This is a genomic window from Amycolatopsis acididurans (assembly GCF_012328925.1).
Classification (GTDB): domain Bacteria; phylum Actinomycetota; class Actinomycetes; order Mycobacteriales; family Pseudonocardiaceae; genus Amycolatopsis_E; species Amycolatopsis_E acididurans.
In genome coordinates, this window is the sequence record NZ_JAAXLS010000004.1 from 112323 (window position 1) to 166524 (window position 54202).

Genomic DNA, 54202 nt, shown 5'->3' on the forward strand with positions numbered 1-54202 from the left:
GGTGCTGACGCCGGAGCGGATGGTCGTCGCGGAGGCCCGCCGCACGCTGAGTTCGCTCGCGCTGCGCGGAATCCGGGTCGACGGCGTGATCGTGAACCGGCTGATGCCCGCGCCCGGGGTGTGGCGTGGCGCGGCCGCGTCGTGGCTGCGGACGCGGCGCCGCGAGCAGGACGTGGTGCTCGGCGAGCTGGCGGGCTCGGGGCTGGCGGATTTCACCAAGGTCGAGCACCGGGCCAGCGAGCCGGTCGGGCTGCCCGCGTTGCTGGAGATCGCGCACGAGTTGTATGGGGAGTCCGATCCCTTGTCCGGCAATGGGAAAGAGCTGGCCCCGTTGCTCGAAGTGTCCGAAGTGGACGATGGCTACCAGCTGCGTGTGGCGATGCCGCTCACCGGTACCGCCGAGGTGGAACTGGCCAGGGTCGACGACGATCTGGCGATCACGGTGGACGGGTTCCGCAGGCTCGTCTCACTGCCGGAAGTGCTGCGACCCTGCCGCGTCGTCGGCGCCGAATCGGACGCGCGGGGGCTCGTGGTGTCGCTGACCCACGCCGGGAGGCAGTAATGACCGAGGCCGACGGGGCGCGGCTGGCCGAAGAGATCCGGTTGCTCGTGGACATGGTCGTGGAGCGCGCGGCGCCCTGGCTGGAGGGCGTCGTCACCGCGGGGCACGGCCAGGCCGAGCGCGAGGCGCCGAACTGCGGCTGGTGCCCGTTATGCGCGATCGTCGCCGTGGTGCGTGGCGAACGGCCCGAGCTGGTGGCACGGGTCGCCGAGCAGCTCGCGCAGCTCATCGCGTTGTTGCGGGCCGTGCTCGCCGACCGGTGGGAGCCCGAGGCGGGGTTCCACATGCCCGGTTTCCAGCCGAACCCCAAACCCGAACCCCCGTCCGGCCGGGTGCAGCGCATCCCGGTGCAGTGGCGGGGCGAGGAGTCCTGAGTGCACGCGATCGGCCTTGACGTCGGCGGTACCAGCGTGCGCGCTGCCGTCGTCGACCCCCACGGGTCTATTTTGGACACCGCGAGGGTCGGTACCCCGAGCGACGAGAACGCTTTGGAGGACGCCATTTCCGGCGTCATCGACGAGCTGCGCAACCGGCACGACGACGTCGGCGCGGTCGGGCTCGCGGTGGCCGGGTTCGTGGCGAACGACCGCAACACGGTGATGTTCGCGCCGCATCTGGCATGGCGCAACGCACCCGTCGCCGATCGGATCACCAAACGCGTCGGACTGCCGGTGACGCTCGAACACGACGCGAACGCGGCCGCGCTCGGCGAGCACCGGTTCGGCGCGGCGCGCGGCGCGAAGGTCGCGGCGCTGGTCGCGATCGGCACCGGGATCGGCGCCGGGCTGCTGCTCGACGGCGAGATCTACCGCGGCGCGCACGGCGTCGCGCCGGAACTCGGGCACCTGACGGTGGTGCCGGGCGGGCGGGCCTGCCCGTGCGGCAAGTACGGCTGCTGGGAGCGCTACTGCAGCGGCACCGCGCTCGCGGCCACGGCGGTCGAGCTGATGGCGCGGTATCCCGGCGGGTCGACCGTGCTGGCGCGCGAGATGTCGGAGGATCCCGGTTCGGTCACCGGCCGCAGGGTCGCGGGCGCGGCGCGGGACGGCGACCCGCTCGCGCAGCGCGCGGTCGCCGAGCTGGCGAAGTGGCTCGGCGAGGGATTGGCGCTGGTCGCGGACGTGTTCGACCCGGAGATCGTGGTGATCGCGGGTGGGGTCTCCGGCTCGGCGCCACTGTTTCTGGACGAGGCGCGCGAGCACTACGCGGCGGCCGTCACCGGGGCCCGGCACCGTCCGCTGGCCCGCATCCGCACCGCACACCTCGGCGACGACGCCGCGATGGTGGGCGCGGCCGCGCTGGCGGTCGAGGCGTCGAAGAGGCGTTGAACACTCAAGTTCCCGCTGTTTCTGTGCGAAGCTGGACACCGTGGCCAGCCCCTCTCCCACCGCCGCCCTCAACGGAGGCACGTCGTGCCACTGAATTCTTTCCAGCGCGAGGACGGTGACGGGTTCGTCGTATGCCTCGGCGGGCACCGGCACTGGGGCCGGTTCGGCGCGGCGGGATTGCTGCTCACCGATCCGGAACGCGGGGTGCTGTTGCAGCGCCGGGCGTGGTGGACGCATCACGGCAGCACCTGGGCGCTGCCCGGCGGTGCGCTGCGGTCGGGGGAGACCCCGTGGCAGGCCGCGACCCGCGAGGCGGAGGAGGAGACCGCGATTCCGGCGCACGCGGTGCGGCCGATCGCGTCCTCGGTGGTCGATCACGGAAACTGGAGCTACACCACGGTGCTGGCCACCGTGCGGCACACCGTGAGCGAGCGGGTGACCAACGCCGAAAGCGAAGAGCTCCGGTGGGTCGCGCCGGAGCAGGTGGTGGATTTCCCGCTGCACAAGGATTTCGCGAAGGCGTGGCCGGAGCTGCACGATCAGCTGGGCCGCGAACTGGTCCTCGTGGTCGACGGGGCGAACGTGGTCGGGACGCGGCCCGATGGCTGGTGGCGTGACCGCGCGGGTGCCGCGGCGGGGTTGCGGGACCGGCTGGCGGGTCTCGTGCGCGCCGGGGTGCCGGGCGAGGAGTTCGACATGGACGGCGCCTGGTCCTGGTGGCCGAGGGTGGTGCTGGTGGTGGAGGGCCAGGCCCGGCACGTGGAGCCGACCGAGCAGGTCGAGGTGGTCTCGGCCCCGCGCGACGGCGATTCGGCGATCGTGGAGGCGGTACGCGCGCTGCGGGCGGACCGGCCGGACGATCACGTCGCGGTCGTCACGGCCGATCGTGCGCTGCGGGGCAGGGTGACCACCGAGGGCGCGTCGATCCTGGGCCCGGCGACGCTGCTCAACCGGCTCGACGCGGTGTGATTTCGTGGCAGAATTCGTTCATGGGCTTGCCGAAGGTCTGGGTGCGCAGTTTCAGTGACGGGTTGATCCGTGCGGACCACATCATCGCGATATCGACGCATCCGACGCCGGAGCTGTCGGGCAAATCGGCACACTGGCTGCTGGACGCCACGCTCGCGGTGTCGGTGGGCAGCGGTAACGGCAGCGACGGCTGGGCGGTCGCGGCGCTGCACCGGACGCTGATCCAGACCCGCGAAGAACCGGTCGGCGCCGCGGACGCGTTCGCGCAGATGCTCGCGGCACTGCACGACACCGACGCGGCGGGCATCATCAGGGCGGTCGCGGACCCAGCAGGCAAGCCCGGCTTGGTGCGCTTCGAGTTCACCCCCTTCGCCACCACGGAAGTCCCCAAGACGACGACAACCACCAGCGAAGACCACGCATAGCAAGCAGAACACACGAAGCCGCCAGGTGTGGTCATCCCGTCGCCTGAAGCCCCGGTGCCGGTTAGCCCGGTGCCGGTCCGATGGGAGCCTGCCGGTTCCTCCCCCAACCCCGATCCGGTGAGTGTGTCCGCCGGGAGGGGATCGGGGTTGGGGGAGGTGTGGGTTGTGGCTTTGCTTCGCTCGCCTGGCCCCGCCTAAGTCCAGGCGTCCACGATGTGGACCATCTTCGCCGACGGGGGCTTCGCGTCCGCTTGGGTGACGTCGGCCGCTGGGAAGCCTGCCTCCCGCAGCGCCGCTTCCGCCTCCGCGGCGTTGCCGAAATGCAGGTGGACGCGACCGCGTACGACCGTCGACAGCAGGCCCGTGCCCAGGCGCGCCGCCAGTGAATCCCCTTGCGGGCGCAGGATCAGGTCCGCGAAGTACGCGCCGGTGGGGAAGCTCCGCAGCACCGAGGCGAAGCGCTGCCACATCGACTCCACGGCCGCCTTGTCGAAGTAGTTGAGCAGCCCCTCGGTCACGATCGCCGTCCCGGTGTCCGGGTCCAGTGTCCCGGCCAGTTCGGCGAGGCTGCCGGGGCCCTCGTCGCGCAGCGCGTCCACGGCGACCACTCGTGGCGACGGCCCGTCCAGCCGCCGCAACAGACGCTGCTTCCTGGCGACCATGCCGGGCAGGTCGGCCTCGACGTAGGTCAGGTCGTCGCCGTACCGCCGCAGGAACCGCCAGCCGCGTGCCGACAGCCCCGCCGCGATCTCGATCACCTGACCGATCTCGCCGCGTTCGATCGCCGCCGCCAGCAAGCCGTCGAGCACCTGGTGCCGGGCCACCAGCAGGCCTTCGAACGTGGGCTGCCCGAGCAGTCTGCTGAGGGCCATCGCGGGCTCCAGACCGTGGTAGAACAGCCGCCCCTCCGGCGTGGCAAGCGCTTGCGGGGCCAGGCCGTTGCGCACCCAGACGTACCCGGTGTAGTGGCCGGTGGGGCTGATCGCCTCGGAGCCGCGCGGGAGCAACACACGGGGATCGTAGAACAGCGCGATACTGGGGGCCGGGCTCGGAGGAGGTGAACGCGCCGCCGATGGTGCTGACCGTGCTGCTCGCCGTGCTGGCCGCGGCCGCCAACGCGGCGGGGTCGGTGCTGCAGCGGGCCGGGGCCCGGCACCAGCCGGAAGGCAGCAGGCTGTCGGTGAGCATGCTGTGGCACCTGGTCGCGCAACCGGTCTGGATCTGCGGCGTGCTCGCGATGCTCGGCGGTCTCGTGCTGCAGGCGGCGGCGCTCGCGATGGGGCCGATCGTGGTCATCCAGACCATCCTGATGAGCGAACTCGCGTTCGTGCTGGTGCTGTCCAGCCTCGTGTTCCGCACCCGGATGCCCGCCCGCGAATGGGTCGCGCTGGCCGGGCTGGGCGCCGGGGTCGCGCTCCTGCTGTACTCGCTGGCACCGGCCGACGGCAGCGCGCTCGGCGTGCGCGCTGCGACGTGGCTGCTCGGGTGCGCGGCCACGCTCGCGGCCGTCGCGACGATGGTGGTGCTGGGCTGGCGGCGCGAACACGCGTCCCGCGCGGCGTTCCTCGGCATCGCGGCCGGAATGTGGTTCGGCTTCACGGCCGTGCTCGTCGCGGGCATCACCGCGTCGTTCAAGCACGGGTTCTCCGGTGTGTTCATGGCGTGGCAGACCTACGCCATGATGGTCGCCGGGCCGACCGGATTCTTCTTGCTGCAGAACGCGTTGCGGGCGGGCCCGCTGGTGGCCTCCCAGCCCGGGCTGACGCTGGCCAACCCGCTGCTGGCGCTCGGCTGGGGCGTGGCCGTCTTCGATGAGCAGGTGCGCGGCGGTGTGTGGATCATCGGCGAGATCGCCGGCGCCGCGATCGTGGCCGGGTGCACCCTGCAACTGGCCCGATCGCACCTGCTGATCGACGAGTCACCCCACCGCGGCGGAGAGCTCTCGCACCCCGGCCGCGAGCAGTTCGGTTAGGTCCGAGTCGGGCACCAGCAGCCACTGTTCGTACGAGGCCAGCGCGACGCCGAGCACCGCGTAGGAAACCGCCTGCGGCGCCAGCGAACTCGTCGGCACCCCGAGCCTGCCGGCGATGAACCCGGCCAGCACCTGGCGCCAGTTGGCGTAGCGCAGCGTCGAATGCGCCTGCAGCGCGGGCGTGGTCAGGATCAGCTCCATCCGCCGCCGGTGCCATGGCGCCTCCTCGGGGTCGACGCGGTTGAAGTCCACCAGCGCGTCGCTGATCACCTCCACCAGCGGCTTGTCGCGCGGCGACTCGGCGAGGCGTTCGCGCATCTGGTTGAGCTGGCCGTCGAAATCCCCCCATGCGATGTCGTTCTTGGACGGGAAGTAGCGAAAGAAAGTGCGCCTGCCGATGCCCGCGGCCTGGGCGATGTCGTCCACCGTGGTGTGTTCGAAACCCTGTTCCGCGAACAGTTCGAACGCGGCGTGTTCAACCTCGGCCCGCGACGTGATCGGCCGGCGTCCCGCACGTGGCGTCACTGGATCGCTCATTGCCCCTTCCATTCGGCACTGGGTGCCATTATTGTCTTGTGACACGGGCCGCAGCGGAGCGGCCAGACGAAGGGAGCATCCCATGTCCGAGGTCAACCAGGTCACCGAGACGCACGAAGAGCCTCTGGTCGAGGAGGACCTTCTCGTCGAGGAGGTCTCGATCGACGGCATGTGCGGCGTTTACTGACCGTCGTGTTCGAGCCTGACCAGGCCTACCGGTGCTCACCGCGAGTCGCGCTGCGGCCCGAGCCGTTCGGCGCGCTCGCGTATGACTTCGGCACCCGCAGGCTTTCGTTTCTGAAGACGAAGAAGCTGGTCGAGGTGGTCCGCACGCTCGGGGACAAACCCGACGTGCACGCCACCCTGGACGCGGCCGGCGTTGCCGAGGAGGAGCGGTCCAGCTACCTCAAGGCACTCGCCGGCCTCGCCGACGCCGGCACGATCGAGCGCCGCTGAGGCCCCAATCACGAGAAGGACGCGCGATGAAGCTCGTCGAGCATTTCAAGGAAGGGCTTAACTCGCCCATCTGCCTGACCTGGGAACTCACCTACGCCTGCAACCTCTCCTGCGTGCACTGCCTTTCCTCGTCGGGGCGTCGTGACCCGCGTGAGCTGAGCACCGAGGAGTGCAAGGCGGTCATCGACGAGCTGCAGCGCATGCAGGTGTTCTACGTCAACATCGGCGGCGGTGAACCCACCGTGCGTTCCGATTTCTGGGAACTGGTCGAATACGCCGTCGCGCACCAGGTCGGCGTCAAGTTCTCCACCAACGGCGTGAAACTGACCCCGGAGCGGGCCCGGTGGCTGGCCTCGACCGACTACGTGGACGTGCAGATCTCGCTCGACGGCGCCACCGCCGAGGTCAACGACTACGTCCGCGGGCCCGGTTCCTACGACACCGCGATCCGAGCCATGCAGAACCTGTCCGACGCCGGGTTCCGCGATTTCAAGCTCAGCGTCGTGATGACCCGGCACAACGTCGGGCAGCTCGACGAGTTCAAGGCCATCGCGGACCGCTACGGCGCCCAGCTGCGGATCACGCGGCTGCGCCCGTCCGGCCGCGGCGCCGACACCTGGGACGAGTTGCACCCGACCGGCGAGCAGCAACTGGATCTCTACAACTGGCTGGTCTCGCACGGCGAGAAGGTGCTCACCGGCGACTCGTTCTTCCACCTCAACGCGCTGGGCTCGGACCCGTTGCCGGGGCTGAACCTGTGCGGCGCGGGCCGGGTGGTGTGCCTGATCGACCCGGTCGGCGATGTCTACGCCTGCCCGTTCGCGATCCACGAGGAGTTCCTCGCGGGCAACGTCCGCGACGAAGGCGGATTCCAGAAGGTGTGGACGGATTCGGAGCTGTTCACCGAGCTGCGGGGCCCGCAGACCGGCGGCGCCTGCACGTCGTGTTCGGCCTACGACGCCTGCCAGGGCGGCTGCATGGCGGCGAAGTTCTTCACCGGCCTGCCGCTGGACGGTCCGGACCCGGAGTGCGTGAAGGGGCATGGTGAGCTGGCGCTGCAGGGCGCCGGAGCGGCGCCGCGGTCCCATGTCGACCACTCGCACCGCAAGACCCGCGCCACCCGCAAGGTTCCGGTCGAGATCGGCTTCGGCCCGCCCGCCGGTGCCCGCCCCGACCGCGCCTGCGACACGAGCCCGCTCGCCGGAATGAGATGACCACGCTCGCCGGCCCGGTCACATTGGCCGGGCTGCGTGCGCCGAGCAGGGTGCTGTTCGGGCCCCACGAGACCAACCTCGGCCGCGACCGGGAGTTCTCCGAACGGCACGTCGCCTACTACGCGCGGCGTGCCGCCGGTGGCGCCGGGGTGATCGTCACCGAGACCGCGAGCGTGCACCCGTCGGACTGGCCCTACGAACGAGCGCCGCTGGCCTCGGCGTGCGGCCCAAGCTGGAAGTCCATTGTGGATTCCTGCCGCCCCGCGCTGGTGCTGGCCGGTCTCGGGCACGCGGGCGCACAGGGCTCGTCGGCGTACTCGCAGTCCGCGCTGTGGGCGCCTTCCCGCGTCCCCGACGTGGCGACTCGTGAGCTGCCGATGGAGATGGAACCCGGCGATATCCGGGCGGTCGTCGCCGGGTTCCGCGAAGCGGCCCTGCTCGCGGCCGAGTCCGGATTGGACGGTGTCGAGATCGACGCCGGGCAGTACTCGCTGCTGCGTCAGTTCCTTTCCGGGCTGACGAATCTCCGCGACGACGACTACGGCCGCGACCGCGTGAGGCTGCTGCGTGAGGTGCTGGAGGCGGTGCGCGGTCCCGCGAGGATCGTCGGGCTGCGCCTGTCCTGCGACGAACTCGCGCCGTGGGCGGGCATCACGCCCGAGCAGGGCGCCGCGGTCGTGCGTGAGCTGGCCGGCCTCGTGGACTACGTGGTGCCGGTGCGCGGATCGGGCATGAGCGCCTCGGCGACGCGACCCGACCTGCACACCGAGCCCGGCTTCAACCTCGGCCTGTGCCGGGCGGTCACAGGGACGCGGAAGGTGTTGCAGGGCAGCGTCGTGGATCCGGTGCAGGCGGCGCGGGCGCTGGACGAGGGCGTGGCCGACCTGGTCGAGATGACACGGGCGCAGATCGCCGACCCCGATCTCGTCGCGAAGGTGCGTGCGGGGCAGGCGCCGAGACCGTGCGTGCTGTCCAACCAGAAATGCCGCGTGCGCGACGTACGCAACCCGATCGTGTCCTGCGTCGGCGAACCCCGCAGCGGCCACGAGACCGAGGACCCGGTGCTGGAAGGCGCGGACCGGCCGCGGGACGTGCTGATCGCCGGGGGTGGTCCGGCCGGGCTGGAGGCCGCGCGCGTGCTCGCGATGCGTGGGCACCGGGTCGAACTGGCCGAGGGCTCGGACCGGCTCGGCGGAATGCTGCGCGTCGCCGCGAAGGTCGGCGGCCGCGCGCGGCTGGCGGCGCTGGCCGACTGGCTGGAAGCGGAGGTGCGCCGCCTCGGGGTGCGGATCTCGATGGGCACGGCAGTGCGCGAGGCGGACATCGTGGCCACGGGATCGGTACCGGGACCACGGAGCTACCAGGTGTCTTCCGGCACGGTCGTGGATGTGGTGGACCTGCTGTCCGGACACAAGCTGCCCGCCGGGCCGGTCGTGCTGGCCGACCCGGCGGGTGACCACGTCGCGGTGGGTGTCGCGGAACTGCTCGCCGCGCAAGGAGAACAGGTCGCGATCGTGAGCCAGGACCTGGTGATCGGCAAACAGCTCTCGCTCACCGGCGACCTTGCCGACGCCAACGCCCGGCTCCGGCGCGCCGGGGTGAGGCTGGTCAAGCGCTCCCTGCTGCGGGAGGTGCACGCCGGCCACGCGGTGGTCGAGGACGCGCACACCGGCGCGCGCCAGGAGATCGAATGCGCCGTCGTTATCCACTGTGGACATCGGCTGCCTCGGGAAAGCGCTTTCGGGCGCGAGCGTGCCGGGGACTGTGTGGCGCCGAGGACCGTGCACGAAGCGATCCTCGAAGGCCGCCGCGCGGCGCTGGCGTTGTGCGAGGAAAGCGTTCTGACATGAGCCGCCTGTTCTCGCCGCTGACGGTGGGGCCGCTGACGTTGCGCAACCGGATCGTGTTCTCGGCGCACCTGACCAACCAGGCGCGCGACGGGATGCCGACGGAGCAGCACGCCGACTACTACGCGGCGCGCGCCGCCGGTGGCGCGGGCCTGATCATCACCGAGGAACACTCCACGAATCCCGGCGACCGGCCGTACGAAAAGCTGATCCACGGCTTCGATCCCGCGGTCATCCCCGCCTACCACCGCATCACCGAGGCCGTGCACGCCCACGGCACGCCGATCCTCGCGCAGCTCAACCACAACGGCGGCCAGTCCTGCTCGCTGTACACCCGCACGCCCGTGCTGGCACCTTCCCCCGTGCCCGATCCGCTGTTTCGCGAAGTGCCCAAGGAAATCACCACGCGCGAGATCGCGGAGGTCGTCGCCGGATACGGCATCGTCGCCGGCCACTGCTCCGAGGGCGGGTTCGACGGGGTGGAGCTGCAGTGCTCGCAATCCTCGCTGCTGCGCGGTTTCCTGTCCACGGCGACGAATCTGCGCACCGATCGCTACGGCGGCTCGCTGGAGAACCGGGCACGTGTGCTCGTCGAGGCCATCGACGCGGCGCGTGAGGCGCTCGGGCCCGGCCGCGTGCTCGGTGTGCGCATCTGCGGTGACGAGCACGTCGAGCGCGGGACCACGCTGGAGGAGGCGGTGGCGCTCGCGAAGCTGGTGGAGGCCACCGGGAAGGTCGACTACATCAACACCGCGATCGGCGTCGCCACCTCGAGCCTCTACCTGATCGAGGCGTCGATGGCGATCCCGCGCGGGTACGCGTTGTTCATCTCGAGGGCGATCCGCGAAGCCGTGCGGCTGCCGGTCGTCGGGGTCGGCCGCCTCAAGCAGCCCGCCGACGCCGAACGCGCGCTCGCCGAAGGACAGTGCGATCTCGTCGGCGTGGTGCGGGGGCAGATCGCCGATCCGGACTTCGCGGTGAAGGCCCGCGACGGCCAGCAGGTCCGCGCGTGCTTGTCCTGCAACCAGGAATGCGTCGGCAGGGTCGGGCTCAACCGGTGGCTCGGCTGTGTGGAAAACCCGCGTGCCGGAAGGGAAAGCGTGCCGCTGCCGCCGCCGGGGCCGCGGCCGAAGCGCGTGTTCGTCGTCGGCGGCGGTCCCGCCGGCCTGCAGGCCGCGGCCGCCGCTGCGCGGCGCGGACACCACGTCACGTTGTTCGAACGCGGCGAGCACACCGGCGGCCAGGTCACGCTCGCCGCGACCGCGCCGGGGCGGTCGGAATTCCTCGATCTGGTCGGCAATCTCGCGGCCGAATGTACGCGATACGGCGTCGACACCAAAACGAACACCGAGGTCGGCGCGGAGTTGCTGCTGGCCGAACACCCGGACGCCGCCGTGCTGGCGACCGGCGCGCGGCCACGCGCTCCGTACTGGGCGGGTGAGTGCGCGCGCGTGGTGGACGTGCGCGACGTGCTCGCCGGCACGGCCGCGCCGGCGGGCGAGGTGGTGGTCATCGACGACCTCGGCTTCCACCAGGGCACCTCCGTGGCCGAACTGCTGGCCGACCGCGGCTGCCGCGTACGCGTGTCCACCTCGGCGATGGTCGTCGGCCAGGACCTCGGCCTCACGCTGGACCTGGAGAACTACCACCGGCGCGCACACGCCAAAGGCATCACCGGGCACACCGACGAGGTCGTGCTCGGCGTGTCCGAAGTGGATGAACGGCTGGTGTTGCGGATGCTGTCCCACCCCACCGGGGAGACGTTCGAGATCGGCTGTGACTGGGTGGTGTGCGCGACGCACCAGGAGCCGGAGGACTCGCTGTGGCGGCGGCTTCGCGACGCCCCGTTCCCGGTGCACCGGGTGGGTGACTGCCTGACGCCGCGGCGGGCGCACGCCGCGATAATCGAGGGATACCGGGTGGGAGTGGCGTTATGAGTCGGGTCGCGGTGGTGACCGGGGCGGGGCGCGGAATCGGCGCCGCGGTGGTCGATCAGCTCGCCGGGCAGGGCTGGCGCGTGGTGGCGGTGGACATCTGCGCGGACATCCCCGGCGCCGGGTATCGGCTCGGCACGCGCGCGGACCTCGCCGCCGTCGCCAAACGCTGGCCCGACCAGGTGCTCGACGTCGTCGCCGACGTGCGCGACCAGGAGGCGGTGACCGAAGCGGTCGCCGTCGCGGAACGCGAGTTCGGCGGCCTGGACGCGGCGGTCGCGGCCGCGGCGATCATGGCGGGCGGGCGGCCGCTGTGGGAGACCACCGACGCCGAGTGGGACACGCTGTTCGACACCGGCGTGCGCGGGGTGTTCACCCTCGCCCGCGCGGCGGTGCCCGCGCTGCTGCGGCGTCCCGGACCGCGTTCGGGGCGGTTCGTCGCGCTCGCGTCGGCCGCCGGGCACACCGGGCTGTGGCATCTGGCCGGGTACAACGCGGCCAAGCACGCCGTCGTCGGGCTGATCCGCGGCCTGGCCACCGACCTGCGCGGCACCGGTGTCACCGCCACCGCCGTCTCCCCGGGCTCGACCCGCACCGCGATGCTCGACGCGACCGCGGCGCTCTACGACCTCGAGTCCGTCGAGGAGTTCTCCCAGCACCAGCTGGCCGAGCGGCTGCTGGCGCCCGAGGAGGTGGCCGCCGCCGTGTGCTTCCTCTGCGGCGAGCAGTCCTCCGCGATCACCGGCACCGTCGTGCACGCCGACGGGGGATTCACGGCATGAAGCTGTGGCTGCGGATCGATCCCGGGACCCGGTTTCCGGGCCGGACGATCATCGGCGGCTCCCCGTTGCGCGTGCTGCGGCTGACCGCGGCCGGGGCCAAGCGCGTCCAGTATTGGCGCGACGGCGGCGAGGTCGGCGACGGCGAGGCCGAACGGCGGCTCGCGGACAAGCTGATCGACGCCGGGATCGCGCATCCCGAGTACGGGCAGGCCCGCATCACGCCCGCCGACGTCACGATCGTGGTGCCCACCCGGGACGATCCGGTGTCGGTACCCGGCGCCATCGTCGTGGACGACGGCTCGGCCACGCCCGTCCCCGGCGCCACGGCACGCCACCCCGTCTCGCGTGGCCCGGCCGCCGCCCGCAACACCGGCTGGCGCGCGGTGACCACCGAACTCGTCGCCTTCCTCGACGCCGACACCCGCCCGGCGCCCGGCTGGCTGGATCCGCTGCTGCCGCATTTCGAGGACCCGCGTGTGCTGGCCGTGGCGCCCAGAATCGTCAGCGCGCCGGGCGAAACGGTGCTCGAACGGTACGAGCGGGCGCGTTCCGCGCTGGATCTCGGTCCCGCTCCGGCGCAGGTGCGGCCCGGGGCGCGGGTCACCTACGTGCCGACGGCGGCGCTGGTCGTGCGCAGATCGGCGCTGGCCGAGCTGAACGGGTTCGACGAATCGCTGCGGTTCGGCGAGGACGTCGATTTCGTGTGGCGGCTCGTCGCGCGGGGCGGCCGGGTGCGCTACGAACCCCGTTCGCGGGTCGTGCACGCGCCGCGCGCCACCTGGCGTGCCTGGGCGCGGCAGCGCTTCGACTACGGAACTTCCGCCGCGCCACTGGCGAAACGGCACGGCCACAAGACGATGGCACCGGTGCGGGCGTCCGGGTGGACCGCGCTCGCGTGGGGGCTGGCGGCGCTCGGCAGGCCGCGGCTCGGCCTCGCGGTCGCGCTCGGTTCGGCCGCGGTGTTGCCGCGCAAGCTCGAACCGGCCGGGGTGCCCGCGCGGGAATCGCTGGCGCTCGTGCTGCGCGGTCACCTCGGCGCCGGCGGCTACCTGTCCGAGGCGCTGACCCGAACCTGGGGTCCTGCCGCGATTCCGTTGCTGCTCACCGGAAAACGCGGCCGTGTCGTGCTCGCGTTCGCCTTGGCCCGTCACCTGCGCGACTGGTGGCGCGGGAAACCGGACCTCGACCCGGCGCGCTGGCTGCTGGTGCGCGCCGCCGACGACCTCGCCTACGGCATGGGCGTGTGGCGCGGCTGCGCGCGCGAGCGCACGGTGACACCCCTGCTGCCCGATTTGTCGAACTGGCCGGGGAAAAACCGTGAAGGCCCCCAGGGCGGGCGGGCCACATGACGGAGCTGGCCGATCTCGCCTGGCCCGAGCTGCCCGACCGGGCGATCCTGCTGATCCCGCTCGGTGCGGTCGAGCAGCACGGGCCGCATCTGCCCTGCACCGTCGACACCGAGATCGCGACGGCGCTGTGCGCCAGGGTCGCGCGCCGGCGGGACGACGTGGTGGTCGCACCGCCGCTGCCGTTCGGGTCCAGCGGCGAGCACGCGGGCTTTCCCGGCACGCTCTCGATCGGCCAGGACGCCACCGAGACCGTGCTGGTGGAGCTGGGCCGCTCCGCCGACGCGTTCGGCGGCGTGCTGTTCGTCTGCGGGCACGGGGGCAACGCCGTGCCGTTGCGGCGCGCTGTCGCGAAGCTGCGCTACGAGGCCCGGAACGTGCGGGCGTGGGGACCGAGCGGGCCGCCCGACGACACCCACGCCGGGCGGCTGGAGACGTCGGTGATGCTCGCGCTGCGGCCGGAGGCGGTCCGGCTGGACCGGCTCGAGAAGGGCGTGACGCGGCCGTTGCCGGACCTGATCGAAGGCCTCCGAACGGGTGGTGTTCGCGCGGTCAGTCCCAACGGCGTGCTCGGCGATCCCACCGGTGCGAGCGCGCAAGAAGGCGAACGAACATTGGCGGTCTGGGAGAACGCTCTACTTAACGCTGTCGAGACGGCCGCTTCTGATGTCATGATGTAGCGGTCCGCGCCTGCGACCCACGTCACAAAGAGGTGATCCGGCAGTGAAGACGAAAGCCGCTGTCCTGCACGACGCTCACAAGCCGTTCGAGATCGAAGAACTCGAACTCGACGGCCCGCGCGACGGCGAGGTCCTGATCAAGTACACCGCAGCCGGGCTTTGCCACTCGGACCTGCACCTGATCGACAACGACCTGGTACCGCGCTTCCCCATCATCGGCGGCCACGAGGGCGCCGGCGTGATCGAGGACGTCGGCCCCGGCGTCACCAAGGTCAAGCCCGGCGACCATGTGGTCTGCAGCTTCATCCCCAACTGCGGAACCTGCCGCTACTGCGCCACCGGCCGCTCCAACCTGTGCGACATGGGCGCCACCATCCTCGACGGCGGGATGCCCGACGGCACCTTCCGCTTCCACCGCGGCGGCACCGACTACGGCGCCATGTGCATGCTCGGCACGTTCGCCGAGCGGGCCACCATCTCCCAGCACTCGGTCGTCAAGGTGGACGAGTCGCTGCCGCTGGAGACGGCCGTGCTGGTCGGCTGCGGCGTGCCCACCGGCTGGGGCACGGCCAACTACGCGGGCGGTGTCCGCGCCGGCGACACCGTCGTCATCTACGGGATCGGCGGTATCGGCATCAACGCGGTGCAGGGCGCCGCGCACGCCGGGGCGGCCAACGTGATCGTGGTCGACCCGGTGGCGTTCAAGCGCGACACGGCGATGAAGCTCGGCGCGACGCACGCCTACGCCAGTGCCGACGAGGCCGCCGCGAAGATCGTCGAGCTGACCTACGGGCAGATGGCCGACCAGGCGCTGATCACCGTCGGCACCGTGGAGGAGCAGGTCGTCACCGACGCCTTCAACGCCGTCGGCAAGGGCGGCGTCGTGGTCATCACCGGCCTGGCGAACCCGGAGAAGCTGACCGTGCACCTCTCCGGCGGCGTGATGACGCTGTTCGAGAAGACGGTCAAGGGCACGCTGTTCGGGTCGGCCAACCCGCAGTACGACATCGTGCGCCTGCTCCGGCTGTACCAGGCGGGGCACGTCAAGCTCGACGAGCTGGTGACCCGGCGGTACACGCTGGAGCAGGTCAACGAGGGCTACCAGGACCTGCGCGACGGCAAGAACATCCGCGGCGTGATCACGCACGGAGCCTGACCCGCACGGGCGAGACCTGAGGGACCCCCTCGTGGCGCTGTGAGCCACGAGGGGGTCCCTCACGTCATTCCGGCGTCACCCGACGCCGAGGTTGCACAACGTTTGGCTGTGGTGGCGTCACATTTTTGTGGCACGTTGGTGTTACCTCGTGACAGAACTTACGGGACACTGCTACAGATCGTTGACCTTTAACGAGCGTCCTCCTTATCGTGACCGCGGTCATAGCCCGAGGACGCGCTGTTGGCCTGGCTGATCCTCGCGCGTTGACCTTTCCCGGTTCCGCATTCCTGAGAGGACAGTCGATGGCGAATCACCGTCGATCGCCGCTGCACAGCCTGGAGGACTCGGGCGGTGTGCAGCGACGCCGTTTCCTCGGCTACCTGCTTGCCGCCCCCACGCTCGCTGTCGCCGCCCAGATCGGTTTGGACAGTGCGAGCCCCGGTGTCGCGAGCGCGGCGATCCCTTCCCCACCAGAGCCTTCGGATCTGTTCGATCTCGGTGACGCGCTCACCGCGGCGGCGATGCCGACCTCCAACCTGATCGTGATCCAGATGAACCGGGACGGCACCGCGTCCTTCGCCGTGCCGCGCGCCGAGGTGGGGCAGGGCATCACCACCACCATGGCGATGCTGATCGCGGACGAGATGGACCTGCCGCTGGACAAGGTGCACGTCACGCTCGCCGACGCGCGCCCGGAACTGCTGTTCAACCAGCTCACCGGTGGCTCGAACTCGGTGCGCTCGCTCTACCAGCCGGTACGCACCGCGGCGGCGGTCGCGCGCGCCAGGCTGCTGAGCACGGCCGCGAAGCAATGGGGCGTGCAACCGTCCTCTTTGTCCGTCCAAAACGGCGTGATCTCCTCGCGCAACGGCAAGCAGGCGACCTACGGCTCGCTGGCCGAGGCCGCCGCGAGCAGCCGCACCGAGCAGGTCGCCGCGCAGCCGAAGGCCGCGAACACGTTCAAGATCGTCGGTACGCCGCAGAACCGGATCGACGCCCGTGACGCCGTGACCGGCCGCAAGCAGTTCACCATGGACCTGCAGGTCCCCGGCGCGAAGCCGACCATGGTGTGCCGCCCGCCGACGATCAACGGCACCGTCAAGTCCGTGCAGAACCTGGCGCAGGTCAAGGCGATGCCCGGGATCACCGACGTCGTCGTGATCTCCAGCGGGGTCGCGGTGCGGGGCGAGACGATCACGCACTGCACGGACGCCGTGCGCGCCCTCAAGGTCAACTGGGGCCCCGGCTCGGTGGACGGCGAGTCCGACGACACGGTGCTGCAGAAGCTGCGTGCGGCCACGCTGCCGATGGCGGTGCCGCCGGTGCTGACCAACTCGATGGACGGCGAGTTCGTGTTCGCCTTCTCCAGCAACAGCGCGCTGGAGACCAACTGCGCGGTCGCCGACGTGCGGCCGGACCGGGCCGAGATCTGGTCCGGGCTCAAGGCGCCGATCACCACGCAGGAGGACGTCGCCACGATGTGCGGCCTGCCGGTGAACGCGGTGAAGGTGCACGTCATGCAGGGTGGCGGTTCCTTCGGCCGCAAGCTCTTCGGTGACGCGGCGCTGGAGGCCGCCGAGATCTCGAAGAAGATCGGCAAGCCGGTCAAGCTGATGTGGCACCGCACCGACGACTTCCGGCACGGCCGCGCGCACCCGATGTCGCTGTCCCGGATCAGGGTGAACTACGCCGCGGGCAACGTGGTCAGCTACGAGCAGCGGCACACCAGCTCGTCCACCGAATGGGACCACGGCCTCGGCGAGATCCTCACCTCGGTCGCGGCCAAGCTGCCCCCGGGCCAGATGGGCTTCTCCCAGACGGTGTTCGACCTGTCCCAGTCGGTGCCCTACAACTTCGGTGTCACCACGCAGCTGCTCAACGAGGTGACGCTGGGGTTCCACACCGGCAGCATGCGCAACGTGTACTCGCCGAACGTGACCTGCGCCCGCGAGCTGATGGTGGACCAGCTGGCCGCGAAGTTCGGGCAGGACCCGCTGGAGTTCCGGCTGTCGTTCATCAAGGAGGAACGGTTCCGCGCGGCGCTGAAGAAGGTCGCCGAGGTCGGGCAGTGGGGCCGCAAGATGCCGGCGGGCACGGCGCAGGCCATCGCCTTCCACTCGGAGTACAAGAGCTGCAGCGCGGTGCTGATGGAGATCGACTGCCGTCCGCAGACGGTCAACCGCAAGATCCGCGAGGCGGTCACCGGCCCGCGCATCACCAAGGCGGTCATGGCCGTGGACGCGGGGCTGCCGATCAACCCCAAGGGCCTCGAGGCACAGATGCTGGGCTGCATCAACGACGGCATCGGCCTCGCGCTGACCGAGAGCCTGCACATCGACAAGGGGCTGCCGCTGGAGGGCAGCTGGGACAACTTCTTCTACACCCGGCAGTGGAACACGCCGCCGGACACGCAGGTCATCGTGATGCCGCCGAACGGGGAGCCGGGCGGTGCCGGGGAGCTGGGCGTCGCCAGCTCGTTCGCGGCCGCCGCGTGTGCCTACGGGCGGGCGATGGGCAAGATGCCGACGATGTTCCCGATCAACCACGGCACCTTGAGCTTCGAGCCGCTGCCGCGCGTTCCGTCCATTCCCGACTCGCCGACCGACGGCCTGAAGTACGCGTATTAGGGCAATGCTCGTAAGCGGCGGAGCCGCTTGCTGTGAGGACGGCGGCGGGCACCGCTGCGGGCACCGCCACGCAACCCACACTCAAACAGTCTCTAGGAGCTTTTCGTGTCTAAACACTCGTTCATCCTCAACGGCAAGCAGGTCACGGTGGACACGGAGGACAACGTGCGCCTGCTGTGGGTGCTGCGTGACCTGCTCGGCGTCACCGGCCCCAAGTACGGGTGCGGGCTCGACGTCTGCAAGGCCTGCACCAGCCACATCAACGGCAAGGCGTTCAACCCCTGCTCGGTGCAGGTGTCCGACATCAAGCCGACCGACGAGATCACCACGATCGAGGGTCTGGAGGACCCGAAGACCGGCCAGCTGCACCCGATGCAGGAGGCGTGGCTGGAGCACGACGTCGCGCAGTGCGGCTACTGCCAGCCGGGCCAGATCATGGCGGCGATCGCGAAGGTCCGGCAGGCCAAGTCCGAAGGCCACGAGATCGGCGACTCGGACTTCGACGAGATCCGCAACATCTGCCGGTGCGGTACCTATCACCGGATCAGGGAAGCCATCAAGAGCGCGGCCACAAAGATGTAATTCCGCATCAGCGGCAGGAAAGCCCCGCAATCTCCGTGGTTGCGGGGCTTTCTGCTGCCAGCGCGCCAAGTGTCGCTGAGTCGTGTTAGATGACCACTTCAGGGCCTCGACGAGGAGGACCGGAAGCGACACGGTGAGGGAAATGCGGTATCAGGGTGCCGAGCCCGCCGTGGCGGAACTGGCCGCCGCGGTGTGGGCGCGGATGCCGGACATGATCGAATCCACGTACGCCAAGATCATCGACGAGATGGCGGTCTATCGCGACGAAACGTTCGTGTCCCATCGGGACCTGTGGGTCTCCTGCGACTCGAATCTGTCTTTTCTGTTGCGGGCACTGGAAAAACCGGAACCGCCGGATTTGTCCAAAGCGGCCGAAACCGGCCGGGAGCGTGCTCGGCAGGGTGCGCCACTGCCGGAGATGCTGCGGGCCTTCCGGATCGGCTTCACCGAGGTGTGGCAACGGTTCGTGGACTTCGGCGGGGACGACACCGCGACGGTCGTGGTGGCCACGCGGGCGATCTGGGCCCTGATGGACGACTACATCGAGGTGCTCACCACGACCTACCGGCAGACGCTCGCGGAGATCACCCGGCGTGACCACGAGCGCAGGCTGGCGCTGGTGGAGGCGCTGTTCGCGGGCGGCACCGCTACCGAGGGCACGCTGTGGGACATCGCACGCGTACTGGACCTCAATCTCGACGGCACGTTCCTCGTGGTGGCCGCGGAAACCCCGAGCCTGGGCCGGGAACCGTTGCCGGGTATGGAGAAAGCGCTGCGCGACCGGCATCACGCGTCGGCGTGGCGGCTCAGCCCGGACCTGCAGGTCGGTGTCGTGTCCCTGCGTGACCCGTCCGCGGCCGATCCGGTCATGAAGCTGCTCAAGGAAAACGCGACCGGCCGGATCGGGGTGAGCCCGGTGTTCACCGGCCTCGGCAACACCGCGCGCGCCCTGCATCTGGCGCGGGTGGCGCTGTCCAGCCTGATGCCGGGCACCCCGGGCATCGTGCAGTTCACCGAATCGCCGCTGGCGGGTCTGGTCGCGAGTGACCCGGAAGCGTCGGCGCAGCTGGCGCACCAGGTGCTACGGCCGGTGCTGGCGCTGCCCAGGGAGGACCGCAACGTGCTGCTGCTGACGCTGCGGGCGTGGTTCGACTGCGGCGGGTCCACGAAACTCACCGCCGAGCGCGTCTACTGCCACCCGAACACGGTGCGCCACCGGCTCAAACGGATCACCGAAGAGCTGGGCCGTTCGCTGTCGGATCCGGCCGACGTCGCGGAACTGGGCACCGCGCTGCGCGCGCTGTCCATGTTCCCCGACGCCGCGCACCTGCCCGCGGTCTCCTAGCGCGCTTACTTCTCGTCCAGCTTCCTGCCGGTCGTGCGCTCGTAGGCCTCGGCGCCGCCGCGGTCGACGGCCGCCTTGACGACGCCGAAGATCGCGCCCTGCAGCGCCGCCGCGAGCAGCACCTCGCGGATGGCGTGCTCGGTCGAGGTCGCCCTCGGTGCCTCGTCCTCACCGGAGATGGCCTTCCACGACTTCTTGAACACCGCACCCGCCAGTACCCCGCCGAGCGCGCTCACGATCATGCTGAGTGGCTTGTAGAGCAGCTTCATTCCCGCAGCGATACCCGTTCTGGCACGATTCACACGGCGCCGCCACCGTTGTGTGAACCTGTGCGAGGGAGTAAGTTGGCGCGATGTTGCGGGGCGGGGCACGCCCCAGATTCGATGACGGGGTTCGCTGGTGGTCACGGGTAAAGTCGTTCGTTTCGACGAGATTCGCGGTTATGGGTTCGTGACGCCGGACGGTGGCGGCGAGGACGTCTTCGTGCACGTCAACGACCTCGAAACGGACAAGCGGCTGATCGGCCCCGGCGCGGTCGTCGAGTTCACTGTGGAGGATGGCGAGCGCGGCCCCAAGGCGTCGAACGTCCGGGTGGTCCGCAACGCGCGCCCCGCCGAGGACTTCTTCGTGCCCGGCATGGAGTTCCGCGAGGAGCTGACCGAGGCGCTGCTGACCGGGGTGCCGAGCCTGACCGCCGAGCAGCTGCTGCGCGTCCGCAAGATCGTTCTCGACGTCGTGCACGACCGCGGCTGGCTCGACGAAGAGTAGGTTTGCCCGTTCTTCTCCCGGCTATCCGGCAAAACAGTTGCCGGATGAGGGAGAGGAAGACGATGAAAGCGGTCGCGTGGCACGGCAAACGCGATGTGCGGGTGGACACCGTGCCCGATCCGAAGATCGAACAGCCCACCGACGCCGTCGTTCGGATCACCTCGAGCGGGATCTGCGGCTCCGACCTGCACCTCTACGAGGTGCTCGGCGGCTTCCTGACCGAGGGTGACATCCTCGGGCACGAACCTATGGGTGTGGTCGAGGAAACCGGTTCACAGGCCGGGGATCTCAAACCGGGGGACCGGGTCGTGGTGCCGTTCAACATTTCGTGCGGGCACTGCTACATGTGTGCCGCCGGGTTGCAGACCCAGTGCGAGACCACGCAGGTGCGCGAGCACAACAAGGGCGCGGCGCTGTTCGGCTACACCAAGCTCTACGGCCAGGTTCCCGGCGGCCAGGCCGAATACCTCCGCGTGCCGCAGGCGCACTACGGTCCGATCAAGGTCCCGGACGGGCCGCCGGACGACCGCTTCGTCTACCTGTCCGACGTCGTGCCCACGGCGTGGCAGGCGGTGGAGTACGCGGGAATTCCGGACAACGGCAGTGTCGTGGTCTTCGGCCTCGGGCCGATCGGTCAGATGTGCTGCCGGATCGCGCAGCATCGCGGCGCGGGCAAGGTGATCGGCGTCGACCTGGTGCCCGAACGGCTCACGCTCGCGGCGCGCTACGGCGTGACGACGCTGGACGTACGCGATCACCGCGACATTCCCGGCGCGGTAAGGGAACTGACCAGTGGCCGCGGTGCCGATTCGGTGATCGACGCGGTCGGCATGGAGGCGCACGGCGCCCCGGTCGGCAAGCTGGCGCAGCAACTGGCCGGCATGCTGCCCGGCCCGCTCGCCGCGAAGGTGACCGAAAAGGCCGGCATCGACCGGCTCAGCGTGCTGTACGAGGCGATCCACACGGTGCGCCGAGGCGGCACCATCTCGCTGTCCGGCGTCTACGGCGGAATGCTCGATCCGATGCCGATGATGGAGCTGTTCGACAAGCAGATCCAGCTGCGGATGGGGCAGGCCAACGTGCGGCGCTGGATCGGCGACGTGCTGCCGCTGGTGCAGCAGGAATCCGATCCGCTCGGGGTCGAGGACCTCGCCACCCACCACCTGCCGCTGGAGCAGGCGCCCGAGGCGTACCGGATGTTCCAGGAGAAGCGCGACGGCGCGGTGAAGGTGCTTCTCAAGCCCGCCGCCTGACGTGTAAACGCCCTCGCGTGAGGTACCCGGAAAGCGGAACGCAGAAGGGAGAGTCGAGGAGAACAATGAGCACCATCACCGAATCCGTAGACGTCGATGTGCCGGTGCATACCGCATACAACCAGTGGACGCAGTTCGAGTCCTTCCCCGAATTCATGGAAGGTGTCGAGCAGATCCGCCAGCTGGACGACAGGCATCTGCACTGGGTGACCAAGGTCGGTGGCGTGCAGCGTGAGTTCGACGCGACGATCACCGAGCAGCACCCGGACGAGCGGGTGGCGTGGCGCTCCGACAGCGGGCCGAATCACGCCGGTGTCATCACGTTCCACCGCATCGACGACGGGAAGACGCGAGTCACCGCGCAGATGGACATCGACCCGGAGGGCTTCGTGGAGAACGTCGCCGACAAGCTCGGCGTGCTCGACCACCGCGTCAACGCTGACATGAAGCGGTTCAAGCGGTTCATCGAGGACCGTGGCCAGGAGACCGGTGCCTGGCGCGGCGACGTCGACCGTCCCGGCCACTGATGCCGGCTACGGCCAAGCGGGACGCCTCCCCGTTCGTGCCGGACAGCCACGAGCTGTCCCGGCTGCGGGAGGCGTCCCTTCGCTGTGCCGGCTGCGATCTGTACCAGGACGCGACGCAGACCGTTTTCGGTGCCGGCCCGGCGAACGCGCGCGTGCTGATGCTGGGGGAGCAGCCCGGCGACCGTGAGGACCGCGAGGGTGAACCGTTCGTCGGGCCCGCCGGGCGTCTGCTCGACCGGGCACTGGCCGAGGCGGGGATCGACCGCGACGAGGTCTACGTGACCAACGCGGTGAAGCATTTCAAGTTCGTGCGCGCGGAACGGGGAAAGCAGCGCATCCACAAGAAACCTTCGCGCGGCGAGGTGGTCGCGTGCCGCCCGTGGCTGCTCGCGGAGCTGGACTCGGTACGACCGGAACTGGTCGTGCTACTGGGCGCGACGGCGGCGCAGTCGTTGATGGGGCCCTCGTTCCGGGTGACCGCGCACCGCGGGGAGCGGCTCGACGCGCCCGGGGAGTTCGACGGCCGTCCGGAGTGGGTGGTGCCGACCGTGCACCCGTCTTCGGTGCTGCGGGCTCCGGACCGGGACGACGCCTATGCCGCGCTGGTGGCGGATTTGCGGGCGGCCGCTTAGGGTTTCGCGAGCCAGGCCAGCATGCGGCCCTTCGACCAGCAGCGGCCGAGGGCCTGCGCGTGCATCGTCGAGTGGCCGAACACGGCCAGGCCGATGATGCTGTGGCCGGAGGCGTGGCGATCGCCCATCGTCGGGATCGACGGCGCGACACCGACTCCCTCCGCCGACACCCAGGCGACCGGCCGGTGCGTCGCCGCCTGATCGAGGCGGTGCAGGAAGCGCAGGCGGCCTTCGAGCGGGAGACGCGACAACGCCCAGGTCGTGGTGACGACGGGCAGGGCGCTCTCGGGCACGCGGGCGAAGGCGTCCGGCAGCGTCTCGACGATGTCACCTCGCAGCAGCAGCGCAGGTTCCGCCGCCGCCAGCGCCAGTTCCGCTTCGAGCCTGGCGGCCCGGTCCCGCTGGTCCGGCCACACGCACGCACGCAGCCACCGGGCCTCGTCGGCGTCGGTCACGTCGACCGGATCGCTGTCGACGCCGATCCGGGCGAGGACCTCGGGTATCGCGCGCGCCGGGACGGGCCGCTCACCCACGACCGAAGCCGACAGCCGCACCGGAGACGAAGGATCGCCCAGCGATTGCCCGTTGCTGTAGTCGATACCGGCGCGATCGACGGTGAGATTGAGTGCGGCCGGGCAGCCCACGTCGATCAGGCCGATGGCGTTCGTGCCCACGCGGTGCGCCGCCTCCGCTATCGCCGGATACAACACCGCGCCGTGCCCGGTCTCGTCGGGACGTGGCCGCCGGTGCGCGGCGATGTCCACCACCTCGCCGGTCAGCTTCAGCAACGTTTCGATCGCCGCACCGGCGGCCGCTTCGGCGTTTCCGGCCGCGTAGGCCCCGGCCAGTGCCGGAGCGCGTCCGGCGAGGGCGAGATCGTGCAGAGCGGCGAGGATCACGGCGGGCTGCCGCTTGCGTGCGGGTGCCGTCTCGATGGCGCGCAACGCTTCGCCGGACTCGCTCACGGCGATGGAGACGCGTTCGTACAACGTTCCGGCGGCCTCGCCCTCGCCAAAGCGCCGGTACGCCTGCGCGAGCGTGCGCGGGCTACTCATAGTGCCTGCCTTTCCAGCGCGCCCCGCGCCCCAGCCAGTGCCGCCGCGCCGAGTCGACGGTCATCGCGGTGTAGAGAAAAGCCGTCAGCGGCAACAGCAAACCCGACGCACGCGGCCGGCGATAGTAGCGGGCCATCGGCACGAAGGTCGCCGCCATCAGCAGCCACGCCAGCGCGGCGGGCCAGGAGAAGGCCGCGAGCGCCGGTGGAGCCAGGAACACCACGGCCATCCCGAGCACGGTCCCGGCGAGCAGCAAGGGCGAATGGCGAAGCTGGGTGTAGGCGCTGCGCGCGACCATGTGCCACAGATCCGCGAGTCTCGGGTATGGACGGACACTGTGGACGGTCTCGGCGAGCCCGAGCCAGATCCGGCCGCCCGCCGATTTCACCAGGCGTGCCAACGCCACGTCGTCGATGACCGCACCACGGATCGCCGCGATACCACCAGCTTCCTCCAGGACCGTTCGTCGCACGAGGACACAGCCGCCTGCGGCCGCGGCGGTGCGTGCCCGGGGACTGTTGACGCGCCGGAACGGGTACAGCATCGCGAAGAAGTACACGAACGCGGGCACGATCAGCCGTTCCCACGCGGTTTCCGCGCGCAGCAACGCCATCTGCGACACGAGATCGCGGCCACCCTCGGCGGCCATCACGAGGTCTTCCAGCGTGCCGGGTCCGTGTGCGATGTCCGCGTCGGTGAACAGCAGGTAGTCCACCGCGCCCGCCTCGGCGACGCCGTGCGCCACCGCCCACAGCTTTCCGGTCCAGCCCGCCGGTGGCTCGCCCGGAGTGGACACGGTCAGCGGCAGACCGGCGCTCGCGGCCAGCCCGCGAGCGAGATCTCCGGTGCCGTCGCCGCTGTTGTCGTCGACGAGGATCACCCGCGCCTGTCCCGGGTACCGCTGTGCGAGCAGGGTCGGCAGGGTCGTGGGCAGCACCTCCGCCTCGTCGCGTGCGGGCACGACGACGGCGACGGAGGGCCACCGCCGGGGCGGCACGAGCGGAGGCAGTCGCTGGTCGGTGCGCCAGAACCAGCCGTGGCACACCGCGAGCCCGGACCACACCGCTAGCATGATCCAGCCCGCGACGGTCACGCACCCTCCCGCGGTGCGGTCACGTTGGCCTGCAACCGGGTCAGCAGTTTCTCCAGCGTCTCCAGTTCGTCCTCGGTGAAACCCTCGCGCAGGCGCTCGTCGTGCGCCTGCGCGGCGGTGGCCAGGCGGTGGAACATCTCCTCCCCCTGACCGGTCAGCCGGACCTGGTGCACGCGCCGGTTCTCCGGATCGCGGGTGCGCGTGATGAGGCCGTCCCGTTCCATCCCGTTGAGGTGGTGGGTCAGGGTCGCGCCCTGGATGCCCACCGCGGCGGCGATCTCGCGCTGGCTGGCCATCGCCTGTGTCTTGAGGGTGAGCAGCACCAGCCACACCGGGCTGGAACCGCCGGCGGCGGCGAGCGTGTCGTCGAAGGCACGGCCGACGGTCTTGGCGGTGTTCGCGAGCCGCAACCCGATGGGCATCCTGCTGGGTTTTCGCACGCCGTTGATCGTACAGCATCAAAGGGTTTGACATAGAACGATTCGATATCTAACGTTTGAGGTGTTCCCGCTCACCACAGGAGGAGACCATGACCACCACCCACGACCAGGTGCTCGAACTCGGACAGCGCTGGGCGGAGGCCGAGCGGCGCGGCGACACGGTCGGCCTGGACGCCCTCACCACGGAGGACTTCACGCTGGTCGGGCCGCTGGGCTTCGTGCTGACCAAGCCGGTCTGGCTCGAGCGCTACCGCAACGGCGGGCTCGTCACGCACTCGCTCGCCTGGGACGAGACCACGGTGCGCGACTACGGCGACACGGCGGTCGTCGTCGGGCGCCACACGCAGCGCGCCGAATACCGGGGCACGCCCGCGGACGGCAGTTTCCGCGCCACGCACGTCGTGGTCCGGCGGGACGGGCGGTGGCTGCTGGCCGGCATCCAGCTGAGCCCGATCGCGCCGCCCGCCCGCAGGACCGAGTTGAACCACACGATCGTTCACGCCAGAGACAGGGCCGCGTCCGCCCGGTTCCTCGCCGGAATCCTCGGCGTCGAGGTCGGGCAGCCGATGGGCCCGTTCGTCCCGGTCCAGCTGAGCAACGGCGTGACGCTCGACTTCATGGACGCGCCTTCCGTGCACAGCCAGCACTACGCGTTCCTGATCGGCGAGGACGACTTCGACGCGGCATTCGCCCGCATCCGCGAGGCGGGCCTGCGGTACTGGGCCGATCCGCTACACCGGGAGGAAGGCGAGATCAACCACTGGGGCGGCGGCCGCGGCGTGTACTTCACCGACCCCGACGGGCACAACCTGGAACTGCTGACGAAGGCGTGATCATGAGATACAGCGTCACGGTCACCGACTACCGCTGGCCCGATCCCTCCGTCCACCTTGGACATATCGCCGCATCGGCCGACGAGTCCGGTGTGGACACGCTGTGGGTCGCCGACCACCTGCTGCAGGCCGACCCGCATCACGGCACCGGAGATCCGATGCTCGAAGCCTGCACGACACTCGGTTTCCTGGCCGCGCGCACGAAACGGGTAGGACTGGGCACCATGGTGACCGCGGCGACGTTCCGGCCGCCGGCGGTCACCGTCAAGGCCACGACCACGCTCGACGTGCTCTCCGGCGGACGGGCCTGGTTCGGCATCGGCGCCGGCCACGACGAGAGCGAAGCACGGGCGATGGGGCTGCCCTTTCCCGCGACCGCGGAGCGGTTCGAGCGCATGGAGGAAATCGTGCGCATCGCGCTGCACATGTGGTCAGGCGAGGAAAGCCCGTTCGAGGGCAGGCATTACCGGTTGGAGAACCCCGTCAGCAGCCCGCGACCGGCGCGGCGTCCGCCGATCCTGATCGGCGGAACGGGCGAACGCAAGACGCTGCGAATGGTGGCGCAATACGCCGACGCGTGCAACTTCTTCGACATTCCCGACGGGGGCAGGACGATCAAGCACAAGCTCGCGGTGCTGGCGCGGCACTGCGACGATCTCGGCCGGAATTACGCCGAGATCGAGAAGACCGTCAGCACCAGGCTGTTTCCCGGCGAGACCGCGAGGGCGTTCGCCGATCGTTGCGCCCGGTTCGCCGATCTCGGGATCGGCCACGTGGTCGTGCTGAGCCCCGAGCCGTGGACCGAGCAGGGCGTGGCGCTGGTAGGGGCGGCGGGGAGCCGCTGACCGGGCTCCCCGCCGCCGTCACCGCTAGTCCTTGTTCTTGCTGAGCGCGTCCCGCATGCGGTCGATCAGGCCCGCCCCGGCGTCGAGAATCAGGTTGGCCGGCGGACGGTCCGGAGCACCCGGATGCGGCCGCGTCGGCGCGAACCGCTTGGCGCGCATCACCTTCTCGCCGAGATCGCGCAGGTCTTCCGGGGAGCAGGCGCGCTGCAGCTTCGGCAGCAGGTCCTTCTCCTCGTCCTCGACGTGATGGCGGACGTCCTTCATCAGCTGCCGCAGGAGTTCCTCGAAGCGCGGTTCCGTCGCCGGAACCTCCTCGAGCTGCTTCATCACCTGCTCGGCCTCGGAGTGCTCCTGGATCTCGTGGTCGGCGAGCTGGTCGCCGTTGTCCAGGTAGCGGCGGGCCGCCGGGTACATGAACTGCTCCTCGGCCACGGAATGGCGGACCAGTTCGGTGATCACGTGGTCGGCGAGCTGCCTGCGATGGTCGGGCGTGCCGTGCCCCGACTCCAGCTCGACGAAGACCTCCTCCACCGCCCGGTGGTCGGAGGTGATGACGGAAATGAGATCCGCTTGCTGCGTGGTGGTCATCGCGTCTCCGTTCGGGTGTTGCCGATGCTCAACCGATCCGGTACCCACGTAACGGTGGGGCTAATCGTGCTTCACCCGGTATCGTGGCATCGGGCCGTGACTGGCGCCTGAGGTGGAGCACCACCGGGAAGCGGCCCCAGCCGACCGTGCCGCGCGCCTGGGCGATCCGACGCCCGAAGGAGCGCCCATGGCCCTCATGTCCGGCACCGCGCTGGCCCGCGAGATCCTCGACGACGCGGCGCGCCGCGCCCGCGCCCGCACCGGCCGCAAACCCTGCCTCGCGACCGTGCTCGCCGGCGACGATCCCGCGTCGGTCACCTACGTGCGGATGAAGCAGAAGCGTTGCGCCGCCACCGGAATCGACTCCCGGCACGTCGCGCTGCCCGCCTCGGCAACCACGCGCGAACTGGTCGCCGCCATCACCGAACTCGGCGAAGACGAGGCCGTCGACGGGATCCTGTTGCAGCACCCCGTGCCGCGCCACATCGACGAGCGCGCCGCGTTCGAGGCGATTCCGCCCGGCAAGGACGTCGACGGCGTCACGATGCACTCGTTCGCCGCGATGGCGTTCGGGCTGCCCGGGTTCGTCTCGTGCACCCCGGGCGGCATCGTGCGGCTGCTCGACGCCCACGGCGTCGACCCGGCGGGCCAGCGCGCCGTCGTCATCGGCCGCAGCCCGATCCTCGGCAAGCCCGCCGCGATGCTGCTGCTCGCCCGCGACGCGACCGTCACCGTATGCCATTCGCGCACCGCGAATCTGGCCGAGCACGTGCGCCAGGCCGACATCGTGGTCGCGGCCGTGGGCAAACCGGAGTTCGTGCGCGGGGACTGGATCAAACCCGGTGCCGTCGTGGTCGACGCCGGATACAACCCCGGCAACGTCGGCGACGTCGAGTTCGACCAAGCGCGTCAGCGGGCCTCGCTCATCACGCCGGTGCCCGGCGGGGTCGGCCCGGTGACGATCGCGCTACTGCTGGAGCAGACCGTCGCGGCCGCGAACGGAGAAGGCCAGCCCGAAATTGTCCAAAGTGGCCGGTAATGGACGGCTGGCGCCGAGCCGCTGACCGGAGGTGAGCTGGAACTCCCTGCCCCGTAACAGTTCCGCGAGCAGGCAGCTGGTCACCGTCAGCACGAGGTTGCGCGCGGGACACTCGCCGGGCCCGGCGCTGAAGGGCACCAGGGCCGGGTTGCCCTGCGCGCGCCCGTCCAGCCAGATGTCCGGCGCGAAACTGTGCGCGTAGGGCAGGTTCTCGTCGTCGCGGTGGAAGAACGGCGTGAAGATCAGCAGAGCGGTCCCGGCCGCCATCGAGTCCGTTTCCTTCGTGGCATCACGCAGGATCACCGGCGTCGTCGGCCACAGCCGTACCGTGTCGAGCACGCAGGCCCGCAGGTACGGCAGATCCGGCGCGGACGCGACCTCCTCCAGCGCCCGGTGCCGCTGCTCCGGGTGGGTGGCCAGCAGCGCCAGCGCCCGCAACGCCACCATGCCCGCCGCGTCGAACGCGAACAACCAGTGCCCGACCTGGCTGACCGCGTCGATGTCCGGCGACGGCGCTGCGCCGGCGATGGTTCCGGCGAGGCTGTCGGCCTCGGCGCGTTCCAGGTGGCCGTGCAGCCGTTCCATGACGCGCCGCCGCAGCGCCTTCCGCGGCGGCGCGAGGTAGGACCAGTTCGCCGCGAGCCGCAGCCGGGCGAGCAGATCCGTGGTCACGTTGTCGTCGCGTGCCCCGTCGCCGAGGGTGATCCGCCGGACGAGCCGCCACCACACGACGGCGAACTGGTCCCAGTCCAGCGAGCCGCGTTCCGGCAGCGACGCGACCTCCTCGCGGATCTTGGCCAGCACCACCGGCGTGAGATGGTGCAACCGGTCCTGGGTCTGCAGCACCCGTTCGTTGAAGTCGCGCCGCCGCTCGCGTTCGGCGCCTTCGGAGATCAGCACACCGTGGGGCTGGAACTGGGCCAGCGCCGCACGCTTTTCCAGGTTCGCGGGGCTGAACGGCTCCGGTGTCCCGTCGAGCACCCGGCCCACGTCGTGCCGGGACATCACGACCGCCAGCGACCGGCCGGGGATGGGCAGCCGCAGCGGTTCGGTGCCGTAGCGGGACCGGAACGTCTGCATCATCCGCACCGCCGAGCTGTCGGCCTGCGTCCGCTCCAGCAGCCCCATCACCCGCCGGCGCCGCTTGATGACCCCGCCCGCGACCGTGGGCAGCGCCACCGCGGCCGCGAACTTCAGCGCGTCCGCGCGGCTCGCGGTGTTCATCGGCCGCGCTCCCTCGTCACCAGGTCCGCGATACGGTCGGTCGCCCGTTGTGCCTCCGGGATGGTGGCGAGCACCCACGCGTGGAACATGCCCTCGTACTCCCGGTATTCGAGCGGCACGTGTTCGGCCTCGGCCTTCGTCCGCAGCCGCCGCGCGTCGGAGAGCAGGACGTCCCGCGTGCCGACGAACACGGTGAGCGCGCCGAGCCCGTGCAGGTTGCCGTTGATGGGGCTCACCAGCGGGTCGCTGGGATCCAGCGCGCCCGCGTACAGCCTTCCGGCCTCCAGTAGCCCCGGAATGCCCAGGTAGGGGTCCTTTTTGTCGTACTCGCGCTGCATCGGATCGGACATCGTGATGTCCAGCCACGGCGAGAGCAGCACGATCTCCTGCGGCTGCGGCCGGCCTTCCTCACGGAGCTGACGGGCGAGCACGAGGGACAGCCCGCCGCCGGCCGAGTCGCCCATCACGATCTGGTCGTGCGGTGCGACCTCGCCGAGTTTTTCCTTGTACGCGGCCAGGATCATCGTGATCGTCTGGTCGTAGCGGTGGTTCGGCGCGAGCGGGTACAGCGGCGCGGTGACCGTGCAGCCGGTGCGTTTGACCAGCCGCCCGAGGAACTTCCAGTGATCCTTCTGGATCTGGTGCACGTAAGCGCCGCCGTGGAAGTACAGCACGTGCCGCGACGACCGCCCGTGCGGCGGCCGGATGGTGTAGACCGGCCGTCCGAGGATCTCGTCGCGTTCGACCTCCAGACCCGATCGTGCCGAGGCCGGTGGCACGGCGTCGTCCGGTCGCTGCCGCGGGGCGAGGCTCTGATGGAGCTTTCCCACGTCGGCGAAGGTCTGCTTACGCCGCGTCAACCGCATCGACGCGATCATCGCTTTCCCACGCAGGCTTGGCTTCACCGCACCCGGCTACCCTCGCTCCTGCTCCGGCAAACTCGGCGGTCACACGTGGTCACGGGGGAAGGCGTAGCGCCAGTTACGGGCGAACGCGCGGTGCGGGCCCTCGTACCCGTCCAGCCGCGCGTGCAGCACGAACTCGTCCTTCGTGCAGGTCAGCAGGATCTGGGTGTCGGTGCGGGCCTCCCAGTCACCGCGGGAGAACGTGATCGACCAGTCCGTCTTGCCGTTGGCCGAGGCGAAGTCGTCGGCCTGCGAGACGTAGCGCTCGTACGCCCGCCGCGACACCGTCAGATCGATGTCGTCGAAGCGGACCGTCCCGGAATCCTTGAGGATCTCCAGCGCTGATTCGTAGGCCACCAAATCACGCGAGACGTTCCAGCGCTGCTCACCGGATTCGAGCTGGGTGGTCGAAATCGGTTCGCAGCCCTCGGGTTCGCCGAACAGGTTCGGCGGCACGTCGTCGTCCTCGCCGGTCGGGCGCACCGGCAGCGTGAGCTTGCTGGTCCCGGTGTACACGGTGAGCAACGCCGCTTCCGGTGGCGGCCAGGCGAGCGGCCAGTACGACGTGGACAGCGACAACCGGATCCGGTGCCCCGGCGGGAACGCCTGCGCGACCCCGTTGAGCGTCATCCGCACGCGGTAGCGTTTGCCGGGTTCCAGCGGCGCCGGATTGTCGTGGCCGCCGCGGTGGGTGAGATTGAGCAGGCCGTAGGTCACGCGGGTCGCGCGCCCGTCCGGGGCGACGTCCGACAGCCGCGCGGCCACCATCGCGACCGGTTTGTCCGCCGACACCTCCAGCTCCAGCTCCGGAGCACCTAGGATCTCGCACGTCTCGGTCAGCTCGTCGGTGTCGAACACCAGCGAACCGCCGTCCTCCTCGCGCTGGTCGTAGGGCAGGTCCGGCGGGGCGTTGTAGGAGGCCCACTTCCCGGCGAACTGGCCGACCGACAGCGGCGATTCGACGTTCAGCGCGACCTCGCCGACGTCCTCGCCGGGCCGGGCGATCCGGTGCCGTGCCAGCGCATGCGTCGTCGGGCCGAGGTGCGGCGACGGCCAGACCGGCTCGCCGACCCACCGGCCGGGACGGTCCTCATAGGACGTCGACGGCGGCACGCTGTCCTGCATCCAGGCCAGCAGCATCGGGCCGTCCATGACCCCGTTCTCCTCGTCCTTGAGCCAGTGGTCCCACCACCGCACGACCTTCTGCAGGTAGCCGATCGCCGGTCCCGGCTCGCCCAGATGCGGGTACTTGTGCGACCACGGCCCGATCAGGCCCTTGCGCGGCACGTCGAGGTTGGCCAGCAGCCTGGTGACGGCGTTGGAGTAGCCGTCGGCCCAGCCGCTGGACGCGAGCACCGGGACCTGGACGTCGGAGTAGGTCTCGCACACCGACGCGTGCAGCCAGTAGTCGTCGCGGCGCTGATGACGCAGCCATTCGTCGACCCACGGGCCCGCGGCCTCGATCCGCTCCTGCCACATCTCGCGCCATTTCTCGCCGACCAGCGCGGGATCGGGCGGAAGCGTGCTGTAGGCGAACATCGTGCCCGCCTCGGCGAGGTTGTCCGTGAGCATGCAGCCGCCCATGTAGTGGAAGTCGTCGGAGTAGCGGTCGTCGGTGAAGGACGAGATGACGATCGCACGCAGGCTCGCCGGTTTCCGCGCCGCGATCTGGAGCGCGTTGAACCCGCCCCAGGAAATGCCCATCATCCCGGTTTTGCCGTCACACCAGGGCTGAGCCGCGATCCACTCCAGCACGTCCTCGCCGTCGAGCTGCTCCTGCTCGGTGTACTCGTCGACCAGCACGCCTTCCGACTCGCCCGTGCCGCGCAGGTCCACGCGCACGCACGCGTACCCGTGCCCGGCGAGATAGGGATGATGGATGGAGTCGCGCTCGGCGGTGAGATCCCTCTTGCGGTAGGGAATGTATTCACAGATCGCGGGCACCGGTGTGTCGTCGGACGACACCGGGCGCCAGATCCGCGCGGCGAGCCGCGTACCGTCGGACACCGGAATCCAGACGTGCTCCTCCTCGGTGATCTCGTACGGCAGTGCGCTGACCGCACGCATTGCTGATCAGACCTCCTCGAACTCGAATCGCAGACTGTCGATGGCCCGCTGGTACTTCTCCTTGACCTCGTCCTCGCTGTCCCCACCGGTGTAGACGAAGGCCAGCTCGTAGCTGTAGCTGTCCTGGGCATCCATATCGGACAGTCGCTGCCCTTCGGCGGGAACCAGGTCGACCTCCACGCCGGGAATGTCACGCGCCAGCTGCTCGAGCTCCTCCTCGGTGGGCAGCCTGCGCACGATCCCGTCGGCGAAGCGGCGGTAGTACCACTTCGCGCCGAACCGGTATTCTCCTTGCCCTCGCGGCATGTTCGGCTCGTTGCCAAGGCCCAGCTCGACCATGCAGTGGTGGTTGGGCACGCCGTCCACGAACTCGAACATCTCCGCGTGCGACTGCGAATGCCGGGCGTTGATCTCCAGCACGCACACGTCGGCGCTTTCGGGCACGACGAAGAACTCGACGGAGAACATGGAGTTGTCCAGCCCGGTTCCCTTGATGACCCGCTCGGAGACGTCGACGATCTTCTCGACGGCCTCGCGCGGCAGCTGAGACGGGTACTGGTGGCGCAGGAACGAGGAACTGTCCGGGTAGTTGATCGAGTCGAGCACCCCGTTGACCACGATGTGTCCGTTGTGGACGTATCCCTCACTGGCGGCCTGCACGCCCTGCATCGCCTCCTCGGCAAGGCACGCCAGCGCTCCCGTCTCGGCGATCTCGCGCGGCATCTCGAGGTCGCGCGCGTGGTCGAGCACCCACTGGAAGGGCTTGCCCACCCGCTCGATGCCTTCGCGGATCTTCTCGACGGCCTCGGCGAATCCCCGCTCGTCCTTGGCCTTGAACGCCAGTTCCGAGGAGAACGACTTGACCGGCTTGAGCCACATCGGGAAGTTCATGCCCCGCGGTGGCCGGTCGTCGCCGTCGAGGTCGACCAGCGCGAACTTCGGATGCGCGTCGGTCACCTTCTGCTGTTCCAGCCTGCTCCAGTACTTGTGCTCGCACCGGATGACGCCGTCCAGGTTCGGGCTCGGCAGTCCGTAGCGGTCGCACAGGATCGGCACCAGGCTGGTCACCGGGAAGTCCCAGTAGCCGACGATCGCGTCGATCCTGCCGTCGAACCGGTCGAGTTCGGCGACGGCCTTGTCCATCAGTTCGGCGATGGGGATCTCGCCTTCCTGGATTTCGGACACGGTGAGCAGGGGGTGGTAGCGATAGTGCTCCGCCCCCGGCACTCGTCTCAGGGTGCGCAGGTTCGCGTCCTCGAGGCCCACGACGAAGATGTTCTTGGTTTCCACGCCCCTTAAGATCCCCTCATCGAGGCGAGGTAAACACGCCCCCGCACGGGTACCCTGCGCGTGTGCCCGACCTCAGCGAGTACCGGCGGAAACGGGATCCCCAGCGGACCCCGGAGCCGGTGCCGGAGGAAGCGCCGCTGCCCAGCGGCCATGACGACGTGTTCGTGATCCAGGAGCACCACGCGCGGCGCCTGCACTGGGACGTGCGCCTCGAACGCGCGGGCGTGCTGGTTTCGTGGGCGGTGCCCAAGGGACTGCCCACGACACCGGACACTACCCGGCTGGCCGTGCACACCGAGGACCATCCGCTGGAGTACGCGAGCTTTTCCGGCGAGATCCCGGCCGGGGAGTACGGCGGCGGCACGATGACGATCTGGGATCGCGGCACCTACGAGACGCTGCACTGGAACGACCACAAGGTCGAGGTGCGGCTGTCCGGGACGAAGGTGCGCGGCACCTACCTGTTCGTCAACCGGCACAAGGACGGCGAGAAACGCGACTGGATCGTGCGGCGCGTGGACCCGCCGCAGCGCCGCGACTTCGCCGGGCTGCCCGAGTTCGTGCCGCCCATGCTGCCGCGCAAGGGCAGCCTGCCCGCCGACGACGAGGGCTGGGGGTATGAGTTCCTCTGGGAGGGGCAGCGCGCCCAGGCGCGCGTCGAAGGCGGCAGGCTGGTGCTGCGCGACGCCGAGGGTGACGAGATCACCGCGGCGTATCCGGAACTGCGCGGGCTCGGTGAGCAGCTCGGCGCGACGGAGGTGGTGCTCGACGGTGAGCTGATCGCGATGGACGGTGGCAGGCCCAGCGCGCACGCCCTGCGCGAACGCGCCTCGGCCGCCGACGCACGCCAGATCAAGCGGCTCGTGGCCCGGATTCCCGTGCTCTACCTGCCCTTCGACGTGCTGCACCTGGACGGCCGGTCCTGCCTGGACGAGCCGTACACACGGCGGCGGCAGCGGCTGCGGAAACTCAAGCTGGAGGGCGAGAGCTGGCGCGTGCCGCAGCACTACGCGGGCGGCGGCGCGGACGTGCTCGACGCGGCGCTGGCCAACGGGCTGCGCGGCATCACGGCGAAACGGCTGGACTCGCCCTACGTTCCCGGCCGCCGCAGCGACGACTGGCGCGTCATCACCCGCAAGCGACGGTAAGCGTCGTTTGGCGGGAGAGCGGTCCGGGCACTCCGTGGTCATGGACCTGCCCGCCCCGCTGTCCCTGTGGATCGACACCGCGCCCGCACCAGACCGGAGCAACCGGCCGCTGCCCGCGGAGGCGGACGTGGTCGTGATCGGCGCCGGTATCGCCGGGCTGACCACCGCGTTCCGGCTGGCCGCCGAGGGCCGTTCGGTCGTCGTGCTCGAGGCCGCGCGGGTCGCGAGTGGCGTGTCCGGCCACACGACGGCGAAAGTCAGCGCCCAGCACGCGCTCAAATACGCGCATCTGAAGTCCCGCAAGGGTCTCGACGCCGCCCGCCGCTACGGCCGCAGCCAGCTGGACGCGCTCGAATGGATCGCCACCACCGGCGCCGGGCTGGGCATCGACTGCTCCTTCGAGCGGCAGGACAGCTTCGTCTACGCCACCGGGCGCCGCGACCTCGGCCGGCTCGAACGCGAAGCCCAGGCGGCCCAGGAAGCCGGGATGCCGGCGAGTCTCGTCCGGGAGATCGAACTGCCGGTGCACGCCGTCGGCGCGGTGCGTTTCACGCGGCAGGCGCAGTTCCACCCGCGCCGCTGGCTGCTGGGGCTGGCCGAGGCGATCGAACGCCACGGTGGCGTGATCGTCGAACACGCGCCCGTGATCAAGGTCGACGAGCGCTCGGTGCCCGTCGTGCACACCACGCACGGCCGCGTCCGCGCTCGAGACGTGGTGGTGGCGACGCATTATCCGATCTTCGACCGCGGTTTGTTCTTCGCGCGCCTGGAACCGGTGCGCGATCTCGTCGTTGCGGGCGAGGGCCGGGGACCGTCGGGCATGTACCTGGACGCGAACACCCACCGCTCGGTGCGCTCCTACGACGGCAAGGTACTCGTCGGTGGTGCGCACTACCGCACCGGCGAACAGATCGACGTCGAAGCCCGCTACCGCTCGCTCGCCGAAGCGGCCGCCGGCCTCGGCATCACGAAGGTGAGCCACCGCTGGTCCGCGCACGACATGTCTACTTTGGACTCGATACCCTACGTCGGCCGGTACCATCCGGCGACGAAGCACCTGTGGGTCGCCACCGGCTTCGGTCAGTGGGGGATGACCGGCGGCACGGCGGCGGGCCTGTTGCTGGACAAGCTGATTCGCGGCGAGGAAAGCCCCTATGCCTCGCTGTTCGACCCCAACCGTTTCGATCTTCGTTCGTCCTTCACGCTGCTGAAGGACAATGCGACGGTCGCCAAGCACCTCGTCGGCGACCACGTTCGCGCCGCCACATCCACAGTGGACGACCTGGCGCCCGGCACGGGCGCGGTGCGGCGGCGCAACGGCGGCCAGTTCGCCGCGATCTATCAGGCCGAGGACGGACAGCGGCGCGAGGTCAGCGCACACTGCACGCATCTCGGTTGTCTCGTCGCGTTCAACAACGCCGAGAAAACCTGGGACTGCCCGTGCCACGGTTCGCGGTTCGGCACGGACGGCTCGGTGATCCAGGGCCCGGCCACGCGCCCGCTCCCGCCGCTGACGCACTGAGGGGTTCCCGATATGACCGCCGCACTCCCGCAACCGCGCGGGCCGCTGTCGCAAGCCCTCATCGACGCGCTGGGACGTGAGCGACCCGGCGAATTCCCCGAACCGGTCGGTGTCGCCGACGCCGACGCGTTCGGCGACGATCTGCAACTCGCCCTGTATTTGTGCTACGAGCTGCACTACCAGGGCTTCCACGGCGTGGACGCGGACTGGGAATGGGATTCCGGGCTCCTGCGGCTGCGCGCGGCGATGGAGCGGGTGTTCCTGGCCGGACTGCGCGCGGGCACGACCGGTGGGCAGGACGTCGAAGGAGAGCTCGACGAGCTGCTGGTCGACTCCGGTGGCGGTGTCAGCGGGTTCCTCGCCGACGATGCCGAATGGTGGCAGGTGTGCGAGTACTTCGCGCACCGCTCGATCTACCACCTCAAGGAGGCCGACCCGCACGCATGGGCGATTCCCCGGCTGCGCGGGCGCGCCAAGGCCGCGCTCGTCGCCGTCGAGTTCGACGAGTTCGGCGGCGGGCGTGCCGAACGCGTGCACGCCCAGCTGTACGAGGACGTGCTCGCCGCCGCCGGACTCGAAACCGGCTATCTGCATTACCTCGACCAGGCGCCCGCGTGCATGCTCGCGATCGTGAACCTCATGTCGGCCTTCGGCCTGCACCGTGGACTGCGCGGCGCGCTCGTCGGTCACTTCGGCACGGTGGAGATCACCAGCTCGCCGAGCGTCGCGAGAATCGATGCCGGACTCGAACGGCTGGGAGCGCCCGAGGCGTGCCGTGCCTTCTACCTGGAGCACATCGAGGCCGACGCCGTGCACGAGCAGGTCCTGCGCCGGGACGTGATCGGCGGCCTGCTGGAGTCCGAACCGGAACTGGCCGGGGACGTCGTGTTCGGTATCCAGGCGACAGGCCTGCTGGAGGACCGCTTCGCCGAGCACGTGCTGACGTCGTGGCGGGACGGTCAGACTTCCTTGCGTGCCTTGCGGCGGTGACTGGTGTCGCAGAAGGGATAGCGGCGGCTGCGCCGGCACGCGCACACCGCGACGACGAACCGGTCCGAGCAGACGGTCGAGCCGTCCGGGAGTTGGAGTTCCACCGGGCCCTCGATGAGCATCGGGCCGCCCCGCACCAGCCTGACCCTGCGCGCGTCAGCGTTCGACTCGGTCGGCACGGATCACCACCAGTTCCTCCTGCCGCTCACCGGGCTCGATGAGACCGGCGTCGGCGAGGTAGCCGGCGCGCTCCCGCATCACCGGGCCGAACGGCTCGATCGAGCGCGCCACAATGGACGACTTCAACCCCTTGTCGCGCAGGGACTCCACGGTGCGCAGCGCGCCGCAGACTCTGGAGTGGACCAGCAGCATGGTGCCGCCGGGGCTCAGCATGTCGAACGCGTTGTCGCACAACACGTTCAGGCAACGGCGGCCGTCCCAGCCCGCGTCCCAGGCCATCGCCGCACCGGGGGAGGGCGCGGCGGACGGGCAAGGCACGTATGGTGGATTGCTGAGCACGAGATCGAAGGGCGCGGCCTCGAGCGCGCTCGTCACGTCACCGTGCCGTACCCGCACCGGCAGCCGCCGCACCGCGGCATTGAACCGCGCGCTGAACACGGCAGGACGGTAGGCGTCCACGGCGAGCACTTCGCTCGCCCCGGCACGAGCTGCCGCGAGCGCGCCGATGCCGGACCCCGTACAGAGATCGGCCACCCTGGCACCTTCGCGTACCCGCGCGTCCCGCAACGCTCCCAGCAGCAATCGGGTGTCCGCTTGCGGGCGGTAGACCCCGGGCAGTCGCAGCAACCACACACCGCCCAGGTACCTCTTCCACGACAAGTCAAACGCGGGAAAGCATCCGCAGCACGGCCAGTTCGAGTTTCTCCCGGTCGGTTTCGGAGGAGATGCGGTCGAGATCGACCTCGATCGTGACGCCTTCTTCGTACGCTCGTGCGACCCGCGGGTCCACATAGGAGCGCTTCGCGACCGCAGGGGTGTTGCCCAGTTCTTCGGCGACCTCCCGCATCACGGCGGCTTGCGTACGTTTCAAGGCCCGTTTGGACTTCGCGGGCCCGGCGGCGGCGAACGCCGCGGCCGCGAGCACGGTCGCGTGCCAGGTGCGCAGATCCTTCGCGGTGAACTGCTCGCCGGCCAGTTCCTTGAACCTTTCGTTGATCTGGTCGGCGTGCAGTTCGTGCCAGCCGTCGCGTTGCCGGTACACGAGCAGGCGATCGCTGCCCGAACGGGCCCGGCGCAGCGACCTGATCACCGACGCGAGAGTCTCGTCGGTGATGCTGTGCGCGCGTTCGATGCCGCCCTTGGCCGTGTAGCGGAACACGATCGTTTCCCGCCGGATGCGGACGTCCTGCTTCAGCAGCGTCGCGGCACCCCGAGTGCCGTTCGCCTCGGCGTATTCCTCGCTGCCGGTACGGAAAACGCCCCGGTCGAGCATCCGCAGCGATGCGGCGAGCACACGCTCGCGGTTGAGGCCCCGGGTGTCCAGATCTTCGGCCACGCGCAGCCGCCACTCGGGCAGCCTCCGTGCGAGCTCCAGCACCCGCTCATGTTTTTCCTCGTCCCGTTCGCGGCGCCATTGCCGGTGGTAGATGTACTGGCGGCGACCCGCGTCGTCGACGCCGACGGCCTGGATATGGCAGTCGGGCCGCGCTGCGATCCAGACGTCGCGCCACGCGGGCGGGATGACCAGCTCGCGGATCCTACGGAGGGTGTCCTCCTCCTGCAGAGGCTCACCCTCCTGAGTGAAATACCGGAAACCACGACCGCACCGGCGACGGCTGATGCCCGGGCGCGACAGATCGCTTTTGGTCAGCCGCATCAGACGTTCTGCGCCAGCGCCGCGACGACCGCCTCGTACCCGGCGTAATGCTCATCGGGCAGGCAGCTCAGGTGGCCGAGGGTGGAGTCGTCGGCCCCGTGCGCCGCGGCCTGCCTGAGCAACTCCGCACGGTCACACGGAAAGTCCACATCGGACAGAAGCGCGCGCAGCCGTTCGTACTCGGGCATGTTCATGCCCCCGGGCATACCCCTGGCCGGTCAGGGCAAACGGGATCAGGCGGCCCGCGCGGCCCCGGTCAGCGGCAGGAGGTGCTCGCCGCCGGCGGCGAGCAGGACGCGCCGCACGGCCTGTGACTTCCCGACATCGACGCGCAGCCGCACGCCCGTCGCGTGGGCGGCCTCGGCGGCCTCCTGCAGTGCCTGCAACCCGGCGGCGGACATGAACGTGACATCGCCGACGTCGACGATCACGTCGTGCACGCCGGGCCTCAGCTGCTTGCCGAGCGCTTCGGCCAGGTCCAGGGCGGTGTGGGCGTCGAGCTCACCGGTGACGTAGACGATGGTCTCGCCGTCGGCTGTGCGACGCGAGAGTGCCAGTTCCTGGAGCATCGATCCTCCTTCCCCGAGGAAAGGCAGAGGCAGACAGGTCTGTCTTATCAAAGGACTTGCATTGTGTCCAGGTCTATGCTGGGACGGTCATGAGTATCGAGGGCAAGGCCAGTGTGCGTGAGGGTGCGCGCGAACGCATCCTGACCACGGCTTATGAGCTGTTCTCCCGGCGAGGTATCCGTGACGTGGGTATCGATGAGGTGATCCGCCGGTCGGGGGTCGCGAAGGCCACGCTCTACCGGCACTTCCCGTCGAAGGACGACCTGGTGCTCGCGTTCCTCGACCGGCGCGAACAGGTGTGGACGCTCGGTTTCGTGGAGACGCGGGCGCGCGCACTCGGCACCGGCCCGCTGGAGCAGCTGCTGGCGATTTTCGACGTCTTCGACGGCTGGTTCCGCCGCCCGGAGGAGTTCGACGCCTGCTCGTTCATCAACGTGCTGCTGGAAATGGGTCCCGCGCATCCGCTCGGGCGCGCCAGCATCCGGTATCTGGGCAACATCAGGAACGTGGTGCGGAGGCTGGCCGACGAGGCCGGGCTGTGCGACACCGAAACGTTCGCGCATTCCTGGCACATCCTGATGAAGGGCTCGATCATCGCGGCCTCCGAGGGCGACCTCGACGCCGCGCTGCGGGCCAAGGAAATGGCGCGCGACCTCGTCGCGCGGCATGGGCCGGTCGCGGCCGTCGCCGGGAAATAAGGCCGCGCGCGGCGTGGTTGTGCCGGGTATGAGCACTGACACGCGGGGCCGGGTCAAGGTCGAACGAGGTGCCAAGAGGGTGCGCGTCGTGCTGGGCGGCAAGATCATCGCCGACACCACGCGCCCGCTGCTGGTCTGGGAGATTCCGTACTACCCGGCCTACTACCTGCCGCGCGAGGACATCGTGGCCGACGTGCTCGTGCCCACCGGCAAAACCGAGCACTCGCCCAGCCGTGGGGACGCGGTGATCTACGACGTCCGTGCCGGCGAGCACGAGGCGGCCGGTGCCGCCGCCGAATACCCCGAATCGCCGATCCAGGAGCTGCACGGCCACGTGCGGTTCGACTTCGCGGCGATGGATATGTGGTTCGAGGAGGACGAGGAGATCTTCGACCACCCCCGCGACCCGCATAAACGCGTGGACATCCTGGCCAGTTCGCGGCACGTGCGCATCGAGGTCGACGGCGTGACCGTCGCCGAAACGCGCAGCCCGCACCTGCTGTTCGAGACCGGACTGCCGACGCGGTACTACCTGCCGAAGACCGATGTGCGGCTGGACCTGCTGGAGCCGAGCGACACCATCACCCGCTGCCCCTACAAGGGGGAGGCGGAGTACTACTCGGTGCGCGCCGGCGGCAAGCTGCACGAGGACATCGTCTGGTACTACCGGACGCCGTTGCCGGAGAGCCAGAAGGTGCAGGGCCTGCTGTGCTTCTACGACGAGAAGGTCGACGTCTACGTGGACGGCGTGAAGCAGGAGCGTCCGAAGACGCCGTTCGCATGAGGCTCTAGGTGTGCCGGTCGTCCACCGCCACCCTCAACGGAGGCGCTGCGCGCCGCGGCTACTCTGCTTGGCATGACGGACCGCCTGTACTTCCGCCAGCTGCTGTCGGGGCGCGACTTCGCCGTCGGCGACCCGGTCGCCACCCAGATGGTGAACTTCGCCTACCTGATCGGGGACACGGAGACGCGCGAGGCGATGATCGTGGACCCGGCCTACGCGGTCGGGGATCTGCTGGACGTGCTCGCGGCCGACGACATGCGGCTCAAGGGTGTGCTGGCGACGCACCACCACCCCGATCACGTCGGCGGCAGCATGATGGGCTTCACGCTGGCCGGGCTGGCGGAACTGCTCGCCCGCGAACCGGTTCCGGTGCACGTCAACCGCAACGAGACCGAGTGGGTGCAGCGGGTCACCGGGCTGTCCGCGACGGACCTGACCGGGCACGACCACGACGACGAGGTGCGCGTCGGCGACATCCCGATCCGGCTGCTGCACACGCCGGGCCACACGCCGGGCAGCCAGTGCTTCCTGGTCGACGGCAGGCTCGTCGCCGGCGACACCCTGTTCCTCGAAGGCTGTGGCCGCACCGACTTCCCCGGCGGAGACGCCGAGGCGATGTACCACAGCCTGCGCTGGCTCGCCGGCCTCGACGGCGATCCCGTGGTGTTCCCCGGCCACCAGTACTCGGCCGCGCCCTCGGCGTCGCTGTCCTCGGTGAAGGAGAGCAACTTCGTCTACCGGCCCCGCTCGCTGGAGGAGTGGAAGACGATGTTCGCCTAAAGCCGTTCCGTGGCGACCTGCGCGGCGAGTTTCTCCAGTAGTTCCGCGGTGTTGTTCATGCAGCGGTCGAGGTCGGGCTCGATGTCGGTGAGCCCGTAGGCGCCGGAGAACCCGTGTCGCGCAAGGACTTCCGGGGCCAGCGCCTGATGCCCGGCGATCGCCACGACCGGAATGTCCCGCGCCCGCGCCGCGGCGGCGATGCCCGCCGGGCCCTTGCCGCGCAGGGTCTGCTCGTCGACGGCACCCTCACCGGTGACCACCAGGTCCGCGCCCGCCAGCTTCTGCTCGAAGCCCGTCATCTCCAGCACGACGTCGATCCCGGGACGGAACCGCGCGCCCAGTATCGCCAGCGCCGCGTAGCCGGTCCCGCCCGCCGCGCCAGCGCCGGGCAGGGACGCCGCGTCGAAGTCCACGGCCTCGGCGAACCGGCGCAGAGCCTCGTCCAGCAAGGCCACGTCCTGCGGCGTCGCGCCCTTCTGCGGCCCGTAGACCGCCGCCGCGCCGTGCTCACCGAGCAGGGGATTGTCCACGTCGCTGGCGACCACGACCGAGGCCGAGCGCACCCGGGGATCGAGCCCGTCCAGGTCCACCCGCGCCACGTCCAGCAGCGCCTTGCCGCCCGGCAGCAGGTCCACGCCGTGCGAGTCGAGCAGCCGCACGCCCAGCGCCGCCACCATGCCCGCGCCGCCGTCGGTGCTCGAACTCCCGCCGAGCCCCAGCACGATGCGCGTGCAGCCGTCGTCGAACGCGCGGCGGATCAGTTCGCCGACACCGATCGTGTTCGCGGTGAGCGGCGCGAGCTTGCCGCCCGGCAGCTGGCTGAGCCCGGACACGGCCGCGAGTTCGACGACGGCCGTGTCGCCGTGGCGCGCGTAGCCGGTGTCGACGCGTTCCCCGGTCGGCCCGGTCGCCTCGACCGGCACGAACGTGAAACCGGCCGCCACCGCCGCGGCGACCGTGCCGTCGCCCCCATCGGCGATCGGGCACTCCACCGTCTCCACGTCCGGCACCGCCAGCCGGAAACCCGCCGCTATCGCGTCCGCGACCTGTTTGGCCGGCAATGAGCCCTTGAACTTGTCCGGGGCGATGACTACGCGCATGGTGGGAGACTAGCCGTGGTGCCACATGTCTTCGCCCACGGCGGTGGACGGGTACTACCGATCCTTTCCGATCCCGTCGCGCATCTCCGCGATCAGGGACGCCACCACGGCCTTCAGGCTGCCGTTGTGCTCTCGCGCGACCGCGCGCTGCCGCTGGTAGCTGGCGCCGTAGGTCAAGATCGTCTCGACGCTCCGCAGCTCCTCGGCGCAGTCCAGCCGCCGCGCCACCGGTTCGAGCCGGTCGAGCAGGTCCAGCAGATCGTCGGTGACCAGCCGCTCGTCACCGGCCGCGTTGAGGATGATGATCGCGTCCAGCCCGTAACGGGCAGCGCGCCACTTGTTCTCCTGCACGTGCCACGGCGGCAGGGAGGGCAGCGGTTCGCCGCGGTCGAGGCGTTCGCTGAAGTCGTCGACGAGGCACTGCGTCAGGGCCGTGATCGCGGCGACCTCCTCCAGCGTCGGCAGGCCGTCGCACACACGCATCTCGATGGTGCCGAACTGCGGCGCCGGCCTGATGTCCCAGCGGATCTCGGAGAAATGATCGATCACGCCGGTGCGGAACATGTCCTCGACGTAGCTTTCCAGCTCCGCCCATTCGCGGAACTGGAACGGCAGCCCGGCGGTCGGCAGCTGCTGGAACATCAGCGCGCGGTTGGACGCGTACCCGGTGTCCTCCGCACCCCAGTACGGCGAGGACGCCGACAGCGCCTGCAAATGGGGCGCGTAGTTCAGCAGCGCGTCCAGCACCGGCAGGGCCTTGTCGCGGTGGTCGAGACCGACGTGCACATGCACGCCGTAGATCAGCATCTGCCTGCCCCACCACTGCGTGCGCTCGATCAGCTTGGCGTAACGGGCCTTGTCGGTGACTTTTTGCTGGTACCACGAGGAGAACGGGTGCGTGCCGGCGCAGAACAGCTCGACGCCCAGCGGGTCGGTCACCGAGCGCACGAGCTCCAGCGAACCGGCGAGATCGGCCGTCACCTCGCCGACCGTGCGGCACACCCCGGTGATCACCTCGACGGTGTTGAGCAGCAGCTCCTGCTTGATCTTGGGATGCTCGTCGAGGCCGTCGGGCCGGACCGCGTCGAGGATGCGCTGCGCGACCGAACGAAGTTCACCGCTGCGCCGGTCGGCCAGTGCGAGTTCCCACTCCGCCCCGACAGTCGAACGGCATGACGGGTGGAACTCGATTCGCATTCAGACCTGCGCGCCGTCACCGTCGTGCGGCGTCTGCTTGACCCGCAACAGCAGCAACGCGATCGCCGTGGCCAGCGACAGGATGCCCAGCGGGGTGCCCACCGTCGCGGACAGCCCGATCAGGTTCGGCGCGATCAGCAGGAACAGCCCGACCAGGAAGAACAACAGCACGATGAACGCACCCTTGCCGGGCCGGGGCAGCGGCGGCGGCTCGGGCGGTACGAAATGCTCGGTGTCCTCGGCCGGGTCCTCGCCCAGTACGACCTCGTCCCACTCCGAACCGCCCGCGCGCCAGGAAGGCGAATCCGGTTCGGCCGGCTTCGCGGGTTTCTCGGGCGCGGGCGGCGGCTCCGCGGCCTCGGCCGCCTCCGCCGTCGCCTCGGCGAAGACCCCCTCCGCACGCAGGTCGGCGACGATGGCCGCGAACGTCGCGTCCACGTCCTCCGGATCCGTGCCCTTCGAACTCATCGCGATCCCACCCGCTCGGCTACGAACTCGACACTGCGCTCGAAGATCGTCGGCGCGTCGTTGTCCAGTGTGGCGACGTGGAAGCTGTCCTGCAGCACCACCTCGGTGACGTCCTCCCCGCGCACCCCCTCCAGGACGATACGCGCGTTGACCGGTTCCACCACGTGGTCAACGACGGAGTGGAACAACAGTAGCGGCTGGGTCACCTTCGCGAGGTCCGCGCGCACCAGCCGCCACAGTTGCGCCAGGCTCGCCGCGGCGCGCACCGGGGTGCGCGCGTAGGCCAGCTCGGTCACGCCCGGTTTCTTGATGTCGCTCGCGATGCCCGGTACCGACGGCAGCACGCGGGAGAGCACGGGCAGCAGCTTCGCGTCCTTGCGCAGGGTCATGACCGACGGGTTGACCAGGACGAGCCCGGCGACCTGCTCGCCGAAGTCCTCGGCGAGGCGCAGCGCGAGGGTGCCGCCCATGGACTGGCCGAACACGAACACGTTCTCGCAGGTTTCGCGCAGCTGGAGAAGCTCGGTGCGCACGCAGCCGTACCAGTCGGGCCAGGTGGTGCGGTTGCACTCCTGCCACGTCGTGCCGTGTCCGGGAAGGCGCGGGCAGCGGACGGTGTAACCGTGTCCGGCGAGATGCTCACCCCAGGGCCGCATGCTCTGCGGAGTACCGGTGAACCCGTGGCACAGCAGTACCCCGGCTTCGACAGATCCGGTGTGCGAGAACGGTTCCGCTCCGGCGAGTACGGGCATACTCGTCCGCCCTTCTCCTCGGTCCTGACCGCGTCCATCGTCGCACGCGCGTGGCCGGGGCAACATGCCCGGATCGCCTGTGACATCCCGCGCAAGAGGCAAGATCCCGTTGTGCCGGGGCGGTCACGGTTCGTACTCTTGTCCGGCAGGCTGGTTTCGGCAGGTAGGAGGGCATGTCGACGTGCTGTATCGGTTGCTGAAGTATGTGCTCCTCGGCCCGCTGCTCCGGCTGCTGTGGCCCACGAAGGTCACCGGCACCGAGAACATCCCGGACACCGGTGGCGCGATCCTGGCCAGCAATCACCTCGCCGTCGCCGACTCGTTCTTCATGCCCGTGCGCGTGAGGCGGCGGGTGACGTTCCCCGCGAAGTCGGAGTACTTCACCGAGCCGGGGTTCAAGGGCAAGTTGAAGAAGTGGTTCTTCACCGGCGCCGGCCAGATCCCGATCGACCGCTCCGGTGGTTCGGCGGCGCAGGCCGCGCTGGACACCGCGATCCGGCTGCTGCGCGAGGGCAACCTGCTCGGCATCTACCCCGAGGGCACCCGGTCGCCCGACGCCCGGCTGTACAAGGGCAAGACCGGGGTCGCCCGGATCGCGCTCGAGGCCGGGGTGCCGGTGATCCCGGTGGCCATGATCGGCACCGAGAAGGTCAATCCGATCGGATCGAAGATGTGGATCCCGCGGCGGCTGGAGATCCGCTTCGGCAAGCCGCTGAACTTCTCGCGGTACGAGGGTCTCTCGGGTGACCGGTTCGTGGAGCGCTCGATCACCGACGAGATCATGTACGCGCTGATGGAGCTGTCCGGCCAGGAGTACGTGGACATCTACGCGGCGCGGGCGAAGGAACTGCTGGCCGCGGACGCCGCCGGCGTGCGCCCCGCCGTCCCGCCACAGCCCTCGGCAGCCGAGGCCGACCGGGTACCGGAGACCAGGGCCGGCTGAAGGCCGCCTAAGGTGTTTCGGTGCGCTTTTTCTACGACACCGAGTTCATCGAGGACGGCCTGACCATCGACCTCGTGTCGATCGGTGTCGTGGACGAGCGTGGCCGCGAGTTCTACGCGGTCTCGACCGACTTCGATCCGGGCAAAGCGGGCCCGTGGGTGCGCGAGAACGTGCTGCCGAAGCTGCCCTCACCGGCCGACCCGGCATGGCGCGGCCGCAAACAGATCCGGGACGATTTGCTCGGTTACTTCGGTAAGCCGCCCGGTGGAATCGAGCTGTGGGCCTGGTACGCGGCTTACGACCACGTGGCACTGGCACAACTGTGGGGCCCGATGCCCGAACTGCCACGCCAGCTTCCCCGCTTCACGCGTGACCTGCGGCAACGGTGGGAGGACGCGGGCAAGCCGAAGCTGCCCGCCCCACCCGCCGACGCCCACGACGCCCTGGCCGACGCACGGCACAACCTGGAACGCTGGCGCGCGATAAAAAACCTCCCCCTACGGGGTTAGGAAAGCGCACGGCACCAGCCGCACCAGGCCTTCACCCCGCGAGTCGGGCGTTCCCCGCGCCCGAGTCCAGACTTCCGTGCGCTCGAGTCTGGGCTTCCGTGTGCCCGAGTCCAGACTTCCGTGCGCTCGAGTCTGGCCTTCTCTGTGCGCGGTTTGGCATTCCTTGCGCACGGATTGCCCGACTCGCGCCCGCGGATTGCCCGACTCGTGCTCGCGGATTGCCCGACTCGCGCTCGCGGATCGCCCGACTCGCGGGGCGGGTTGGGGGTGGCGGGCTCAGCGACGGGCCTTGACCGCTGTGGCCAGCTCGTCCAGCAGGTCCCCGGTGGTGGGCCAGTCGGCACACGCGTCGGTGATCGACTTGCCGTAGGTCAGCTCGTTCGCATGGCCCAGTTCCAGATCCTGGCGTCCTGCCTCGAGGAAGCTTTCGATCATCACGCCGACGATGCCACGCTCACCCGCACCGATCCGCGCGGCCAGTTCGCGCACGACACCGGCCTGCCGCACGTGGTCCTTGCCGCTGTTGCCGTGGCTCGCGTCGATGATCACGCGCTCGGGCAGGCTCGCCTTCTCCAGCCGGATCAGTGTGTCCCGCACCGTGTCCTCGTCGTAGTTCGGGCCCGCCGCGCTGCCGCGCAGGATCACGTGGCAGTCCGGGTTGCCCGCGGTGGTGACCAGCGCCGCGAGCCCGTCGGAGTTGATCCCGGGGAACACGTGCGAGGCGCCGGCCGCACGGGTGGCGTCCACCGCGACCTGCACGTCGCCCTCGGTGGAGTTCTTGATTCCGACCGGCATCGACAGCGCACTGCACAGCTGCCGGTGCACCTGGCTCGCGGCGGTACGCGCGCCGATCGAACCCCAGCTCACGGTGTCCGAAATGTACTGCGGAGTGATCGGGTCGAGAAACTCGCAGCCGACGGGCAGCCCGAGGGCGGAGATGTCCAGCAGCAGTTTGCGGGCGAGCCGCAGACCCTGGTTGACGGAGAAGCTGCCGTCCAGCGCCGGATCGTTGATCAGGCCCTTCCAGCCCAGCGTGGTGCGTGGCTTCTCGAAGTACACCCGCATGATCACGTGCAGCTCCCCGCGCACCTGCTCCGCCTTCTCGGCGAGCCGGATCGCGTAGTCCAGCGCGGCCTCGGGATCGTGCACGGAGCATGGGCCGACCACGACGATGAGGCGGTCGTCGCCGCCGCCGAGCACGTCCACGGTCTGGGCGCGGCCGCGCGCGACCGTCTCGGCGACGGCGTCGGTGAGCGGGAACTCCTGGCGGAGCAGGGCGGGGGAGATCAGCGGGCTCATGCTGGTGGTCCGCTGGTTGTCCAGCGCCGCAGTGATCGACATGGCGGGGGTCTTCCTTTCGTGACCGGCCCGCCGTCATCCACCGAGCCGGTCTGTCATCCGGCTCGAGGGTGGAGGTTCAGCGCACGGCGGTCTCGCCGGCTGGCCCACCCAGGGCCGGCCCGCTAAACCAGAAATACCGCCGCACGGGGGTGACCCTACCAAAGCCCCAAACCGCTTTACCGATCAAGGGGTCACCCGGCTACTCTGGCGAGAAGAAATGTGATCCATGACAACTTCTTGGAAAGGGCTGATCAGATGCGCGTGGGGGTGCTGACCGGTGGTGGCGACTGCCCCGGTCTGAACGCGGTGATCCGCGCGGTCGTCCGCAAGGGCATCGAGATCGACGGCTGGGAGGTCGTGGGTTTCCGCAGCGGCTGGCGCGGGCCGATGACCGGGGAGAGCAGGCCGCTCGGGCTCTCCGACGTCGAGGAGATCCTCACCCGCGGCGGCACCATTCTCGGCTCGTCCCGCACCAACCCGTACAAGGAGGAGGGCGGCGTCGACAAGATCAGGGCGGTGCTCGCGGAGCAGCACATCGACGCCCTGATCGCGATCGGCGGTGAGGACACGCTCGGCGTGGCCAAGAAACTCACCGACGAAGGGCTGGGCGTCGTCGGCGTGCCCAAGACGATCGACAACGACCTCGCCGCCACCGACTACACCTTCGGCTTCGACACCGCCGTGCACATCGCGACCGAGGCGATCGACCGGCTGCGCACCACCGCCGAGTCGCACTACCGCGCCATCGTCGTCGAGGTGATGGGGCGGCACGCCGGCTGGATCGCGCTGCACTCCGGGCTCGCCGGTGGCGCGAACGTGATCCTGGTACCGGAGCGGCCGTTCTCGGTGGACCAGGTCGTGGAGTGGGTCGAGCGGCGCTTCGAGCGGATGTACGCGCCGATCATCGTGGTCGCCGAGGGTGCGCTGCCCGAGGGCGGCGCCGAGGTGCTGCAGAGCGGGGAGAAGGACGCGTTCGGGCACGTGCGGCTCGGCGGGGTCGGCACGTGGCTGGCCGAGGAGATCGCCGAGCGCACCGGCAAGGAGTCGCGGGCCGTGGTGCTCGGGCACGTGCAGCGCGGCGGCACGCCGACCGCGTACGACCGGGTGCTGGCCACCCGCTTCGGCCTGCACGCGGTCGACGCGGTGATGGACGGCGACTTCGGCACCATGGTCGCGCTGCGCGGCACCGACATCGTGCGCGTCAAGCTCGCGGAGGCCACCGCCGAACTGAAGACCGTCCCGCCGGCGCGTTACGAAGAGGCCGAGGTCTTCTTCGGCTGAGCCTGCCACGGCGGCAGGGGCCAGTCCCATTTCGGCATGGGCTCGTCGGTGGCAGGCTCGGCACCGGGCCGGGAGAAGAGCACGGCGAGCCTGCTGCCCCACTCGAGATATCCGGCGAAAGCGGCGCGGAACTCCGGATCCGAGGGCAGGTCCACGTCGTCGGCCGCGTCGAGCAGCAGCGTCACCCACCGGCGGCGCTGCTGCTCGGTGATGGCCCGCCCGAGATGACGGCCGACCATATGCCGGTGCCCGCCCCGTTCGGTGCTGTACACGGGCGGCCCGCCGAACACCTCACCGAGCCAGTCGGCCACATGCCGCGGATGCCCGGGATCCATGTCGCGGAACAGCGGTTCGAGTAGCTCGTCGGCCAGTACCTTGGCGTAGAAGGTCTCCGTCAGGCGGACCAGCGCGGGACGACCACCCGCCCAGTCGTAGAGCGTGGGCACGGAATCCATGCGTCTCACGCAACACCACGGGCCGGGGCCGGGCAAGTACGTACTTTTCGGTGCGGAGGAACGGAATGGGGCACACCTACTACTGTCCGGTCGAGCTGACGATCGACGTGATCGACGGCAAGTGGAAACCGGTGATTCTCGCGCACCTCAAGGAAGGCGTGCACCGCTACGGCGAGCTGCGGCGGCGGATGCCGGGGATCAGCGAGAAGATGCTCACCCAGCAACTGCGCGAGCTGGAAGCCGACGGCCTCGTCTCGAGGGAGGCGTTGCGGGGCACCGTGCCCCGCGTCGAGTACCGGCTCACCGAGGAGGGGCACACGCTCGGCCCGGCCCTGCAGGCGCTCTACGACTGGGGCGCGCGGCGCGCCCAGCACGCCGGTATCACCTTCGCACCCCTACCTTCGTAGGGGATATGGTCTAAACCATTTACTGCTGGTCTAGTCCATTTTATGGTGCTTTCGTCCCTTCTTCTCCAGGTCAGGGAGGAAGCATGTCCAGGCACCGTAGATCGTTCACCGCCGCGGGACTGTTCGCGGCACTGCTGATGGCCGTCACCTTCGCTCCGCCCGCGTACTCTGCGCCCGTGGGCAAGGTACTCGGCTACTTCGCCGAATGGGGCGTGTACCAGCGCAATTATCACGTCAAGAACATCGAGACCAGTGGTTCGGCGGCGAAGCTGACCCACATCAACTACGCGTTCGGCAACGTCACGAACGGCCAGTGCGCGATCGGCGACACCTACGCCGCCTACGACAAGTACTACGACGCGGCCGCCAGCGTCGACGGCGTTTCCGACACCTGGGACACCGGCGCGCTGCGCGGGAACTTCGGCCAGCTCAAGCGGCTCAAGCAGATGCATCCGGGCCTGAAGGTGCTCTATTCCTTCGGCGGCTGGACCTGGTCGAGCGGCTTCGCGCAGGCCGCGCAGAACCCCGCCGCATTCGCGGACTCCTGCTACAACCTGATCAACGATCCGCGCTGGGCGGGCGTTTTCGACGGGATCGACATCGACTGGGAGTACCCGAACGCGTGCGGTCTTTCCTGCGACACCAGCGGAGCGGCGGCCTTCAAGAACCTGATGGCGGCGTTGCGGGACAGGTTCGGCGACAAGCTCGTCACGGCGGCGATCACCGGTGACGGGACCTCCGGCGGCAAGCTCGACGCCGCGGACTACGCCGGCGCCGCGCAGTACGTCGACTGGTACAACGTCATGACCTACGACTACTTCGGCGCATGGGCGGCGAACGGGCCGACCGCGCCGCATTCGCCGCTGAACTCCTACAACGGCATCCCGACCGCGGGCTTCTACTCCGACGCGGCGATCCAGAAGCTCGAGTCGCAGGGCGTTGCCCCGGCCAAACTGTTGCTGGGCATAGGTTTTTACGGCCGCGGCTGGACCGGTGTCACCCAGGCGGCGCCGGGCGGGACGGCCACCGGTGCGGCACCGGGTACTTACGAGTCCGGCATCGAGGACTACAAGGTGCTCAAGACTCGTTGTCCCGCAACGGGAACCGTCGCCGGCACCGCATACGGCTTCTGCGGCGGCGAATGGTGGAGCTACGACACCCCGGCCACCATCGCGGGCAAGATCGGCTACGCCAAGGGACAGGGCCTCGGCGGCGCGTTCTTCTGGGAACTGTCCGGCGACACCGCCGACGGTGAACTCGTCACCGCGATGAACGGCTGAACCCCGCTGGGGGTCTTCCGGGGGCGGGTCGGGATCCCGCCCCCGGAAGACGACCGCGGGTCACCCCCTCACGGCTTCTACTCGGGCGGGGGCGGCGGCTGCTCGCCGGGCTGGTCACCCTGCTGCCGGGTGAAGCCCTTGGCCCGCTCGGCGACCTTGTCGATCTGGTCGCCGTGCTCGCCCCACTTGGACTTGGCCGCGTCCGCGGCCTTGTCGATACCCTGATCGGCCTTGTCCGAGTTCTTGCCGATCGCTTCCTTCGCCTTGTCGAACAGGTTCATCCTTGACTCCCCTTCTGTCCGTCTCGGACCCCGCAGCGGTTCCCGGCCGCCCCGGCACGCAAACCATCCGTCCCTCGATCAAGGGACGGACTATCGTGCGACCGTGAAGTTCAGCGGGTTCGGTGAGTACGCGGTGGAGTTCTACGACGGTCTGCTGGCCGACAACTCCAAGCCGTACTGGGAAGACAACCTCAAGACCTATCGCGAGGACGTGCGCGCGCCGATGGAGGCGCTGCTTGCGGAGCTGACGCCGGAGTTCGGCACGGACTTCGGCGCGGGCAAGGTGTTCCGGCCCCATCGCGACGTGCGCTTCGCCAAGGACAAGAGCCCGTACAAGACCCACTGCGGCGCGGTGATCGAGCAGGGCCGCGGCGGTGGCGCGTACTACGTGCAGATCTCCTCGGAGGGACTGCGTGTCGGCGGGGGCTGCTTCCACCTGCAGTCCGACCAGCTGGCCCGGTTCCGGCAGGCCGTCGACACCGACGTGCACGGCGGCGCGCTGGAACGAATTCTGGCGAAACTCCGCAAGTCGGGCTGGCAGATCACCGGTGACACGCTGCGGACGAAGCCGCGCGGTTTCGCCGACGGCCACCCCCGGCTGGAGCTGCTCAAGCACCGCTCGCTCTACGCCGTCAAATCCTGGGATCCCGACGACACGCTGCACGAACGTGCCTGCCTGGACCGGGTGCGCACGGCCTGGCGGCAGGTCCGCGACTTCAACGAGTGGGCACGCGATCATGTCGGCGTCAGCGAGAAGCCGCGCCGCTGACTCGATTCAGGGATCGGTACAGACGTGCGGAGCGTAAGGGGCTACGCTGTATAGACGTGAGCCGACGCGCGAAGATCGTTTGTACGCTAGGCCCCGCCACTGCGACGCAGGAGAAGGTGCGGGCCCTCGTTGACGCCGGGATGGACGTCGCGAGGATGAACTTCAGCCACGGCAGCCACGGCGACCACAAGCAGGTCTACGACCTGGTCAGGGAAGCCGCGGCTGAGACGGGCCGCGCGGTCGGGATTCTCGCCGACCTCCAAGGCCCCAAGATCCGCCTCGGCACGTTCGCCGGCGGGCCCGTGGAATGGCGCACGGGCGACACCGTGCGCATCACCGTGGAGGACGTCGCCGGTACCCATGACCGGGTCTCCACCACCTACAAGGGGCTGGCCAAGGACGCCAAACCGGGCGACCGGCTGCTGGTCGACGACGGCAAGGTCGGGCTGGTCGTCAAGGGCGTCGAAGGCCCCGACGTGGTCTGCGAGGTCACCGAGGGCGGCCCGGTCAGCAACAACAAGGGCGTCTCCCTGCCCGGCATGGACGTGTCGGTGCCCGCGCTGTCCGAGAAGGACATCGAGGACCTGGAGTTCGCGCTGGAGCTGGGCGTGGACTTCATCGCGCTCTCGTTCGTGCGCTCGCCGGCCGACATCGACCTGGTGCACCAGGTGATGGACCGGGTCGGCAAGGGCAGGCTGCCGGTCATCGCGAAGCTGGAGAAGCCCGAGGCCGTCTACAACCTCGAAGCCATCGTGCTCGCGTTCGACGGC

61 protein-coding genes and 1 riboswitch (2 of these 62 only partly in view) are annotated in these 54202 nt (G+C 69.8%); of the genes, 38 read left to right on the plus strand and 23 right to left on the minus strand.

The annotated features are described in order from the left end of the window. The 5 genes from HFP15_RS08905 to HFP15_RS08925 all read left to right on the plus strand — a co-directional run. Positions 1–562, plus strand: partial view of an ArsA family ATPase gene (locus HFP15_RS08905; RefSeq protein ID WP_168513503.1) — the 3' portion only. The gene continues 584 nt to the left of window position 1, outside the view; only the last 562 of its 1146 coding nucleotides appear in the window; its start codon lies beyond the left edge, outside the window; its stop codon occupies positions 560–562. Continuing rightward, on the plus strand, positions 562–936 hold the full coding sequence (locus tag HFP15_RS08910) for a hypothetical protein (RefSeq protein ID WP_168513505.1): 375 nt from the start codon (positions 562–564) through the stop codon (positions 934–936). The genes HFP15_RS08905 and HFP15_RS08910 overlap by 1 nt, the downstream gene beginning before the upstream one ends. Further along, a complete protein-coding gene (locus tag HFP15_RS08915; protein ID WP_168513507.1) occupies positions 937–1890 on the plus strand; it encodes an ROK family protein in 954 nt (317 codons plus the stop codon). 84 nt (positions 1891–1974) lie between these two features. Then, positions 1975–2859 (plus strand): NUDIX domain-containing protein, encoded by an 885-nt coding sequence (locus HFP15_RS08920; protein ID WP_312871516.1) that lies wholly within the window; start codon positions 1975–1977, stop codon positions 2857–2859. 20 nt (positions 2860–2879) lie between these two features. Continuing rightward, positions 2880–3284 (plus strand): hypothetical protein, encoded by a 405-nt coding sequence (locus tag HFP15_RS08925; protein ID WP_168513509.1) that lies wholly within the window; start codon positions 2880–2882, stop codon positions 3282–3284. A gap of 194 nt (positions 3285–3478) precedes the next feature. Here HFP15_RS08925 and HFP15_RS08930 read toward each other — a convergent pair whose 3' ends face one another. Next, on the minus strand, positions 3479–4294 hold the full coding sequence (locus HFP15_RS08930) for a class I SAM-dependent methyltransferase (protein ID WP_168513510.1): 816 nt from the start codon (positions 4292–4294) through the stop codon (positions 3479–3481). Between the two features lie 47 nt (positions 4295–4341). On the opposite strand from HFP15_RS08930, the gene HFP15_RS08935 reads away from it, so the two are divergent. Beyond that, on the plus strand, positions 4342–5256 hold the full coding sequence (locus tag HFP15_RS08935; RefSeq protein ID WP_312871517.1) for a DMT family transporter: 915 nt from the start codon (positions 4342–4344) through the stop codon (positions 5254–5256). Here the strand turns inward: HFP15_RS08935 and mftR are convergent. After that, positions 5203–5793, minus strand: coding sequence for a mycofactocin system transcriptional regulator MftR (mftR, locus tag HFP15_RS08940; protein WP_246271539.1), 591 nt, complete (start codon positions 5791–5793; stop codon positions 5203–5205). The two genes, HFP15_RS08935 and mftR, sit on opposite strands and share 54 nt — an antisense overlap. 82 nt (positions 5794–5875) lie before the next feature. Here mftR and mftA point away from each other — a divergent pair, with 82 nt between their 5' ends. From mftA to HFP15_RS09000, 12 genes are all read left to right on the plus strand, one after another. Beyond that, positions 5876–5980 carry a mycofactocin precursor MftA gene (gene mftA / locus HFP15_RS08945; protein ID WP_168513514.1) on the plus strand — a complete coding sequence of 35 codons (105 nt, stop codon included), beginning with the start codon at positions 5876–5878 and terminating at the stop codon, positions 5978–5980. Then, entirely contained in the window at positions 5965–6249 is a 285-nt protein-coding gene (gene mftB, locus HFP15_RS08950) for a mycofactocin biosynthesis chaperone MftB (RefSeq protein ID WP_168513516.1), read from the plus strand. Before mftA ends, mftB begins: the two co-directional genes overlap by 16 nt. A 26-nt stretch (positions 6250–6275) precedes the next feature. Next, on the plus strand, positions 6276–7463 hold the full coding sequence (mftC, locus tag HFP15_RS08955) for a mycofactocin radical SAM maturase (RefSeq protein ID WP_168513518.1): 1188 nt from the start codon (positions 6276–6278) through the stop codon (positions 7461–7463). After that, positions 7460–9313: a mycofactocin system FadH/OYE family oxidoreductase 1 gene (locus HFP15_RS08960; protein ID WP_168513520.1), complete on the plus strand. Its 1854-nt coding sequence runs from the start codon at positions 7460–7462 to the stop codon at positions 9311–9313. Before mftC ends, HFP15_RS08960 begins: the two co-directional genes overlap by 4 nt. Next, positions 9310–11247: a mycofactocin system FadH/OYE family oxidoreductase 2 gene (locus tag HFP15_RS08965; RefSeq protein WP_168513522.1), complete on the plus strand. Its 1938-nt coding sequence runs from the start codon at positions 9310–9312 to the stop codon at positions 11245–11247. Before HFP15_RS08960 ends, HFP15_RS08965 begins: the two co-directional genes overlap by 4 nt. Continuing rightward, positions 11244–12026 (plus strand): mycofactocin-coupled SDR family oxidoreductase, encoded by a 783-nt coding sequence (locus tag HFP15_RS08970; protein ID WP_168513524.1) that lies wholly within the window; start codon positions 11244–11246, stop codon positions 12024–12026. The genes HFP15_RS08965 and HFP15_RS08970 overlap by 4 nt, the downstream gene beginning before the upstream one ends. Further along, positions 12023–13375, plus strand: coding sequence for a mycofactocin biosynthesis glycosyltransferase MftF (mftF, locus tag HFP15_RS08975; RefSeq protein ID WP_168513526.1), 1353 nt, complete (start codon positions 12023–12025; stop codon positions 13373–13375). The genes HFP15_RS08970 and mftF overlap by 4 nt, the downstream gene beginning before the upstream one ends. After that, positions 13372–14052 (plus strand): mycofactocin biosynthesis peptidyl-dipeptidase MftE, encoded by a 681-nt coding sequence (gene mftE, locus HFP15_RS08980; RefSeq protein WP_168513528.1) that lies wholly within the window; start codon positions 13372–13374, stop codon positions 14050–14052. Before mftF ends, mftE begins: the two co-directional genes overlap by 4 nt. Before the next feature lie 43 nt (positions 14053–14095). Then, complete coding sequence (locus HFP15_RS08985) at positions 14096–15208, plus strand: NDMA-dependent alcohol dehydrogenase (protein WP_168513530.1); 1113 nt, start codon at positions 14096–14098, stop codon at positions 15206–15208. 302 nt (positions 15209–15510) lie between these two features. Next, positions 15511–17835 (plus strand): molybdopterin cofactor-binding domain-containing protein, encoded by a 2325-nt coding sequence (locus HFP15_RS08990; RefSeq protein WP_168513532.1) that lies wholly within the window; start codon positions 15511–15513, stop codon positions 17833–17835. Between the two features lie 105 nt (positions 17836–17940). Continuing rightward, entirely contained in the window at positions 17941–18417 is a 477-nt protein-coding gene (locus HFP15_RS08995) for a (2Fe-2S)-binding protein (protein WP_168513534.1), read from the plus strand. A gap of 142 nt (positions 18418–18559) precedes the next feature. Next, positions 18560–19762, plus strand: a complete 1203-nt coding sequence (locus tag HFP15_RS09000; RefSeq protein ID WP_168513536.1) for a PucR family transcriptional regulator — start codon at positions 18560–18562, stop codon at positions 19760–19762. Positions 19763–19767: 5 nt separating this feature from the next. On the opposite strand, the gene HFP15_RS09005 is transcribed toward HFP15_RS09000, so the two are convergent. Beyond that, positions 19768–20031, minus strand: coding sequence for a DUF4235 domain-containing protein (locus HFP15_RS09005; RefSeq protein ID WP_168513539.1), 264 nt, complete (start codon positions 20029–20031; stop codon positions 19768–19770). A gap of 130 nt (positions 20032–20161) precedes the next feature. Between HFP15_RS09005 and HFP15_RS09010 the strand changes: the two genes are divergently transcribed. The 4 genes from HFP15_RS09010 to HFP15_RS09025 all read left to right on the plus strand — a co-directional run bounded on the left by HFP15_RS09010 (position 20162) and on the right by HFP15_RS09025 (position 22942). Then, complete coding sequence (locus tag HFP15_RS09010; protein WP_312871518.1) at positions 20162–20530, plus strand: cold-shock protein; 369 nt, start codon at positions 20162–20164, stop codon at positions 20528–20530. A 62-nt stretch (positions 20531–20592) separates the two neighbouring features. Continuing rightward, positions 20593–21783, plus strand: a complete 1191-nt coding sequence (locus HFP15_RS09015; RefSeq protein WP_168513952.1) for a zinc-dependent alcohol dehydrogenase — start codon at positions 20593–20595, stop codon at positions 21781–21783. A gap of 65 nt (positions 21784–21848) precedes the next feature. Next, on the plus strand, positions 21849–22310 hold the full coding sequence (locus tag HFP15_RS09020) for an SRPBCC family protein (RefSeq protein ID WP_168513541.1): 462 nt from the start codon (positions 21849–21851) through the stop codon (positions 22308–22310). Continuing rightward, the gene (locus HFP15_RS09025; protein WP_168513543.1) at positions 22310–22942 is read left to right on the plus strand and encodes a UdgX family uracil-DNA binding protein; all 633 of its coding nucleotides are present in this window, start codon (positions 22310–22312) and stop codon (positions 22940–22942) included. Before HFP15_RS09020 ends, HFP15_RS09025 begins: the two co-directional genes overlap by 1 nt. Here HFP15_RS09025 and HFP15_RS09030 read toward each other — a convergent pair. From HFP15_RS09030 to HFP15_RS09040, 3 genes are read right to left on the minus strand one after another with little or no spacing between them, the layout of a single operon-like run. Next, complete coding sequence (locus tag HFP15_RS09030) at positions 22939–23997, minus strand: DUF2332 domain-containing protein (protein ID WP_168513545.1); 1059 nt, start codon at positions 23995–23997, stop codon at positions 22939–22941. The two genes, HFP15_RS09025 and HFP15_RS09030, sit on opposite strands and share 4 nt — an antisense overlap. After that, a complete protein-coding gene (locus HFP15_RS09035; RefSeq protein WP_312871519.1) occupies positions 23990–25090 on the minus strand; it encodes a glycosyltransferase in 1101 nt (366 codons plus the stop codon). Before HFP15_RS09035 ends, HFP15_RS09030 begins: the two co-directional genes overlap by 8 nt. After that, the gene (locus HFP15_RS09040) at positions 25087–25512 is read right to left on the minus strand and encodes a MarR family winged helix-turn-helix transcriptional regulator (protein WP_210716991.1); all 426 of its coding nucleotides are present in this window, start codon (positions 25510–25512) and stop codon (positions 25087–25089) included. Before HFP15_RS09040 ends, HFP15_RS09035 begins: the two co-directional genes overlap by 4 nt. A gap of 107 nt (positions 25513–25619) precedes the next feature. On the opposite strand from HFP15_RS09040, the gene HFP15_RS43825 reads away from it, so the two are divergent. Then, positions 25620–26363: a DUF4440 domain-containing protein gene (locus HFP15_RS43825; RefSeq protein WP_312871520.1), complete on the plus strand. Its 744-nt coding sequence runs from the start codon at positions 25620–25622 to the stop codon at positions 26361–26363. A 2-nt stretch (positions 26364–26365) separates the two neighbouring features. After that, positions 26366–27208 (plus strand): TIGR03560 family F420-dependent LLM class oxidoreductase, encoded by an 843-nt coding sequence (locus HFP15_RS09050; RefSeq protein WP_168513549.1) that lies wholly within the window; start codon positions 26366–26368, stop codon positions 27206–27208. Positions 27209–27232: 24 nt separating this feature from the next. On the opposite strand, the gene HFP15_RS09055 is transcribed toward HFP15_RS09050, so the two are convergent. Then, positions 27233–27796: a hemerythrin domain-containing protein gene (locus HFP15_RS09055; RefSeq protein WP_168513551.1), complete on the minus strand. Its 564-nt coding sequence runs from the start codon at positions 27794–27796 to the stop codon at positions 27233–27235. An 86-nt stretch (positions 27797–27882) separates the two neighbouring features. Continuing rightward, positions 27883–27966, plus strand: a riboswitch (ZMP/ZTP riboswitch). Positions 27967–27983: 17 nt separating this feature from the next. On the opposite strand from HFP15_RS09055, the gene HFP15_RS09060 reads away from it, so the two are divergent. Then, a complete protein-coding gene (locus HFP15_RS09060) occupies positions 27984–28835 on the plus strand; it encodes a bifunctional 5,10-methylenetetrahydrofolate dehydrogenase/5,10-methenyltetrahydrofolate cyclohydrolase (RefSeq protein WP_168513553.1) in 852 nt (283 codons plus the stop codon). Here HFP15_RS09060 and HFP15_RS09065 read toward each other — a convergent pair. From HFP15_RS09065 to HFP15_RS09080, 4 genes are all read right to left on the minus strand, one after another. Beyond that, complete coding sequence (locus HFP15_RS09065) at positions 28764–30059, minus strand: cytochrome P450 (RefSeq protein ID WP_168513555.1); 1296 nt, start codon at positions 30057–30059, stop codon at positions 28764–28766. The genes HFP15_RS09060 and HFP15_RS09065 overlap by 72 nt on opposite strands. Next, positions 30056–30925 (minus strand): alpha/beta hydrolase, encoded by an 870-nt coding sequence (locus tag HFP15_RS09070; RefSeq protein WP_246271540.1) that lies wholly within the window; start codon positions 30923–30925, stop codon positions 30056–30058. Before HFP15_RS09070 ends, HFP15_RS09065 begins: the two co-directional genes overlap by 4 nt. A gap of 81 nt (positions 30926–31006) precedes the next feature. Beyond that, positions 31007–33031, minus strand: coding sequence for a CocE/NonD family hydrolase (locus tag HFP15_RS09075; RefSeq protein WP_168513557.1), 2025 nt, complete (start codon positions 33029–33031; stop codon positions 31007–31009). A gap of 6 nt (positions 33032–33037) precedes the next feature. Continuing rightward, a complete protein-coding gene (locus HFP15_RS09080) occupies positions 33038–34321 on the minus strand; it encodes an ATP-grasp domain-containing protein (RefSeq protein WP_168513559.1) in 1284 nt (427 codons plus the stop codon). A gap of 62 nt (positions 34322–34383) precedes the next feature. Between HFP15_RS09080 and HFP15_RS43830 the strand changes: the two genes are divergently transcribed. From HFP15_RS43830 to HFP15_RS09095, 3 genes are read left to right on the plus strand one after another with little or no spacing between them, the layout of a single operon-like run. Then, positions 34384–35469, plus strand: coding sequence for a DNA polymerase ligase N-terminal domain-containing protein (locus HFP15_RS43830; protein ID WP_168513561.1), 1086 nt, complete (start codon positions 34384–34386; stop codon positions 35467–35469). A gap of 40 nt (positions 35470–35509) precedes the next feature. Further along, positions 35510–36991: an FAD-dependent oxidoreductase gene (locus HFP15_RS09090; RefSeq protein ID WP_168513564.1), complete on the plus strand. Its 1482-nt coding sequence runs from the start codon at positions 35510–35512 to the stop codon at positions 36989–36991. Positions 36992–37003: 12 nt separating this feature from the next. After that, positions 37004–37981 (plus strand): iron-containing redox enzyme family protein, encoded by a 978-nt coding sequence (locus HFP15_RS09095; protein WP_168513566.1) that lies wholly within the window; start codon positions 37004–37006, stop codon positions 37979–37981. Here HFP15_RS09095 and HFP15_RS09100 read toward each other — a convergent pair. From HFP15_RS09100 to HFP15_RS09120, 5 genes are read right to left on the minus strand one after another with little or no spacing between them, the layout of a single operon-like run. Then, positions 37951–38103 carry a CDGSH iron-sulfur domain-containing protein gene (locus HFP15_RS09100; RefSeq protein ID WP_168513960.1) on the minus strand — a complete coding sequence of 51 codons (153 nt, stop codon included), beginning with the start codon at positions 38101–38103 and terminating at the stop codon, positions 37951–37953. The two genes, HFP15_RS09095 and HFP15_RS09100, sit on opposite strands and share 31 nt — an antisense overlap. Before the next feature lie 34 nt (positions 38104–38137). After that, complete coding sequence (locus HFP15_RS09105; RefSeq protein ID WP_168513568.1) at positions 38138–38794, minus strand: methyltransferase; 657 nt, start codon at positions 38792–38794, stop codon at positions 38138–38140. Positions 38795–38822: 28 nt separating this feature from the next. Beyond that, entirely contained in the window at positions 38823–39818 is a 996-nt protein-coding gene (locus tag HFP15_RS09110; protein ID WP_168513570.1) for a DNA topoisomerase IB, read from the minus strand. After that, positions 39818–40012 carry a DUF2795 domain-containing protein gene (locus HFP15_RS09115; protein WP_168513572.1) on the minus strand — a complete coding sequence of 65 codons (195 nt, stop codon included), beginning with the start codon at positions 40010–40012 and terminating at the stop codon, positions 39818–39820. Before HFP15_RS09115 ends, HFP15_RS09110 begins: the two co-directional genes overlap by 1 nt. Before the next feature lie 39 nt (positions 40013–40051). After that, the gene (locus HFP15_RS09120) at positions 40052–40387 is read right to left on the minus strand and encodes an STAS domain-containing protein (RefSeq protein WP_168513574.1); all 336 of its coding nucleotides are present in this window, start codon (positions 40385–40387) and stop codon (positions 40052–40054) included. A gap of 89 nt (positions 40388–40476) precedes the next feature. Between HFP15_RS09120 and HFP15_RS09125 the strand changes: the two genes are divergently transcribed. The 3 genes from HFP15_RS09125 (at position 40477) to HFP15_RS09135 (ending at position 42649) form a co-directional block, all read left to right on the plus strand. Continuing rightward, entirely contained in the window at positions 40477–41085 is a 609-nt protein-coding gene (locus HFP15_RS09125; RefSeq protein ID WP_168513576.1) for a TetR/AcrR family transcriptional regulator, read from the plus strand. 28 nt (positions 41086–41113) lie between these two features. Next, positions 41114–41869, plus strand: a complete 756-nt coding sequence (locus HFP15_RS09130; protein WP_168513578.1) for a DUF427 domain-containing protein — start codon at positions 41114–41116, stop codon at positions 41867–41869. Positions 41870–41941: 72 nt separating this feature from the next. Further along, a complete protein-coding gene (locus HFP15_RS09135; RefSeq protein WP_168513580.1) occupies positions 41942–42649 on the plus strand; it encodes an MBL fold metallo-hydrolase in 708 nt (235 codons plus the stop codon). On the opposite strand, the gene HFP15_RS09140 is transcribed toward HFP15_RS09135, so the two are convergent. The 4 genes from HFP15_RS09140 to HFP15_RS09155 are packed head-to-tail and all read right to left on the minus strand — an operon-like array spanning position 42646 to position 46166. Further along, positions 42646–43749, minus strand: coding sequence for a glycerate kinase (locus HFP15_RS09140; protein WP_168513582.1), 1104 nt, complete (start codon positions 43747–43749; stop codon positions 42646–42648). The two genes, HFP15_RS09135 and HFP15_RS09140, sit on opposite strands and share 4 nt — an antisense overlap. A 54-nt stretch (positions 43750–43803) precedes the next feature. Beyond that, positions 43804–44946, minus strand: coding sequence for a glutamate--cysteine ligase (locus tag HFP15_RS09145; RefSeq protein WP_168513584.1), 1143 nt, complete (start codon positions 44944–44946; stop codon positions 43804–43806). After that, positions 44947–45414 (minus strand): hypothetical protein, encoded by a 468-nt coding sequence (locus HFP15_RS09150; protein ID WP_168513586.1) that lies wholly within the window; start codon positions 45412–45414, stop codon positions 44947–44949. Continuing rightward, positions 45411–46166: an alpha/beta hydrolase gene (locus HFP15_RS09155; protein WP_168513588.1), complete on the minus strand. Its 756-nt coding sequence runs from the start codon at positions 46164–46166 to the stop codon at positions 45411–45413. Before HFP15_RS09155 ends, HFP15_RS09150 begins: the two co-directional genes overlap by 4 nt. A gap of 181 nt (positions 46167–46347) precedes the next feature. On the opposite strand from HFP15_RS09155, the gene HFP15_RS09160 reads away from it, so the two are divergent. Continuing rightward, entirely contained in the window at positions 46348–47109 is a 762-nt protein-coding gene (locus HFP15_RS09160) for a lysophospholipid acyltransferase family protein (RefSeq protein ID WP_168513590.1), read from the plus strand. A gap of 20 nt (positions 47110–47129) precedes the next feature. Continuing rightward, positions 47130–47618: a polyadenylate-specific 3'-exoribonuclease AS gene (locus HFP15_RS09165; RefSeq protein ID WP_168513592.1), complete on the plus strand. Its 489-nt coding sequence runs from the start codon at positions 47130–47132 to the stop codon at positions 47616–47618. Positions 47619–47894: 276 nt separating this feature from the next. On the opposite strand, the gene HFP15_RS09170 is transcribed toward HFP15_RS09165, so the two are convergent. Next, a complete protein-coding gene (locus HFP15_RS09170) occupies positions 47895–48959 on the minus strand; it encodes a 3-deoxy-7-phosphoheptulonate synthase (protein WP_168513594.1) in 1065 nt (354 codons plus the stop codon). A gap of 255 nt (positions 48960–49214) precedes the next feature. On the opposite strand from HFP15_RS09170, the gene HFP15_RS09175 reads away from it, so the two are divergent. After that, positions 49215–50240, plus strand: a complete 1026-nt coding sequence (locus HFP15_RS09175; protein ID WP_168513596.1) for a 6-phosphofructokinase — start codon at positions 49215–49217, stop codon at positions 50238–50240. Here the strand turns inward: HFP15_RS09175 and HFP15_RS09180 are convergent. Next, a complete protein-coding gene (locus HFP15_RS09180; RefSeq protein WP_168513598.1) occupies positions 50210–50695 on the minus strand; it encodes a group II truncated hemoglobin in 486 nt (161 codons plus the stop codon). The genes HFP15_RS09175 and HFP15_RS09180 overlap by 31 nt on opposite strands. A gap of 65 nt (positions 50696–50760) precedes the next feature. Here HFP15_RS09180 and HFP15_RS09185 point away from each other — a divergent pair, with 65 nt between their 5' ends. Both HFP15_RS09185 and HFP15_RS09190 read left to right on the plus strand, forming a co-directional pair. Continuing rightward, complete coding sequence (locus tag HFP15_RS09185; protein WP_168513962.1) at positions 50761–51102, plus strand: winged helix-turn-helix transcriptional regulator; 342 nt, start codon at positions 50761–50763, stop codon at positions 51100–51102. An 83-nt stretch (positions 51103–51185) separates the two neighbouring features. Next, positions 51186–52382, plus strand: a complete 1197-nt coding sequence (locus HFP15_RS09190) for a glycoside hydrolase family 18 protein (protein WP_168513600.1) — start codon at positions 51186–51188, stop codon at positions 52380–52382. A gap of 77 nt (positions 52383–52459) precedes the next feature. On the opposite strand, the gene HFP15_RS09195 is transcribed toward HFP15_RS09190, so the two are convergent. After that, the gene (locus HFP15_RS09195) at positions 52460–52663 is read right to left on the minus strand and encodes an antitoxin (protein ID WP_168513602.1); all 204 of its coding nucleotides are present in this window, start codon (positions 52661–52663) and stop codon (positions 52460–52462) included. 103 nt (positions 52664–52766) lie between these two features. On the opposite strand from HFP15_RS09195, the gene HFP15_RS09200 reads away from it, so the two are divergent. Both HFP15_RS09200 and pyk read left to right on the plus strand, forming a co-directional pair. Beyond that, positions 52767–53432 (plus strand): DUF2461 domain-containing protein, encoded by a 666-nt coding sequence (locus tag HFP15_RS09200; RefSeq protein ID WP_168513604.1) that lies wholly within the window; start codon positions 52767–52769, stop codon positions 53430–53432. A 56-nt stretch (positions 53433–53488) separates the two neighbouring features. Beyond that, positions 53489–54202, plus strand: the 5' portion of a protein-coding gene (gene pyk / locus HFP15_RS09205) for a pyruvate kinase (RefSeq protein WP_168513606.1). It continues 711 nt past the right edge of the window; only the first 714 of its 1425 coding nucleotides appear in the window; the start codon lies at positions 53489–53491; its stop codon lies off the right edge, out of view.

Excerpts from the sequence above, each read along its gene's own strand:
- HFP15_RS09135 (WP_168513580.1), top strand. The coding sequence starts at position 41,942 with ATGACGGACCGCCTGTACTTCCGCCAGCTGCTGTCGGGGCGCGACTTC.
- HFP15_RS09180 (WP_168513598.1), bottom strand. The coding sequence starts at position 50,695 with ATGGATTCCGTGCCCACGCTCTACGACTGGGCGGGTGGTCGTCCCGCG.
- HFP15_RS09175 (WP_168513596.1), top strand. The coding sequence starts at position 49,215 with ATGCGCGTGGGGGTGCTGACCGGTGGTGGCGACTGCCCCGGTCTGAAC.
- HFP15_RS09025 (WP_168513543.1), top strand. The coding sequence starts at position 22,310 with ATGCCGGCTACGGCCAAGCGGGACGCCTCCCCGTTCGTGCCGGACAGC.
- HFP15_RS09015 (WP_168513952.1), top strand. The coding sequence starts at position 20,593 with ATGAAAGCGGTCGCGTGGCACGGCAAACGCGATGTGCGGGTGGACACC.
- HFP15_RS09040 (WP_210716991.1), bottom strand. The coding sequence starts at position 25,512 with ATGCCCATCGGGTTGCGGCTCGCGAACACCGCCAAGACCGTCGGCCGT.
- HFP15_RS09065 (WP_168513555.1), bottom strand. The coding sequence starts at position 30,059 with ATGAACACCGCGAGCCGCGCGGACGCGCTGAAGTTCGCGGCCGCGGTG.
- HFP15_RS08960 (WP_168513520.1), top strand. The coding sequence starts at position 7,460 with ATGACCACGCTCGCCGGCCCGGTCACATTGGCCGGGCTGCGTGCGCCG.
- HFP15_RS09185 (WP_168513962.1), top strand. The coding sequence starts at position 50,761 with ATGGGGCACACCTACTACTGTCCGGTCGAGCTGACGATCGACGTGATC.
- HFP15_RS08990 (WP_168513532.1), top strand. The coding sequence starts at position 15,511 with ATGGCGAATCACCGTCGATCGCCGCTGCACAGCCTGGAGGACTCGGGC.
- HFP15_RS09055 (WP_168513551.1), bottom strand. The coding sequence starts at position 27,796 with ATGACCACCACGCAGCAAGCGGATCTCATTTCCGTCATCACCTCCGAC.
- HFP15_RS08970 (WP_168513524.1), top strand. The coding sequence starts at position 11,244 with ATGAGTCGGGTCGCGGTGGTGACCGGGGCGGGGCGCGGAATCGGCGCC.
- HFP15_RS09155 (WP_168513588.1), bottom strand. The coding sequence starts at position 46,166 with ATGCCCGTACTCGCCGGAGCGGAACCGTTCTCGCACACCGGATCTGTC.
- HFP15_RS09005 (WP_168513539.1), bottom strand. The coding sequence starts at position 20,031 with ATGAAGCTGCTCTACAAGCCACTCAGCATGATCGTGAGCGCGCTCGGC.
- HFP15_RS09140 (WP_168513582.1), bottom strand. The coding sequence starts at position 43,749 with ATGCGCGTAGTCATCGCCCCGGACAAGTTCAAGGGCTCATTGCCGGCC.
- HFP15_RS09150 (WP_168513586.1), bottom strand. The coding sequence starts at position 45,414 with ATGAGTTCGAAGGGCACGGATCCGGAGGACGTGGACGCGACGTTCGCG.
- HFP15_RS09195 (WP_168513602.1), bottom strand. The coding sequence starts at position 52,663 with ATGAACCTGTTCGACAAGGCGAAGGAAGCGATCGGCAAGAACTCGGAC.
- mftA (WP_168513514.1), top strand. The coding sequence starts at position 5,876 with ATGTCCGAGGTCAACCAGGTCACCGAGACGCACGAAGAGCCTCTGGTC.
- mftF (WP_168513526.1), top strand. The coding sequence starts at position 12,023 with ATGAAGCTGTGGCTGCGGATCGATCCCGGGACCCGGTTTCCGGGCCGG.
- HFP15_RS08925 (WP_168513509.1), top strand. The coding sequence starts at position 2,880 with ATGGGCTTGCCGAAGGTCTGGGTGCGCAGTTTCAGTGACGGGTTGATC.
- HFP15_RS09120 (WP_168513574.1), bottom strand. The coding sequence starts at position 40,387 with ATGCTCCAGGAACTGGCACTCTCGCGTCGCACAGCCGACGGCGAGACC.
- HFP15_RS09075 (WP_168513557.1), bottom strand. The coding sequence starts at position 33,031 with ATGCGTGCGGTCAGCGCACTGCCGTACGAGATCACCGAGGAGGAGCAC.
- HFP15_RS09110 (WP_168513570.1), bottom strand. The coding sequence starts at position 39,818 with ATGCGGCTGACCAAAAGCGATCTGTCGCGCCCGGGCATCAGCCGTCGC.
- HFP15_RS09170 (WP_168513594.1), bottom strand. The coding sequence starts at position 48,959 with ATGTCGATCACTGCGGCGCTGGACAACCAGCGGACCACCAGCATGAGC.
- HFP15_RS09130 (WP_168513578.1), top strand. The coding sequence starts at position 41,114 with ATGAGCACTGACACGCGGGGCCGGGTCAAGGTCGAACGAGGTGCCAAG.
- HFP15_RS09190 (WP_168513600.1), top strand. The coding sequence starts at position 51,186 with ATGTCCAGGCACCGTAGATCGTTCACCGCCGCGGGACTGTTCGCGGCA.
- HFP15_RS09000 (WP_168513536.1), top strand. The coding sequence starts at position 18,560 with ATGCGGTATCAGGGTGCCGAGCCCGCCGTGGCGGAACTGGCCGCCGCG.
- HFP15_RS09050 (WP_168513549.1), top strand. The coding sequence starts at position 26,366 with ATGAGATACAGCGTCACGGTCACCGACTACCGCTGGCCCGATCCCTCC.
- HFP15_RS09030 (WP_168513545.1), bottom strand. The coding sequence starts at position 23,997 with ATGAGTAGCCCGCGCACGCTCGCGCAGGCGTACCGGCGCTTTGGCGAG.
- HFP15_RS09060 (WP_168513553.1), top strand. The coding sequence starts at position 27,984 with ATGGCCCTCATGTCCGGCACCGCGCTGGCCCGCGAGATCCTCGACGAC.
- HFP15_RS09145 (WP_168513584.1), bottom strand. The coding sequence starts at position 44,946 with ATGCGAATCGAGTTCCACCCGTCATGCCGTTCGACTGTCGGGGCGGAG.
- HFP15_RS09125 (WP_168513576.1), top strand. The coding sequence starts at position 40,477 with ATGAGTATCGAGGGCAAGGCCAGTGTGCGTGAGGGTGCGCGCGAACGC.
- HFP15_RS08965 (WP_168513522.1), top strand. The coding sequence starts at position 9,310 with ATGAGCCGCCTGTTCTCGCCGCTGACGGTGGGGCCGCTGACGTTGCGC.
- HFP15_RS09090 (WP_168513564.1), top strand. The coding sequence starts at position 35,510 with ATGGACCTGCCCGCCCCGCTGTCCCTGTGGATCGACACCGCGCCCGCA.
- HFP15_RS09095 (WP_168513566.1), top strand. The coding sequence starts at position 37,004 with ATGACCGCCGCACTCCCGCAACCGCGCGGGCCGCTGTCGCAAGCCCTC.
- HFP15_RS09115 (WP_168513572.1), bottom strand. The coding sequence starts at position 40,012 with ATGAACATGCCCGAGTACGAACGGCTGCGCGCGCTTCTGTCCGATGTG.
- HFP15_RS43825 (WP_312871520.1), top strand. The coding sequence starts at position 25,620 with ATGACCACCACCCACGACCAGGTGCTCGAACTCGGACAGCGCTGGGCG.
- HFP15_RS08910 (WP_168513505.1), top strand. The coding sequence starts at position 562 with ATGACCGAGGCCGACGGGGCGCGGCTGGCCGAAGAGATCCGGTTGCTC.
- mftR (WP_246271539.1), bottom strand. The coding sequence starts at position 5,793 with ATGAGCGATCCAGTGACGCCACGTGCGGGACGCCGGCCGATCACGTCG.
- mftC (WP_168513518.1), top strand. The coding sequence starts at position 6,276 with ATGAAGCTCGTCGAGCATTTCAAGGAAGGGCTTAACTCGCCCATCTGC.
- mftE (WP_168513528.1), top strand. The coding sequence starts at position 13,372 with ATGACGGAGCTGGCCGATCTCGCCTGGCCCGAGCTGCCCGACCGGGCG.
- HFP15_RS09020 (WP_168513541.1), top strand. The coding sequence starts at position 21,849 with ATGAGCACCATCACCGAATCCGTAGACGTCGATGTGCCGGTGCATACC.
- HFP15_RS09100 (WP_168513960.1), bottom strand. The coding sequence starts at position 38,103 with ATGCTCATCGAGGGCCCGGTGGAACTCCAACTCCCGGACGGCTCGACC.
- HFP15_RS09070 (WP_246271540.1), bottom strand. The coding sequence starts at position 30,925 with ATGCGGTTGACGCGGCGTAAGCAGACCTTCGCCGACGTGGGAAAGCTC.